This is a genomic window from Pseudonocardia sp., from assembly GCF_050250275.1.
Taxonomy (GTDB): Bacteria; Actinomycetota; Actinomycetes; order Mycobacteriales; family Pseudonocardiaceae; genus Pseudonocardia.
In genome coordinates this window covers 1-57,671 of sequence record NZ_JBFWOY010000030.1, presented here as the reverse complement: position 1 = coordinate 57,671, position 57,671 = coordinate 1, and the positions used below count along the sequence as shown (strand labels likewise).

Here is a 57,671-nt window from a genome sequence, read left to right as displayed (position 1 = left end):
CCGCGGGAACCGGTGCCGCGGCCATGCGGGCCGTCGCCGCCGACCTGCACGCCCGCACCGGCCGTACCGCGGGCAACGGGTCGCTGATGCGCACCGGACCCGTCGCGCTCGCGCACCTCGGCGACACCGCCGCGATCGTCGACGCCGCCCGCGCCGTCAGCGCGCTCACCCACCACGACCCGCAGGCGGGCGACGCGTGCGTGCTCTGGTCTCTCGCGATCGACCGGGCCGTCCGCACCGGCGAGCTCGACCTGCGCGCCGGGCTCGGCCACGTCGATCCCACGTGGGTGGCGTGGATCGACGAGGCGGAAGCGGCGGAGCCGGGCGCCTTCGCCGAGCGCAACGGCTGGGTGGTCGCCGCGCTGCAGGGCGCGTGGTCGGCGGCCGTGCGCGCGGCCGGGTTCGTCGACGGCGTGGAGCGGGCCGTCGTCGAAGGCGGTGACACCGACACCGTCGCCGCCATCGCCGGAGCACTGCTCGGCGCGGCGTACGGGGGCAGCGCCGTGCCCGCCCGGTGGCGCCGGATGCTGGCCGGCTGGCCCGGGCTGCGCGCCGCCGATCTCACCCGCCTCGCCGTGCTCGCCGCCCGCGGCGGGCGCACCGACCCGGAGGGCTGGCCGCTCGCGGCGACCATCCCCTCCTACCGCGGCGCGTGGACCGGGACCGTCGCCCACCCCGACGACCCCGGCGTCCTGCTCGGCGCGGTCGGGTCACGCCGGCCCGGGGTGGCCGACGCCATCGTCTCGCTGTGCCGGCTCGGTGCCGCGCAGACGACCCTCGACGGGATCGCCGCCCGTGACACCGTGGAGGTGTGGCTCGTCGACGCCGACGACGCCAACCTCGACGTCCCCGGGGTGCTCGCCGACGCGGCGTCCGCGGTCGCCGACCTGCGCCGGGAGGGCAGGACCGTGCTGCTGCACTGCGTCCACGCGCAGAGCCGCACCCCGGTCGTGGCCGCCGCCTACGGCGCGCTGGTCACCGGCGACGCACCCGCCGCAGCCCTGGCCCGCGTCGTCGCCGTCCTGCCGTCGGCCCGGCCGCGGGTCTCACTCGTCGCCGGCCTGGACGCGGCGCTGGACCGGTTGCGGTCGCAGCCGGGCCAGCGCGTCGGCCACGACTGACCAGGCGTCGGTGGCGCGCTCCGCGGGCCCGGCGGCCGCTTCGAGCGCGAGCAGCCGCTCCCGCAGCGTGGTCTCGGCGTCGGTGAGCCGGTGGGCGAAGCGGCGGTCGAGGAAGAACGAGAGGCCGCGGTCGGCGTGCGCGAGCAGGCAGTCGAGGAACATCTCGGTCCGGCGGCCCTGCGCCGCGACGTCGTCGCCGCCCATGGCCACCAGGTCGAGGTCGGAGCCCCAGAGCCGCGACCGCAACCGGTCGGGCGACAGCACGAGCGCGGTCCCGAGCCTGCCGTGGCGGGCCTCGGGCGGCAGCACCTCGCGCACGTCGTGGACCAGCTCGTGGAAGTGGTCGTCGGCCAGGCCGAACCCGACGAACAGCAGGTGCCGGGTGAGCAGCAGCGCCTTGGCCAGCGCCGACAGCGCCTCGCGACCGCGGCCGTAGCCGAGGTAGTCCTCGCGGGTGAGGACGATCGTCTCCGGCGCGGACACACTGCCGTGCAGCTTGAGCAGCCACCGCTGGCCGGGCAGTACCGCCTGGTGGGGGAGGACCGCGAGCGGGGTGCCGACGTCGGCGCACGCCTTCTCGTACAGCTCGTCGTAGTTGAGCGTGACCGCCTCGGTGGTCGGCAGGCCGGCGAGCAGCGCGGGTGCGAGGCCGTAGCGCTCGGCCCGCGTGTGGGCGGCGACCGCGGCGGTGAACGCGCCCCGGTCGGGGTGGAGCATCCGCAGCACGTGGGCCTGGTCGAGGACCGGCAGCCTGCCGAACGCCTCGCGATCCTCGGCCGGCAGATCGGTGTCCGCCGTCAGCCGCTCGACCAGCTCGCCCCACGTCGGGAGCCCGGCCGAGACCGAGATCCCGGCCCCGAGGAAGGGGACGAGCGTGCCGCCGCGCGACTTCTCGGCCAGCGCGACGGCCGTCGCCACCAGGCCGTCGCCCAGCTCGTCCCAGGTGCCGGGCCGGTCGCGGCGGATGGCGTGCGCCTGCGCGAGGTCGTGGCCCTCGCGCAGCACCAGGGCGATGTCGACGTCCTCCTCCGCCCCGACCCGGCCTGCAACGTCGAGGACCACCTCCAGCAGCCGGCCGCGCTGCGGGTCCCCGCCGCCACCGGCGGCGCCGAACAACGGCATCCCGACGAGCGGGTACCGCCGGGGCCCGGTGCGCGTCCTCGCGACGGCGGCCGCCGCGCGCAGCCCGGCCGTGAGCGGCGCGACGACGTCGCCCGGGTCGACGACGCCGTTCGGCGGGACGGCCACGAGCACGGGGTGCGGGGCCGTCGCCGGCCAACCCGGCAGCGGAAGAGCGACGGCGCGCCCGCCGCGCAGGTCCGCGGTCGCGGCGGCCCCGAGCGCAGCGACGGCCGCGTCGACGTCGCGCGACACACGCCAGTAGGGGCGCACGTGGAGACGTGAGTCGGTCGGCAGCAGCCAGGCGTCGACGGCGAGGCGGGTGAGGTCCCCCGGGACGACGAACACGTGCGACGGCACGGACCCTCCGATCGGTCGGCACCACACGGCGCGGACGCCGACGGTAGTGATCGGTTTCGACGGACCCGCCACCGGGCATGCGACGGCGGGAAACCGCTGGAAGGAGCTGTCGTGCCCAACCCGAGCATCAAGGACGAGAAGACCTACGAGGAGATCCGCAAGCAGGGCGGGTCGAAGGAGAAGGCCGCGCGCATCGCGAACGCCTCGGCGGCCGAGGGGAAGAAGACGGTCTCGGCCCGCGGCGGCAAGGCGGGCAGCTACGACGACATGACCAAGGACGAGCTCTACGAGCGCGCGAAGAAGATCGGCATCGAGGGCCGGTCGTCGATGAGCAAGTCCGCGCTGAAGAAGGCGCTGCGCGACCACTGACCGCGTGCGACCACCGGCCACCGCCCGGCCCGGCACGGTCGGTGGAGATCCGCGACGATCGTGGTGATCCCACGACGAACGGAGCGGACGACGATGACGTCACCACAGGGGAGCCCGGACGTGCTGCGCGACAAGGTCGCCGTGGTCACGGGCGCGGCGGGCGGGTTGGGCCGGGCGATCGCCCGGCGGCTGCACGCCGCCGGCGCCCGGCTCGCACTGGTCGACCGCGACGAGGCCGGGCTGGCCGACGCGGCGTCCGGGTTCGGCGACGACGCCGCGACGTTCGTCGTCGACCTCACCGACGACGCCCGCACCGAGGCGCTGCCCGGCGAGGTGCGCGACCGGCTCGGCAGCCTGGACGTCCTGGTCAACAACGCCGGGGTGCGCCAGATCGCGTCGATCCTCGACCTGACGCCCGACGAGTGGCGCCACACCCTCGACGTGGACCTCACCGCGCCGTTCGTGCTGTCCCGCGCGGTCATCCCGGGGATGATCGAGCAGGGCCGCGGCAAGATCGTGAACATCGCCTCGATCACCGGGGAGCTGGCCTTCGCCGACCGCTCGGCCTACTGCGTCGCGAAGGCCGGGATCATCATGCTGACCAAGACGATCACGCTGGAGTTCGCGGCCCGCGGTATCTGGTGCAACGCGATCGGACCCGGAGTGGTCGAGACACCGATGACCAGCGAGTACTTCCGGTCGGGGCCGATGCGCGAGTCGATCGAGCGCAACGCCCCGATGAAGCGCTGGGCGCAGCCCGAGGAGATCGCCGGCCCGGTGGCGTTCCTGTGCGGGCCGGAGTCGGACTACGTCAACGGTACGACGCTGTTCGTCGACGGCGGCTGGAACAGCGCGAAGACGTACTGACGCCGGTGGTGCCGGTGCGTACCGGCACCACCTCGGGAGCGGGGGTCAGTGTCTGCCGCGGACCTTCGCGAGGCGGGCCCGGCAGCCCACGAAGATGCCGAGGCAGACCAGGGCCATGACGCCGAAGATGATCGCCGGGGTGATCGTGCCCAGGTCGATGAAGATCCACGTGACGAACAGGCACAGGACCACGGCCATGATCGAGATGCCCGCGTGGAGCTTGAGGGTGCTCTGGCCGTCGTGGCTGCTCACGGCCCAGCCGGGGCCACCGACGGCGTCGTGCCCGGTTCTGGCTGTGGTGGTGCGGTCCGTCACCGGTGTCGGGGTCGGCTCCGCGGCGTTCGATGTGGACATAGGGCAGGGTACCCACGAGTCGGGGTCGTGACGCCAGTGTCTCGGGCGAGCATCACCTCAACCGTTACGGCGCGAAGGCCGGCCCGAGGGCCCGCCCGGCGCGGCCCGCAGCGGCACGTGCTCACTTTCCGCGGCGCTCGCCCCCTACCGCGCCGGGTAGCCGGTGAAGTCGGGCTGCCGCTTCTCGGCGAAGGCGTGCGCGCCCTCCATGCCCTCCGCGGACTCGACGAACAGCGCCAGGCCCGCCGACGCCACGTTGGCCAGGCCCGCCTGGTGCTCGGTGTCGGTGTTGAACGAGTGCTTGAGGAACTTGATCGCGGTGGGGCTCTTGGCCGCGATCTCGGCGGCCCAGGCCAGTGCCTCGGTCATCAGGTCGGCGGCGGGGACGACGGCGTTGACCAGGCCCCAGCGCTCGGCGGTCGCGGCGTCGTACTGGCGGCACAGGTACCAGATCTCCCGGGCCCGCTTCTCGCCGACGACGCGCGCCAGGTAGGTGGAGCCGAACCCGGCGTCGAAGGACCCGACGCGGGGGCCGGCCTGGCCGAACCGGGCCGTGTCGGCGGCGATCGAGATGTCGCACAGCACGTGCAGGACGTGGCCGCCGCCGATGGCGAGGCCGTTGACGGCGGCGATGACGGGCTTGGGGATGTCGCGGATGAGCTTGTGCAGGGCGTCGATCTCGAACAGGCCGCTCTCGGTGGGGCCGTAGTCGCCGGTCTCGGCGCGCTGCTTGACGTCGCCACCGGTGGTGAACGCCTTGTCCCCGGCCCCGGTCAGGATGACGACGCGGACACCCTTGTCGGCCCAGGCCGTGCGCAGCGCGGTGATCAGCTCCTCGACGGTCCGGCCGCGGAAGGCGTTGTAGCGCTGGGGCCGGTTGATGGTGACGACGGCCGTCGTGTCCTCGACGCGGTAGAGGATGTCCTCGAACTCCGTCACGTGCGGGTGCCCTTCTGCGAGGTGGGGGTGAGGGCCGGGCGCACCAGCGTCGCGACCTGGTCGGCGACGAACCGCTCGACGCCGTAGCCCTCCGGGAAGTGCCAGTGCTTGAGCGCCCAGACCTGGGCCAGCACCGTGAGGTCGAATACGAGCATCTCGGGGGAGACGCCGTCGGCGAGCAGGCCCGCGTCGGCGGCCTCGCGCACGACGGCCGTCAGCGGTACGAACGTCTGACGCTCGGCCTCCTTGAGCCGCTCGCGGGCGGCCGCGCCGAGCTCGGCGGACTGCCGGTAGGTGAGCAGCCCGGCGTTGCGGTGGGCGTCCATCGCGACGCAGTAGCCGCCGAACCCGGCAGCCAGCCGGTCGAGGGGGTCGTCGCCGGCGGCGGCGATGCGGGTGTCGACCTCGCGGCGGACCTGCTCGGCCAGGTCGGCCACCACGGCGACGACGACGTCCTCCTTGCCGCCGAAGTAGCTGTAGATCAGCCCGACGCTGATCTGCGCCTCCTTGGCCAGCGCCTGCATCGACATCCCGTGCAGCCCACCGCTGTTGATCAGCCGGACCGCGGCGTCGAGGACCTGCCGGGTGCGCCAGCGGGCCCGCACGTCGCGGAGGTCGCGGCGGACCTGTTCCTCGGCGTCCGGCACGGCAGCCTCCCCGATGAACGCTCTTTCTCTTGACATTGAAGCTACGTTCATTTCGAGGCGGTCGTCAACGGAGGCGACCGGCGACGACGCCGGGAGGTGCTGGTGGTCCAGCCGTCGGATGCGGGCTTCGGGGTCATGCTGCCGAGCTTCGACCCCTTCCGCCGGGGCAGCACACCCGTCGTCGACGGCGCCGTGCTGGCCGAGGAGCTGGGCTTCGACTCCGGGTGGGTCGGCGACCACCTGAGCTTCCACCCGCCGCTGCTCGACGCGCTGACCGCGCTCACCGCCGCCGCCGTCCGCACCGAACGGCTCGTCCTCGGGACGGGCGTGCTGCTGCTGCCGATGCGCAACGCGGTGTGGACGGCCAAGCAGATCGCGTCGATCGACGCCCTCGCGCCGGGCCGGCTGCTGTTCGGCGTCGGCGTGGGCGGGGAGAACCCGGCGGAGTTCGAGGCCGCCGGGGTGTCGACGGCCAAGCGCGGTGCCCGGCTCGACGAGGGCCTCGACATCGTGACGGCGCTGCTGCGCGGCGAGGCCGTCGACCATCCCGGGCCGCTGTTGCCGACGCGGTCACCGGTGCTGGAACCCGTACCGGCGACACCGCCCCCACTCGTCGTCGGCGGCCGGTCGGAGGCGGCGCTGCGCCGGGCCGCGCGTCGTGGCGACGGCTGGCTCGGGGTGTGGATGTCGGCCGGCCGGGTCGCCACGGTCCGCGCCCAGCTCGACGGGTACGCCACCGGGTACGGCCGCCCGTCGCCCACACCGCTGCTGATGGTGTTCGTGCACGTCACCGACGGCCCGAGCGGCCTGGAGACGGGCCGCGCCGAGCTCACGGGCTTCGTAGCGGGGCAGTACGGGCTGCCGGTCGAGCGGCTGGAGCGCTGGGCGCTCGTCGGCGACCCCGGGCACGTCGCGAAGGGCCTCGACGAGCTCGTGGAGGCCGGGGTGGAGGGGTTCGTCCTGATGCCCGCGGCATCGGACCCGCTCGAGCAGTACCGCAGGCTGGCCCGCGTGCGGGAGCGTATGACGAACCCGCTCCGACCGGGGTCGGACCCGAGGACGGGAGTCGAACACATGTCGCAAGCGCACGCTGCGGGAGAGGCTCGCCGCCTCCCCCGGGAACGGGGAAGTGGCTCATGACGGACAGGGTCGCGGTCGTCACCGGTGCCGCGTCGGGGATCGGACGGGCCGTCGCGCTCGGGCTGGCCCGCACCGGGGCGCGGGTCGTCGCGGCCGACCTCGACCTGCAGGGCGCGGTCGCGACGGCCGAGCAGGCCGGTGGCGGGATCACGCCTCTGGCCGTCGACGTCGCCGACCCCGACTCGGTCGCCGCCCTCGCGGGCCGGGTCGCCACCGACCTCGGTACGGCGACGGTGCTGGTCAACTGCGCGGGCTGGGACCGGACGGGCAAGTTCCTCGACTCGACCCCCGATTTCGCCGACAAGGTCGTCGCCATCAACTACCTCGGCCAGGTGCACATGTGCCGGGCGTTCCTGCCGGGCATGGTCGAGGCCGGTGCGGGCGGGAAGGTGGTCAACGTCGCGAGCGACGCGGGGCGCGTCGGCAGCTCGGGGGAGACGATCTACGCGGGCGCGAAGGGCGGGGTCATCGCGATGAGCAAGTCGCTCGCGCGGGAGATGGCCCGGCACGCCATCAACGTCAACGTCGTGTGCCCGGGGCCGACGGACACGCCGCTGTTCGCGGCCCAGGACGAACGGCTCAAGGAGGCGCTGGTCCGGGCCATCCCGTTCCGCCGGCTCGCCAAGCCGGAGGAGGTCGCCGACGCGGTGCTGTTCTTCGCCTCCGACGCGGCGTCCTACGTCACGGGCCAGGTGCTCAGCGTCAGCGGCGGCCTCACGATGGCGGGGTGACGGGGCGGCCACCCGCGGTGGCGGCCCCGTCCCGCCGTCACCGGATCACGAGACCTGGGTCGCGATCCTGTCGAGGGTCGCGGTGAGGTCCTGCTCGCTCACGACCGGGAACAGCTTGAGGAACTCCTCGTCGTGCACGCTCATCCACTCGTAGGTCTGTGTGACGCGGGTGCCGCCGTCCTCCTCGGCCAGGTCGTAGGTGAACGTGTGGCCGCTCGCGTCCATGTCACCGAGCTTCGCCGCGAGCTCGCACGTCGGGTCCATCGCGGGCGCCCACCCGATCCGGCTGGTCGGCTGGTACGCGGTGACGGTGTTGACCATGCGGTAGTCGCCGAGGGCGTCCTGGTGCATGTTCATCGTGAAGACCTGGCCGATTCCGCCGATGGGCGGTGCGTCGCCCTCCGGGCCGCGCACCATCCCGGCGTCGTCGATGTCGGCGTGCCGGTTCGGGTCCGACAGGAGTTCGAAGATCGCGGCCGCCGGCGCCTCGATGACCTTGCTCGCCTGCAGCTTCCTGCTGGTGTCCACCAGAGCTCCTCTACGACGTTCGGACACGGCCACGGGGCCGTTCGGGCTACTCGGGCTACCCGCCGCGCGGACGGGGAAAACGTCGGCGAGATCATCGGCGGGGGTCCGTGGGGGCCCGGGGGCGGTTTCTCTCCGGGGTTGTCCCGCCATGAGTAATGGCGGCCCGGCAATCAATGGGCAGGAGTCCGTTACGCCCGAATAATATGTTTCGAGTAGTTGTCCCGAATAGGACGACCCGACCCGTCGGGCATGTACGGATCGTTATAGAAGAAGAGTCGTCCGAGACCTCCCACATGATCGGTCACCCGTTAGTGTCCACAATTCGGGAGTGGCCGAATCCAGCGTCGGACCGGTCGGGAGGACTCGCGTATGACGGCACCGCTAGAGGTCCCGGGTGCCGCCGAGCAGGCGGCGCCGGAAGCGGTCACCGAGGGGATGGGCCGCGCCATCCAGGGCCGTTCACTGTGGCAGATCGCCTGGCGGAGGCTCCGGCGCGACAAGGTCGCCCTCGCGGGCGGCGTCGTCGTCCTCCTCCTCGTGCTCGTCGCGGTATTCGCCCCCGTGATCGTCGCGGTGCTCGGGCACGACCCCCTCGAGTTCCATTACGACCAGATCGACCCCGACCTGCAGATCTCGCCCAAGCCCTTCGGTGGGGTCAGTAGCCAGTTCCTCTTCGGCGTCGAACCCGTCAACGGCCGCGACATCTTCTCCCGCGTCGTCTACGGCGCCCGCATCTCACTGCTCGTCGCATTCCTCGCCACGCTCGTCGCCGTGATCATCGGAACGGTCGCGGGAATCGTCGCCGGCTACTACGGCGGCTGGGTCGACTCGTTGATCAGCCGGGCCATGGACGTCTTCCTCGCCTTCCCGGTGCTGCTGTTCGCCCTCGCGCTCGCCGGTGTGGTCCCCGACGGCTCGTTCGGGCTCTCCGGGGACACCCTGCGCATCGTCGTGATCATCGCCATCATCGGGTTCACCAGCTGGCCCTACATCGGCCGGATCATCCGCGGCCAGGCACTGTCGTTGCGCGAACGCGAGTTCGTCGACGCCTCCCGCAGCCTCGGCGCCCGCACCCCCCGGATCCTGCTCACCGAGATGCTGCCCAACCTGGTCGCGCCGGTACTCGTCTACGCGACGCTGCTGATCCCCACCAACATCCTGTTCGAGGCGGCCCTGAGCTTCCTGTCGGTCGGCATCCGCCCACCCACCCCCAGCTGGGGCGGGATGCTCAGCGATGCCACCCACTGGTTCCAGATCGCGCCCAACTTCATGCTCTTCCCCGGTCTGGCGATCTTCGTGACCGTCCTGGCCTTCAACCTCTTCGGCGACGGGCTGCGCGACGCCCTCGACCCGCGGGCGCGCTGATCCCCGTGGGCGCGCCGACACGGACGCGACGACACCGACGCGACAACACAACGGCTCACTGCGAGATTCGAGGGGTGGTTCCATGAGGCACAGGCGAAGGTTCGCCGCGGCCGCCGTCGGCGCGGTCGCCGCGCTGGTGCTCGCCGCGTGCGGGGGCGGGACGTCCGGGGGAACCTCGGGCAGCGCAGCGGGAGGCGGCACCGGCGACGGCGGCATCCACAACCCGTCGGACGCGAAGGGCGGCACGCTGCGCTATGCGAACTCCGGCGACTGGGACTCGCTCGACCCCGCCGACACCTACTACGCCTACTCCTGGAACTTCGTGCGGCTCTACGGCCGCGCGCTGGTGATGTTCAAGTCGGCGCCCGGCGCCGAGGGCGCCACGCTCGTCCCCGACCTCGCCGAGTCGCTCGGCACGTCCTCCGACGGCGGCAAGACCTGGACCTACACCCTGCGCAAGGGCGTCAAGTTCGAGGACGGCACCCCCGTCACCAGCAAGGACGTCAAGTACGCGGTGGAGCGATCGCTCGACAAGGCGACGTTCCCCAACGGCCCGACCTACTTCAACGACTTCCTCGACCTGCAGGGCTACACGAGCCCCTACCAGGACCCGTCGCCGGACAAGCTCGGCCTCAAGGCCATCGAGACCCCCGACGACTCGACCATCGTCTTCCACCTGAACAAGCCGTTCAGCGGCTTCGACTACTTCGCCCAGCTGCCGGCGACGATCCCGGTGCCGCAGGCCAAGGACACCGGTACCAAGTACAAGGAACACGTGGTCTCCACGGGCCCGTACATGTTCCAGACCAACGACCTGGGCAAGAGCTTCACCATGGTCCGCAACCCCAACTGGGACCCGGCCACCGACCCCAACCGCAAGGCGTTGCCCGACCAGATCGACGTCGCGCTCAACGTCAACTCCGACGACATCGACAACCGGCTCGTCTCCGGTGACCTCGACGTCGCCATCGAGGGCTCGGGCGTCGGCCCGTCGGCGCAGGGGCGCATCCTGGCCGACCAGAACCTCAAGGCCAACACCGACTCCTCGCTGCAGGCCCGGATCTGGTTCACCGTGCTCAACGCCGACGTGGCGCCCCTGGACAACGTCCACTGCCGCCGGGCCGTGATGTACGCGGCCGACAAGACCGGCTACCAGCGCGCCTACGGCGGCGCCACGGGTGGCGAGATCGCGACGAACCTGATGCCGCCCGTCATCCCCGGCGCCCAGCAGTTCGACACCTACCCGACGCCGAACAACGCCGGCGACGTCGCCAAGGCCAAGGACGAGCTCAACCAGTGCGGCCAGCCAGGGGGATTCACGACGAGCATCTCCTACCGCGCCGAACGGCCCAAGGAGAAGGCCACCGCCGAGACACTCCAGCAGTCGCTGGCCAAGGCCGGGATCAACCTGGAGATCAAGCCCTACCCGCTGGCCGACTACCTCAAGCTCTACGCCGGCAAGCCCGACTTCGCCAAGGCCAACGGCCTGGGGCTGATGGTCTACGGCTGGGGTGCGGACTGGCCCGACGGCTACGGCTTCCTCTCCCAGATCGTCGACAGCCGCACCATCCGGGCCACGGGTGGGAACTCGAACCTGGGCGTCCGCGACCCGGCGGTCGACGCGATCATCGACCAGGCCGTCAACGAGCAGGACAAGACCAAGCGCGAGCAGGACTGGGTCGACGTCGACAAGAAGGTCATGGACGACGCGTACATGCTGCCGGGCATCTGGGCCAAGGGCCTGCTCTACCGCCCGCAGAACCTGACGAACGTGTTCATCACCAACGGGTTCCAGATGTACGACTACCTCTCCCTCGGCACGACGCGGAAGTGACCGGGCCGCGACCGAGCACGACCGGGAGGTAGGTGAAGGCGTCCTCCCCGGCCCGTCCGCGCCGCACCGGCGCGGACGGGCCGGGCCTGCCGTGAACCATGACGGTCTACGTCGTCCGACGGTTGCTGGCGGCGGTGGTGCTGCTGCTGATCGTCACCGCTGCCTGCTTCGTCATCTTCTTCCTCGTGCCCCGCCTCGGCGGGGCCACCGCCGAGGACCTCGCGTCGCGCTACGTCGGCAAGACCGCCGACGCCGCGACGATCCACGACATCGCCGTCAAGCTCGGCTTCACCGAGCCGATCTACGTGCAGTACGGGCGCTTCCTCAGGGGGATCGTCGCCGGCGCCGACTACCCGACCGGCCCGACCACGACCCACTGCCCGGCGCCCTGCTTCGGCTACTCGTTCCTCACCCAGAACCCGGTGCTGCCCGACATCCTCAGCCGGCTGCCCGTCACCATGTCGCTCGCCGCGGGCGCCGCCGTGATCTGGGTCGTCGCCGGCGTCTCCACCGGCGTGCTCTCGGCGCTGCGCCGCGGCAGCATCTTCGACCGCGCGGCCATGGGCATCTCCCTGGCAGGCGTCTCCCTGCCGATCTTCTTCACCGGCCTGCTGTCACTGTCGATCTTCAGCTACGCCCTGGGCATCACCGCGCCCGGCGGCAGCTACACACCCTTCGAACAGAACCCGGCACTGTGGGCCTACGACCTGCTGCTGCCCTGGATCACCCTCGCGTTCCTCTACGCCGCCGGGTACGCCCGGCTCACCCGCGCCGGGATGCTCGACACGATGGGCGAGGACTTCATCCGCACCGCGCGGGCCAAGGGCCTGCCCGAACGGATCGTCGTCGTCAAACACGGGCTCAGGTCGGCGCTCACCCCGATCCTGACGATCTTCGGCCTCGACCTCGGGCTGCTGCTCGGCGGCGCCATCCTCACCGAGTCCACCTTCTCGCTGCCGGGGATCGGGAAGTACTCCGTCGACGCCATCACCAACAACGACCTGCCCAAGGTCCTCGGCGTGGTGCTCGTCGGCGGGCTGTTCATCATCATCGCCAACCTCGTCGTCGACGTGCTCTACGCCGTCGTCGACCCCCGGGTTCGGCTGTCGTGAGGGAGAGCCGCTGATGGCCGAGGACGTCCTCGCGGGCGAGCCGGCAACCGGGCCCGCCACGCCGCGCAGCTCCGGGGGCCGGCCGTTCCTCGACGTGCACGACCTGCGCGTCCACTTCCCGACCGACGACGGCGTCGTCAAGGCCGTCGACGGGCTCTCCTTCTCCGTCGACCGCGGGAAACGCCTCGGCATCGTGGGGGAGTCCGGGTCGGGCAAGTCCGTGACCAGCCTGTCGATCATGGGCCTGCACAAGCGCGGCGCCGCGCAGATCTCGGGCGAGATCTGGCTGGGCGACGACGAGCTCGTCGCCGCCGATCCCGAACGCGTCCGGGCCCTGCGCGGCGAGACGATGGCGATGATCTTCCAGGACCCGCTCTCGGCGATGCACCCCTACTACTCGGTCGGCGCGCAGATCGTGGAGGCCTACCGGATCCACAACGACGTCTCCCGCAAGGCCGCCCGCAAGCGCGCCGTCGACCTGCTCGACCGGGTCGGCATCCCCCGCGCGGAGGCCCGCTTCGACGACTACCCCCACCACTTCTCCGGCGGTATGCGCCAGCGCGCCATGATCGCGATGGCGTTGTCCTGCAACCCCCAGCTGCTCATCGCCGACGAACCCACCACCGCGCTCGACGTCACCGTCCAGGCCCAGATCCTCGACCTCATCGTCGACCTGCAGGCCGAGTTCCACACCGCCGTCGTGATCATCACCCACGACCTCGGTGTCGTCGCCGAGCTGGCCGACGACATCCTCGTCATGTACGCGGGCCGCGCCGCCGAGACCGGCCCGGCCGCCGACGTCTTCACCGAACCCCGCCACCCCTACACGTGGGGGCTCCTCGGGTCCGTGCCCCGCTGGGACCGCGAACGCACCGACCGGCTCCTGCCCATCAGCGGCAGCCCGCCCTCGCTGATCAACGTGCCGCCGGGGTGCGCCTTCCATCCGCGCTGCCCCTACGTCGACCGCAACGGCGACCGCTCCCGCACCGAACGCCCCGAGCTCGTCGAGGTCGGCCCCCGCCACCTCGCCGCCTGCCACATGGGCCTCGAGGAGCGCGCGACGCTCTTCGACGACGAGATCAGGCCGAAGCTGTGAGCGACCCGCTGCTCGTGGCGTCGGGGCTGCAGAAGTACTTCCCCGTCCGGCGCGGGCTGCTGCAACGCCAGGTCGGCGCCGTCCAGGCCGTCGACGGCCTCGACTTCGACGTCCGCGCCGGCGAGACCCTGTCCATCGTCGGGGAGTCGGGCTGTGGCAAGACCACCACCGGGCGGCTGCTCACCCGGCTGCTCGAACCCACCGCAGGCACGGTCGTCTTCGACGGCCGCGACATCAGCCACCTGGGACCGGGCGCCATGCAGCCGCTGCGCCGCGACATCCAGATGATCTTCCAGGACCCCTACTCGTCGCTGAACCCGCGCCACACCGTCGGCACGATCATCGGAGCGCCCTTCAAGATCCAGGGCGTCGAACCCGAGGGTGGCCTGCGCACCGCCGTGCAGGACCTCCTCGCGCTCGTCGGGCTCTCACCCGAGCACTACAACCGCTACCCGCACGAGTTCTCCGGCGGGCAACGCCAGCGCATCGGCATCGCCCGCACACTCGCGTTGCGCCCCAAGCTGATCGTCGCCGACGAACCCGTCTCCGCCCTCGACGTGTCCATCCAGGCGCAGGTCGTGAACCTGCTGGAGGACCTGCAGGACGAGCTCGGGCTGACCTACGTGCTGATCGCCCACGACCTGTCCGTCGTGCGGCACGTCTCCGACCGCGTCGCCGTCATGTACCTGGGCAAGATCGTGGAGATCGGCAGCCGCGCCGACGTCTACGAGCACCCCATGCACCCTTACACCGTCGCGCTGCTCTCGGCCGTCCCGATCCCCGACGCCCGGCGCGGGCGCCGCCGCGACCGGATCCTGCTCACCGGCGACGTCCCCAGCCCGCTCGACCCGCCCCCCGCCTGCCGGTTCCACACCCGCTGCTGGAAGGCCGAGGAGATCTGCCGGACGACCGAACCCCCGCTCGACGAGCTCGGCCCCGGCCACCGCGTCGCCTGCCACTTCCCGGAGCGCGGCACCCCGCCCGTCCCGGGCGTGCCCGCCGACCCGGCCGCCGTCGGTGGGGAGGCGGCCGCCGCTGGTGGGGAGGCGGCACCGGGCGACTGACCGATCCCCGGCAGCGGTGAGTTCGGTGGTGATCACCGATCCGGGGACGTGAGCGACACGGGTGGCGCCCATGTCCCGGTTCTCGGCGGGCGGGGCTGCCTGGGCGACTCGGCTGGACGCATGCGCGGGCATGTAAATTGCGGCGATGGAACGGGCGACGGGCGGGTGCGGGGATGGCTGACCGGACCCGGCTGGCCAACGAGGCATGGGAGGCGCTGTTCCGGGCGCAGGCCACCCTCGCGCGGGAGTTCGAGGTCGCCGGCGACTGGGGCGACTCACCCCCGCGCGAGTACGGCGTCCTCTACGCGCTGAGCGCCGCCGCCCCCGACGGCCTGCGCATCACCGCCCTCGTCGACGACGTGCTGCTCACCCAGGCGGGGGTGTCGCGGCTGGTCGCCCGGCTCGAGAGCCGTGGGCTGGTCGAGCGCCGGCCCGATCCCGCCGACGCGCGGGCCTCCCGGATCGTGCTCACCGAGCAGGGGGCGGCCACCCAGCGCCGCCTCGGCGCCGCGCACGCCCGGCACGTCCGGACCGCGATGACCCGGGCGCTCAGCACCGACCAGCTCGTCGCCCTGCGCGATCTGGCCCGCACCCTGACCGCCGCGGCGCCGCCCCCGCCGCCAGCGGCGCGCAGGTCCCCGGCCCGCGCCGACGAGTAGCGGCACACTGCCGGAATACATGCGCAGTCATGTTGTTGAGGAAGGCAGCGATCCGCATCCCGCGGCTCGGTACCCGGAGGCAGCGCGCACATGAACGGCACCGACACGACGGCCCCGCCGACGATCGAGTTCGGACTCGACACCTTCGGCGACATCCCGGAGGACGACCACGGCGACCTCCTCGGCCAGGGCGACGCCATCCGGCAGGTCGTCGCCGAAGCGGTCCTCGCCGACCGGCTCGGCGTCGACGTCATCGCCCTCGGCGAGCACCACCGACCCGAGTACGCCATCTCCAGCCCCGACACCGTGCTCGCCGGCATCGCCACCCGCACCGAGCGCATCACGCTCGCCTCCGGTGTCACCGTCCTGTCCTCCGACGACCCGGTGCGGGTCTACCAGCGGTTCGCCACCGTCGACGCCCTCTCCCGCGGCCGCGCCCAGGTCATCCTCGGCCGCGGCTCGTTCACCGAGTCGTTCCCCCTGTTCGGCTACGACCTCGCCGACTACGACGTCCTGTTCGAGGAGAAGATCGAGCTGTTCAGCAAGCTGCTCGAGGAGAAGCCGGTCACCTGGGAGGGCACCACCCGCGCGGCGCTCGACCACGCCGACGTCTTCCCCAAGACCGACTCGGGCCGCCTCGACACGTGGGTCGGCGTCGGCGGCTCCCCGCAGTCGGTCCTGCGCACCGCCCGCTACGGGCTGAAGCTGATGCTCGCCGTGATCGGGGGTCCCGCCGAACGCTTCGCGCCCTTCGTCGACCTCTACCGCCGCGCCACGGCCGAGTTCGGCACACAGGCGCACCCGGTCGGCGTGCACTCACCCGGCTTCGTCGCCGACACCGACGCCGAGGCCGTCGAGCTGGTCTGGCCGCGCTACCGGGTGATCCGCGACCGCATCGGCGCCCTGCGCGGCTGGCCGCCGGTCACCCGCCGGGAGTTCGAGTCCGAGATCGCGCACGGCTCTCAGTACATCGGCTCACCCGAGACCGTCGCGCCCCGGATCGCCGACGCGATCAGGGCCCTGGACGTGGGTCGCTTCGACATGATCTACACCAGCGGCAGCATCCCCGCGTCCGCGCGGCTGCACAACGTCGAGCTCTACGCCACCGAGGTCATCCCACGGGTCCGCGAGCTGCTGGCCTCCGACGCGCCGGCGGCTCGACGCCCCGCATGACCGGCCGCAACCTCATCGCTGCCCCGGCCGGGTGTCGACGACCATGAGGTTGCGCGCGATCCGGTGAGGCCGCCCGCCTGTCGCCTGCGCCCGCGGGGCACCCGGCCCACGGTCGCGCTCGGGCGCGCCCGGTGACGAGGTCGGCCGCATCCCGGAGAGTGCGCCGGATCTCGTCCTCGCGGCGTGTCCGCTCAGCCGGGTCCGGACTCCACATGGGGTGGTAGGTGCTGAGCGCACGGATGCCGCGGGTGGCGAGCAGCCGGCCGTGCGCCTGCGTGAAGAGTGCCCAGCCGGCCTGGGCGTCCTTGCCGAGGACGAGGACCACCCGCAGCTCCGGCATCAGATCGATGAGCCGCCGGAGCGGCTCCACGCCGATCGCGCAGTACCGCCAGAACCGGTGCGCCTATCCCGCGGTACATGGGGGCCACGTACGGCGGGGTCGGGCCGTCATTGCTGCTGCCCAGCTGTGTGGAGCCCTGCCGCACACCTTGCGTGCGCGTCGCACGGGTTGCGGAGGGTGCGACGCGCACGAAAGGTGTGCGGCGGCCCTCCGGCATCGGGCCTGCATGCTTGCGTCGCTCCCGGGGGCCGTCTACAACGGGTGATCAGCGCTTTGAGGCGGATGCCTCAACGGGGAGGTCGGCGTGCACGTCGGTATCGGAGTGTTCTTCCAAGGGCTCGAACTGGGCCGCGACGACCACGCCGTGATGAGGGACCAGCTCGCGCTGGCCGACGCCGCGGAGCCGGCGGGGTTCGACTCGGTCTGGACGGCCGAGCACCACTTCACCCGCTACCAGATGATGCCCAACCCGGCGCAGTTCCTGACGTGGATGGCGGGCCGGACGACGCGGGTCCGGCTCGGGACGATGGTCATGGTGCTGCCCTGGCACGACCCCGTCCGGGTGGCCGAGGAGATCGCCTGGCTGGACTCGGTGTCGCAGGGCCGGGTCGTCCTCGGGCTCGGACGGGGGCTGGGCTCGGTGGAGTTCGACGGGTTCCGGCTGGACATGGGGGAGTCGCGGCGGCGGTTCGTCGAGTACGCGACCGCCATCTCGGGCGCCCTGGAAACGGGTGCGATCGAGCACGACGGCGAGCTGCTGCGCCAGCCGCGGGCGGAGCTGCACCCGCCGGCGTTCACGTCGTTCCGGGGGCGCACGTACGCGTCGGCGGTGTCGCCGGAGTCGGCGAGGATCATGGCCACGCTGGGGTTCGGCCTCATGCTGATCGCGCAGAAGCCGTGGGAGACGACGTTGCGCGAGACCACCGAGTACCGGGAGCTCTACCGCTCCATCCACGACGCCGAGCCGCCGGCGCCGGTGCTGGTCAACTTCACCACGACCGACGCCGACCCCGGCCGGGCCCGCGAGATGCACGAGCGGTTCGCCGTCGGCTACGCGCGCTCGACGATCGACCACTACGAGTTCACCAACGAACGCCTCGAACACGTCGAGGGCTACGAGTACTACGCCGGCCTGCGCCGCAACATCGAGAAGCACGGGCTGGCGAGGTTCAACCGGTTCCTCGCCGACCTGCAGATCGGCGGCACCCCCGACGAGGTCGTCGAGCAGACCGTCGAGCGGGTCCGGGCGCTCGGGGCGGGCGGGGTCGTCAACGTCCTCGGGTTCGGGGGGATGACCGGCGAGGAGTCGCGCCGCTGTTTCGACACCTACGCCCAGCACGTACTGCCGCGGCTCGCGGCCGTCGACACGCACCGCGACGTCGGTGCACCTCTCTCCGAAGGGCAGGCCGCGTGAGCGACCAGAACGGGCCGGTGGCCGTCGTGACCGGCGGCGGCAGCGGCATCGGGCGGGCGACGGTGCTGCGGCTGCTCGCGGCCGGTCACCGGGTGGTGGTCGCGGACGTGAACGCCGAGAACGCGGCGGCGACGGCGGAGCTGGCGCAGGCGCCGGACCGGGTCGCGGTGGCCGCCGTCGACGTCCGCGACGAGGACGCCGTCGCCGCCGCGCTGGCGGCGGCCGTCGACCGGTTCGGCGGGCTGAGTGCCGTGGTGAACAACGCGGGTGTCGGCGGGGCGTTCGGGGCGATCACCGAGATCGAGAGCGCCGACTGGGACTACACGTTCGACGTGCTGGTCCGGGGCGTGTTCTACGGCGTCAAGCACGCCGCCCGGATCATGAGGGCCCACGGCGGCGGGGGCAGCATCGTCAACGTCGCGTCGGTCGCGGGGCTCACGGGTGGGCTCGGGCCGGTGCCGTACTCGGCGGCGAAGGCAGCCGTCGTCAACTTCACGAAGGCGGTGTCGATCGAGCTGGCCGCCGACCGGATCCGGGTGAACGCCGTGCTGCCCGGCGCGATCTCGACGCCGCTGGTGCACCACGGCCGCCCGGAGCGCGCGGAGGACAAGCTCGCCGCGACCCAGCCGTGGCCTGCCGCGGGCAGGCCCGAGCACATCGCGTCGGCCATCGCGTTCCTGGCGGGCGCGGAGTCGGAGTTCGTGACGGGGGAGGCCCTCGTCGTCGACGGGGGGCTCACCGCGGCGGGCCCGGGGCCGGCGTTCGCCGAGCGGCTCGGCAACGACCCGCGGCTGCGCGGTATGGCGGGGGTCAACCACGGGACCACGGGCGTCCCGTCGGTGGTGCGCAACCGGGCCGAGTGAGCGCGGGGACCGGCGCTCAGCCGGTGGGCGCGTGGCAGACGGCCTCGACGTTGTGGCCGTCGGGGTCGCGGACGAACGCACCGTAGTAGTCGGGGTGGTACTCGGGCCACACCCGTGGCTCGTGGAGCACCTCGGCCCCGGCCTCCACGGCGGCGCGGAAGAAGGCGTCGACCGCTGCCCGGTCGGGCGCCGCGAAGGCCAGGTGGCTCTCGCGGAAGCCGCCCGCGTCGTCGGCGAGGGGGCCGAGCCAGAAGGTCGGCCGGTCGACGCCGTAGCCGATGACGGGCCCGAACTCCAGGATCCGGCGGCCGCCCAGCGGAGCGGACACGATGTCGTAGAAGCGGGCGGACGCGGCGGTGTCGGCGCACTGGATGGCGACGTGGTCGATCATGGCGCCATCGTGGCATCGGGTACCGACAGAACCCACCGGACAGAACGCGCCGGAGCGCGCCGGTGGGAGGGCGTCAGCCCGGCCCGTGCTCGCGGCGGCGCCGGTCGGCCGACCGCTGGTCGTCACGGACCGCCGCGGCATAGCCGACGGGGTAGCCGGCCTTCACCGCGCGGTGCTCGTTGGTCTCGTAGATGTAGACGCTCGACCAGAACAGGCCCATCAGCGCACCCATGCCGACCGCACCCGCCCGGACCCACAACGGACCGGGGATGAAGATCAGCAGCAGCACGGCGAAGGGCACGATCTGCACCACCGTGCGGGCCGCGTGCCGCAGCATCCAGGTCCGCGTGGTGACGTCGAAGAGCACCCAGCCGCGGTGGCGGCGCGGCAGCCCGGCCCCGAAGGCGTAGAGCAGCCAGTGCCACGGGTCGGGCCGGCGGATCGGCTCGGCACCCTGGTCGAGCCACCCGGTTCCCGTCCCGTCGGACATCGGGACCTCCTGCGACGGCATCTGTATCGGGTACCCCCCGATCCGCCGCTGACACCAGGCGGCGGGCGGGAGTGCCTCAGATCTCGTGGGCGGCGTCGTAGCCGAGGTCGCCGTCCGGGTCCACCTCGCGGCGCGGCATCGGTGCCGCGCCGCCGGGGCGGCGGCCCGGGCGGCTCGTCGGCAGTGCGAGGACGGCCTTCATCTCGTGGGCAAGGTCGTAGGCGTAGTCGCCCGAGTACTCCGAATCCCCCGACACCATCGACTCCTTCACGCTCACAACCCGGACAGGCTCTGACGCTCCGTAACCGTGGCCATTCGGACGGTGCACGAAAATCATCGCTCGACCGGGGCCCATGAGCAATACGCGTCCACCTCATGGACGCGCTCTGTACTCGAAGAGGTGATCATCACTCGGACGTGTCGCGACGATCGGCCGAAGCCGCTAGGAACGCGGGCGATCCAGCTCGACGACGACCTCGCTCCAGGGCGCGGAGCGGGCGTAGAGCCAGCCCTGGGCCAGGTCGCAGCGCGCGGCACGCAGCTGCGCGGCCTGCGCCGTCGTCTCGACACCCTCACCGGTGACGGTGAGCCCCAACGAGTGTGCGAGCGCGATCAGGCTGGTGACGATCCGGCCGGCGCCGGCGGCGGGCCCGCGCAGCCCCTCGACGAGGACGCCGGCGAGCTTGAGCGAGTGCAGCGGTAGCCGCGGCAGATAGCCCAGGTTGGAGTAGCCGGTGCCGAAGTCGTCGACGGCGATGCGGATGCCCAGCCCGGCCAACGCGGAGATGGCGTCGACAGGGCGCCCGGCGGGGCCGAGCAGCGCGCTCTCGGTGAGCTCCAGCTGCAGCAGCCGGGCGGGCAGACCCGTCTCGGCGAGCACGTCGGCGACGTCGGACACCAGGGCGGGGTCGTGGGCCTGGCGGACGGCGAGGTTGACGCTGACGAACAGGTCGGCGCCCGGGTGGGCGGCGTTCCACCCCGCCGCGCGGGTGCAGGCCTCGCGCAGGACGTGGCGGCCGAGGGGGACGATCGCGCCGGTCTCCTCGGCGACCTCGATGAAGCGGTCGGGACCCAGCCGCCCCAGCGTCGGGTGGTTCCACCGCACGAGGGCCTCGATCCCGACGACGCCGCTGTCGGAGAGCCGCACGATCGGCTGGTACTCGACCTCGAACTCCTCGCGCTCGATCCCCGCGGCCAGCGTCGCGGACAACGTGTAACGCGTCAGGTCGGCCGCGGCGCGTTCGGGGTCGTAGCGGGCCCACCGGTTGCGCCCGTCCGCCTTGGCCCAGTACAGGGTCACGTCGGCGGCCTTGAGGACGTCGGCGGGTGTGGTGTCGGCGACCCGGGCCTCGACGACGCCGATGCTCGCGCTCACGACGAGGCGGTGCCCGTCGACGTCGAACGGTGGGGCGAGCGCGGCGAGGACGCTGTCGGCGAGGTCGGCGATCTCCCCCTCGGGCGGGTCCTCCACGAGGATGACGAACTCGTCGCCACCCATGCGGCCCACCATGTGCCCCCGCCCGGAGACGCAGGAGTGCAGCCGGCACGACAGCGCGAGCAGGAGGTTGTCGCCGACGTCGTGGCCGAGCCGGTCGTTGACCACCTTGAAGTTGTCGACGTCGAGATAACAGACACCGATCCGGCAGTCGGGCAGGCCGAACAGCTCGGCGAGCCGGTCGTTGACCATGGTGCGGTTGGGCAGGCCGGTCAGCGGGTCGTGCATGGCCTGGTGGCGCAGCCGGTCCTGCAGCTCACGCCGCGTGCGGGCGTCCTCGGCCATGGCGACCGTGTAGAGCGGCGACCCGTCGGGGCCGCGGATGAGCGAGGCCGTCAGGTCGGTCGGCACCGACGACCCGTCGCGATGCCGGTAACGCTTCTCGACGCGCGCCGACTCGAGGTCGCCGGCGATGATGTCCTCGTAGAGCTCCCACATGCCCTGGGCGTCGTCGGGATAGACGAACTCGGACACGTTGAAGCGCAGGAACTCCTCGACCGTGTAGCCGAGCATCGACGCGAACGCCTCGTTCACGTCGACGATGCGGCCCGTCATGTCGGCGATGCCGATGCCGATACCGGAGTTCTCGAAGATGGCGCGGAACCGGGCCTCGCTCGACAGCAGTGCGTCCTGGGTCTGTTTGCGAGCCGTCACCTCGGCCTGCCGCACCGTCTCCTGCTCGCTGAGGATGCGCTCACGCATCCGCCCGACATACCCGGACACCACGGCGGACATGACCGCCCCGGCCGCCGTGACGTTGCCGCTGACGCCCAGCCCCGCCGCGATGCCCGGCAGATGCGCGCAGAGCACGGAGACGGTGGCGGGCAGGTCCTCACCGTCGAGCAGGTCGTTGTCGACGAGCGAGGCGCCGACGGCGCGGGCGGTGCGGGTGTCGACGGGGTCGGTCGCGGCGGCCGCCGCCAGCCGCAGAGCCGCCCAGCGCACGAACCTGCGGAGCTCGACACCGCTCATCGGGCGGTACACCGCGCGCGCGAGGTCCGCCGTCCACGCCGACACCAGATCATCGACGTCCGGTGCCGGGGACGGCGGCCACGGCGTGGCCCGGTCCCCGCCGATCACCGGGGGAGCATACGGCGACACGGCGAATGGACCCGGCCGTGTCATTCCGTCGGGTGACAAGTTCGGCCTACGCTCGTCGCACAGCGTGCCGGTCCGCACGCGGTACGTGGAGAGTGGGGGAACATGAGCCGGCCCTCGTGGGCACCACAGGACATCGACCTCGACCGGCCGAGCGGGGCCAGGGTCTACGACTACTTCCTCGGTGGGGCGCACAACTTCGCGGTCGACCGCGAACTCGCCGGGATGATCGCCGCGATGACCCCGGACATCGGCGACACCATGCGCGCCAACCGGGCGTTCCTGCGCCGGGCCGTGCGTCGCCTCGTCGACGACGGGATCACGCAGTTCCTCGACATCGGGTCGGGCATCCCGACGGTCGGCAACGTGCACGAGGTGGCGCAGCAGGCCGACCCGTCGTGCCGCGTCGTCTACGTCGACGTCGACCCGATCGCGGTGTCACACAGCCGGGCGATCCTCGACGGGACCCCCGGGACGGTCGTCGTACAGGCCGACGCGCGCGACGTCGAGTCCATCGTCGCCGATCCCGGGGTGCGGGAGCTGCTCGACTTCGACCGTCCGATCGCCGTGCTCGTCCTCGGGGTCCTGCACTTCGTCCCCGACGCCGACGACCCGGCCGGCATCGTCGCCCGGCTGCGCGAGGCCGTACCCGCCGGCAGCCGGCTCGCGATGGTCAACGTGACCCACGAGGACCAGCCGCCGGAGGTCATCGAGGCGCAGAAGCTGTCGTCGCGCACCGGCACGCCGATCTTCCTGCGCTCGCGCGCCGAGCTGCTGGCGCAGTTCGACGGCTGGGACCTCGTCGAACCGGGCCTGGTGCACCTGCCCCTGTGGCACCCCGACACCCCGTTGGCCGACGGCGAACGCCCCGAACGGTTCGGGGCGCTCGCCGGGGTGGCGGTCAAGCGCTAACGGAACCCCACGACGGCGTGCGGGACGTACGGCTGCTCGAGCCGCTCGACCTCGGCGTCGTCGAGGGTGACGTCCACGGCCGCGATCGCGTCCTGCAGGTGCTGCAGCTTCGTGGCGCCCACGATCGGTGCCGTGACCGCGGACTTGCCCAGCATCCAGGCCAGACCGACCTGCGCCATCGGGATGCCGCGGGCCTGCGCGACCTCCTCGACGCGGGCGACGATCTCGGCGTCGGAGTCCTTGTAGAGGGTCCTGCCGAAGTCGTCGGTGCGGCTGCGCGCGCTCTCGCTGTCCCACGGCCGGGTCAGCCGGCCGCGCGCCAGCGGGCTCCACGGGATGACGCCGATGCCCTCCGCCTGGCACAGCGGCAGCATCTCGCGCTCCTCCTCCCGGTAGAGGAGGTTGTAGTGGTTCTGCATCGTCGAGAAGCGGGTCCAGCCGTTGGCGTCCGACAGGTAGAGGGCCCGGGCGAACTGCCACGCCCACATCGACGACGCCCCGATGTAGCGGGCCTTGCCCGCGCGCACGACGTCGTGCAGCGCCTCGAGCGTCTCCTCCAGCGGGACGTCGGGGTCGTAGCGGTGGATCTGGTAGAGGTCGACGTAGTCGGTGCCGAGGCGGCGCAGGCTGTGGTCGATCTCGGTCATGATCGCCTTGCGCGACAGGCCACCGCCGTTGGGCCCGGGCCGCATCCGGCCGTGCACCTTCGTGGCCAGCACGATCTCGTCGCGGTCGGCCATGTCGGCGAGCGCCCGGCCGACGATCTCCTCGCTCGTGCCGTCGCTGTACACGTTGGCGGTGTCGAAGAAGTTCACGCCCGCGTCGAGGGCCGCCTTGATCAGGGGGCGGGAGGCGTCCTCGTCGAGGCTCCACTCGTGGTTGCCGCGCCCGGGGACGCCGAAGCTCATGCAGCCCACGCAGACCGGCGAGACGTCGAGCCCCGTCGATCCCAGTTTCACGTACCGCATCGGGTTCCTTCCCGTTCGGGAGTGATCGCCACCGACCCTGCACCCACAGGACCCGGCAGGCCATCCGGTCCGTGCCGGATGTCCTGTGACCTCGCGCGCGGCCCCGCCGAGATGCACCTCAGCGCTGTCACCGAAGCCCCCGGCCGCGCCCATGTGCATCTCGGCGGGGCCGGCGTCCGGCCCGTCCCGGCGCCCGTGACCGTCCGGCCCCGGACGGCTGACCCGTCCTCAGGAGACGGTCTTGAGGATCCGCTCGCTGCGGCCCTCCGGCGGGGTGTCGATCAGCCGCCGGGCGCGGGCCTGCAGCTCCGCGACCGACTCGAGGTCGTCGGAGATGTCGGAGAGGTCGGCCGAGGCGTTGCGGGCGGTGTCGGCGGCCTCGCGGGCCGCGTCGAGCCGGTCGGTGAACTCCGAGGCCCGGGTGTTGACCACCGTCGTCGCCGCCTTGCGCAGATCGCCCTGCAGCAGCCGCGTCGCGTCGCGGATCTGCTTGCTCATCGCCATCTGGTACTCGTCGATCATCCCGCGCATCGTGGACTTCGCATCGCCACGGCGGCGGTCGAGCTGGCGCTTGCGCTCACCGGAGAGGGCCGCGCCGCCGAGACCCGCGGCGCCGACGACCGCGCAGACCGCGATGACCCAGCCGGGCATGTTCAGGCCGAGGAAGCGCGACAGCACGATCGCCATCATGACGCCGCCGTAGGTGGGCATCAGGATGCCCAGCAACTTCGTCCCGGCGGGTGTGGCACCGCCGGCGGCCGGGCGGGCCTGCAGCTCGCCGACCAGCCGGTCGGGCGCGGCGACCGGGATCGACTCGATCCGCGGCGGCGGGGCGTCGAGCTGCTCCCCGAGCTGGGTCGCGACGCGGCGGCTGCGCTCCAGCAGCAGCGAGTACACGTCGTCGGCCTCGATGGCGAGCCGGTGCCGCAGCCACTTGTCGAAGGCGTCGCCGTTCTTCTTCGGGTCGTTCGCGTCGATCGACTCCTCGGCCTCGGCGATGACCTGCCGGGCGCGCGTGCGCAGCGCGAACTCCGCGTCCGAGCTCATCGCCGAGAACCCCTCGCCGAGCAGCTGCGGCCACTCCCGCGAACGGGTCTGGAAGTCCTCGAAGTGACTGCGGGCGCGGTCGAGCTCCGCACGCAGCCGCGCCGCGCGGCCCGGGTCGGCCAACGTCGTGCGCCGGGTACGCAGGTCGATCTTCAACGACTCGAGCGCGCGGATGCACTCCGACGCGGCGTCACGGACCGTCGCCGGACCCGGGTGACGGGCCAGCGCCGTACGGACGGTCGTCAGCTTGCGGATCAGGTCGTCGCGGTCGTTCGCCTCCGACCCCTGGATGCAGAGCTCGATGATCGCCCTGGCCTCCACGGCGGCCGCGTCGTCACGAGGCTTCTGGGGAGTGGCGTTCATCCGTGCTCGTCCTCTCGCGCCGGGGTGGGCCCCGTGGCCGTCGTGGTGCGACTGCGACTGCGTCTCGCCGAACCGCTGCGATCTGTTACTGCGACATCGTGCGCGGTCGCGCCCACCCGGGACGATCGAGAGTTCCCTACACCCTCGGGGCGTTTCCCGACGCCGAGGGTAGGGCACGCCCCACATCGCTGAACAGACGACGCGACCACCCGCGGACAGCGCGGTCCCGCGCACCCCGGACACCACGGGAGGAACAGTCACGAACAGCGGATACGCGAGCCGACGCCGCTTCCGTACGGTGTGGGGTCACGCCTGCCCGACACCCCGCCCGGGGCCGTCGGCCCGGCACCGGGAGGACCACTGTGACCACCACGTCCGGCCCGCTCGTCGTCGAGTTCCACGTCGCCGCACCACCCCCGCACGCCTTCGGCGTGTGGACCACCGCCATCGCCACATGGTGGCCGCAGTCGCACACCATCAGCGGCGACCCGTCGTCGATCACGATCGAACCCGTCGTCGGAGGCCGCGTCGTCGAGACCACCCGGGACGCCACCACCTACGACTGGGGCGAGGTCGCCGCATGGGAACCACCCACGCGGCTCGGCCTGCGCCTGCGGCTGTTCATCGACCGCGACGAGACCTCCGAGGTCGTCATCCACTTCCGTGCCGACGGCGCCGGCACCCGGATCCGGCTCGAACAGACCGGCCTCGAACGCCTCGGCCCCGCAGGCTCACCGCGGCGGGCCCGCGTCGGCGCGGCATGGGCGTCGATCACGACGCACTTCGTCGCCGCCTGCGAGGCCGGCTGGGCGGCCCAGACCTGAACCGGGCCGGTCAGCCGTCGAGCGACCCCGACAGGAACGCCAGCACCACCGCGCTGACCAGCTCCGGAGCCTCCAACGGCAGATTGTGCGTGCCGGGCAGCACCGCGAACCGGCCGGCCGGCAGGGTGTCGGCGACACGCCGCCCGTGCACGGTGGTCACCTCGTCACGGTCGCCCTGCAGCACCAGCGTGGGCGCCGCCACCTCGGCGAACCGGCGCAGCTCGATGTCGGGCTCGCGGGCGAACAGGTCGAGCAGCTTGCCGACGACGACCCGGAAGTGCTCCGGCCCGTCCGGCGACGGGTGGGAGCTGCGCAGCCAGTCCGGCGGACTGTCGCGCATCGCCTCCAGCGCCGCCAGGAACTCCGGCCGGGCCACGCCCTCGGGCCCGTAGTACTGCCCGATCAGCACCTGCCGCGCCACCAGCTCCGGCGCCCGCATCGACACCAGCGCCGCCACCACCGCGCCGTCGCTCCACCCCACCAGGTGCGCGGGCCCGCCCACCGCACGGCGGAGGAACCCGACCGTGTCGTCGGCCATCGCGTCGTAGGTGATCGGCCCCTCGACGTCCGGCGTCCCGCCGTGGCCCCGCCGGTCCGGGGTGAGCACCGTGTACCCGCCCGCGGCGAGCAGACCGGGCCACGGACCCCACGAGTCGGACGCGACGATCCCCCCGTGCAGCAGCACCAGCGCAGGCCCGTCGCCGACCGCCTCGAAATAGGTCGGGAGGCCCTCGACGTCGAGGATCGGCACGGGCCGACGGTAGCGCCGACACCGGTCCGCTGCGCGGCGGACAGCCGCACCGGCTGGCAGACTCGCCCTCGATGTGGAGGGGGAGCGTGGCCGAGGAACGCACCAGCAAGCTGGCCGCCATCGGCGAACGGCTGATCGAGCAGGTGATCGGCGTCGGCGTCGCAGGGTCGGGGAAGTTCCGCAACGCCGTCGACACCGCCGAGGAGCACCTGCGCACCGCCGGCGGCGACCGCGAGGACGCGATCCGCCGGCTCGTCGCCACCCACGTCCGGCTCGCCACCGCATCCGGCTTCGTCACCGGGCTCGGCGGCATCGCGACGCTGCCCGTCACCGTCCCCGCCTCCATCGGCGGGCTGTACCTGATCGCGACGCGGATGGTCGCCGGTATCGCGCACCTGCGCGGCTACGACCCCGAGGACGACGAGGTCCGCAGCGCCGTCGCGATCGCCCTGCTCGGCGCCGCCGGGGCCACGACGCTGAAGAAGTCCGGCATCGAGCTGGGCCGCCGCTCCACCGTCGCCGCGCTGGAGAAGGTCCCCGCCCGGGTGCTGCTGGAGATCAACAAGCGCGTCGGCATCAGGCTGGCGACCAAGGCGGGGGAGAAGGGCGTCGTCAACATGAGCAAGCTCGTCCCGTTCGTGGGCGGGCCGATCGGCGCCACCGTGGACGGGGTCAGCTGCAAGACCATCGCCGCCTACGCACTGCGCACCTTCCCGCCCGTCACCCCCGGCGGCCCGATGGTCGTCGAGGGGGAGGTCGTCGCCGAGGTCCGCGACTGAGAGCTACGAAGACACTGCCAGGACCGGCGAGTCGCCCACCGGGTCTTCCGACTGCTCGGTTCCGTCCTCGGACGGGACGGGCACGTCCGTCCACGACCTACGCACCAGGTCCTCCAGGTCGACCGCCTGCACCTCAGGGCGGAGCGCCTCGAGCAGGACATGCGCTGCCAGCCGCGGTGGGATTGCGTTGCCGATCTGCTGGGAGATGTCCTTGCCGGACCACGGGTAGTCGCGGGGGAAGGTCTGGAGGCGCCCGGCCTCGGCATGGCTGAACCGATCCGTGTCGAGCGCCCCCGGCCCGGTGAGGCGGTTGCGACTGACCTTGCCCGTCACGGTGGCGGCGGGTTCGTCGGATCGTCGTCGACCTCGCGCCTTCGGGTCCCCACCGGAGCCGTAGTTGGAGATGACAGTGAACGCGCCCTTGCGGCCCAACGCCCGCCCCATGGTTTCCCACGGGCGCAGGCCGCGGCCCTCCACCGGACGGGGCGCTCCTCGACGGAAGCGGTGGTGGGTCGGCGGCGGGCAGTGCGGCCGGCCGTCGAGACGGGCGATCAGGATGGCGCGGCGGCGGGTCTGAGGGACTCCGTACTCCTCGGTGTGGAGGATGCCGTGCCAGCCCTTGTAGCCGATCGCCTCCAACGCCTCGCGGACGGCGCCCCACACCGGGAGTACCGAAGGCACCTGCTCGAGGACGATCGCCCTGTACGGGCGCCCGAGACCATGGGCTTCCAGCGCCCACCTGAGCGGCTCGAGGACCAGTCCGGTCCGTTCGTCGTCGAGGTTCCCGACGATGCTCGTGACATCCTCGCGGGCAGCCATCTTCTTGACGAGGCCGGTGACGAGCTCCAGGGCTCGCCTACCGGCCCCGTTTCCCGCCATGGTGAACGTCTGGCATGGCGGCCCGCCGGCCAGGACCGTCGCATCGGGGAAGTCGGCCGGGCCGAACCGACGGACATCGCCCTGCGTCGTACCGAGGCCCGCCGCCGCGCGTGTCGCGCAGGCGTTGGAGTCCCACTCGATCCCGTGCGCCGGGACGCCGAGCCAGTGAGCCGCGACGTCGAGACCGCCGGGCCCCGCGAACAGGTCGACCATCGCGGCACGAGGCGGAGCTGACCCGTCGTCCCGGCGGGTTTCCTCGGTGGTCGACAACAGGCCTCCCATGATCGTCTCGGTGTCATCGAACACCTGTTCGATCATTCTGTCCAGTTCCTCCGCCGGACAACCGCTCGAGCGGTTGTCAGGTCGGCGCCGTCGAGTGTGCGAGCGCGCGGACGTGGTCGTCGAGCTGCTCGTCGGTGAGGACCGAGAAGTCGATGAACGCGAGCCGCCGCCGGAGCCGCGGCGTCAAGTCTCTCAATACCGATCGGCGGCTCCGCGAACCGGTGTCGGACAGTACGACGCGGGCGACCGCACGGGCGAGGCGGGGGTTGCCTGCGAGTGATCGCCGCTCGGTGATCTGGTTGAGGTCGCTCTCGCTGAGAGCGCGGAGCAGCGAGAAGTCCGTGCGTCCGTCGACTGTGGAGGCCGAGAAGGTGAGCGCCTGCCACCACAGCCTGGAGAACATGTGCCGAGTGAGGTCGCTCGCGATCCAGCGCTCGACATTGCCGCGGCCGAAGCGCCATTGGACGAGGTCCGGGGCCGCGACGAGCGCGAGAAAGTTCCACACGCCGCGGTGCGCGGCTTCGACCGTCGTGGTGTCCATGCGGCGGAACAGCACTTCGGCGCAGGCGCGGTCGAATCCGATGCGTTCCCCGTCGTCGGCAGGCACGGGGTAGCCGAACTCCGCGGCCGTCGTCCTGAGCTCGGTGACGAGCGCGCCGACCTCGGCGGCGGTGACGCGGGCGCCACCGGTCGCGGCGTACGTCGTCTGCGCGTGCTCGTTGCGCGCGCCGGAAGCGAGGCCTTCCACGGACGAGCCGCCGAGGCCGTTGAACAGAGCCCGGGCCAGCGCGGGGTTCAGGCGGGGCCACAGCTGGGTCACGACAACGACCTCCCGAAGCCGATGCGCCGCGCGCCGTCGACGATCGCGGATCGCAGCGCCATGGAGTCGACATCGGGAGAGGTCCATGACTCCGGGTCGGGGAGCACCCTGCTCGCCAATGTCCGCCCCGCCGCGCCCACCGACTCGGGCTCGGCGTCCTCGAGCTCCTTCCATCTGCCGAGAGCCCATCTCACGAACTCCTCGACGACCCCCTCCTCCATGGAGTCGATCAACGCTTTCTGGACGTCGGTATGGCGTCGGCTCCGGGTGACGGCCGCGACGAGCGCCGTGTCCGCCGAGTTGATGAGGAGGATCATCGACCCCATCGAGGGCACGTCGGGTGACGTGGGGAGATCGAGGTACCAGCTCGTCCCCGGGTCACGGCCGAGCAGCTGGAAGTCGATGACCTCGGTCGGGAACGCCGCGCCCTGGCCGGTCAGCCGGACCGTGACCTCGTCGGACCACAGGATGCTGCCCGCCCACCGCGCTTCGCCGGGACCGGCGAACATGCGGTCGCGGCGCATGACGAGGCGCCGGGTGAGCACGATCGTCGCTCCTGCGCGGTCGGGAGGGACATCGAACTCGATGTCGACGCGGTCGTCGGCGGCGTCGACGACGATCGGCTCGCCGAGCAGTCCCGTGTCCGTCGCACGCCAGCCGAACGACCAGGCCAATGGCGTGTGGTCGGTCAGCTTGGTGGCTACTCGTACCGCGTCCACGTCGACGTCGATGGAGCTGCGGAGCCGGAGCTTGGTCCGGTAGTCCCAGTTCTCGACGTAGGGGCCGAGCTCCTCCCACTCGTCGTCGACCAACTGGGCCCATGGGGACGGCCGGATCGCGGACGCCGGCGGGACGAAGAACGGCCTGACGTCCTTCACACCGTCACCCCGGCCTCACGGACGACGAGGTTGAGACGGACGACAGCGTCGGCGGGTGGCCGGACCCGTACCTCCCACACCCGGTGCATGGACCGGTCGACGAGGATGTCCGCGCCGGGAAACACGATGTCGCCCTCCGTCGAGCGCCAGCCGAGGACGGAGCTGGACCCCGGTTCCGGATCGAGGGGCTCGACCCCGCCGTCGAGCACGATCACGGGCTCTGCAGCGACGACGTGCGCCGACGGCCAGGCCGGGAACTGTACGACCCCGAGGATGACGGGGACGCCGTCCTCGTCGACGAGCCGAGGGGCCTGGACGAAGCGGGGGCCGGCGCTGGATCGGCGCCCGCCCGCCGACGCACCGCGCCGGACGGAACCCTCCGCGAGGTCTCCGTCGGCGGTCATGAGCCCCGACAGGCGGCCTGCCAACGATGCGAGCGCGGCGTCGCCCGAGGGCGTCGGACCGGTGGTGGGGGCAGCCTGCTCGCGCAGGCGGTCCTTGATGAAACTGTTCGCCAGTTGGACCACGCCGCGTGACGTCCCCCGGAGACCGGTGACGACCCAGTCGTCGTGGGTGGGGGGCTCTGCCTCGGCGAAGTACTTGTCGGCGTCAGGGCTCGACCGGAACACCGCTCCGTACTGCAGAGCCTCGTCGGTCGGCGCGTCACCGGGGGAGTAGTCGACGACGAGGTCGGCATGCCTCATCCGCGCGCAGTGGTGGGCTCTCGGACCGATGGGCGACGCCGCCGCGACCAGCGAGTCGGGACGCATCGGAGCCATGCCCTTCGCCACGGCGAACCTGCCGATCTCCCGGGGCTCGGACTTCCGTGGCGGGACCTGGAACTTCCCGTCCTCCGACAGCGCCCGGTACGCCTTGACGAAAGGGGCGAGCTCGACGAGCTTCTCGGGGTCGGGGACCTCGGTCGAGAACCCGTCACGGCGCATCGAGCACACAAGCCTGCTGGGGCGGCCGCTGATCATGCGCGGCCAGAGGTTCCACAGCATCGTCGACACGATGAACTCCGACGCCTCCTCCGGGGTGCGGACCGCGTCGCCGTCCTGGCCCTGACGTCGCCCGAGGTCGATGTCGACGACGGTGACGGTCGTGCCGGTGTCGTCGCCGGTGAAGCGGGGGAGCCCCAGCCTGGCCGCCATCGTCTCGGCCTCGTCGTCGAGGAGGGGACGGCTGTGTCCGTCTTCCTGCACCCCGAGCCAGTGACGCCCGGTCCAACGCCTACCGCCGTGCGTGTAGCCGTCGCCGAGAGCGGCTCCGATGAGGCGTCGCTGCCGGCGGCCGCGGAACATGCAGACACTGTCGGCGACGATGACGTGGCAGCGACTGACGTTGTAGAGGATGCCCTTCCCGAAGCCGTACGAGCCTCCACCGAGGTCGACGGCCTTGCGCTCACCGACGTTGCGGATGAAGTTGACGAAGTCGGGCCGTTCACCGTCTCGGGGGGACTCGTCGGCACGGAGCGGACCACCCAATCCGGTCGTGCCGCGGTCGGCCAGCGTCAGGATCAAGGGGTCTCGATCCATCGCCTCGGCGAGGCCGAGTGCGGACCCTGCGGGCTCGGGGAGCAGGAAGTCGCGCCACGCGGCGAGCCGATTGCCGGACAACCGATGGAGCCGGAGGGCGAACTCCACGTCGGCACCGCCCGGCAGCGCCGCGTCGCAGGTGTTCTGTGCGGTCTCACGGACGAGGACCGTCAACGGGTCGAGCTGAGGCTTCCCCAGCTGTCGACGGATCCCCTCGGACGCCGTCGACCCCTCGGCCGCCACCGGCTGGGACCACCAACCCGCCTCGTTCACCCGACACTCCTCGCCCAGTCCCGCAGCGCCGACTCTCCGCGTGCGGCCAGCCCGTCGATCGCGTCGAGGTCGACGCGGTAGTTCACCCTGTCGACGCCGGCCGGCGGCCCACCCGGACCGAAGGAGTCGGCGACGATGCGCGGCATCGCCTCGTTGACTTCGGCGTGGAGTATCTCGGTGGCGGAGAACCGCTCCTGGTAGTGGTCGGCGTCGGACTCGACGTATCCCGCGGCCGCGAGCAGACGGATGGCCTGTCCTCGTTGGGTCGCGCGTTCGAGCAGCCGGTCGACGACGTCGGGCAGGCGGGCACCGTCGTCGGTCTCGGCGATCTCGGCGAGCACGAGCGCCAGCGGCACTCCGGGCGGGTCGAGCTGCGCGACACCGTGGATCTCGATCGAGGTCGTCGCGGCACCGATCGCCTTGACCTCCAGGGCGCACGTGGGCATCACGATGTCGTGCGGCTCCCGTCGCGGGCCCCGCCACCAGGAGAGATCGAGTTCGGCGTCCCGGGTCACCAGGTCGAGCACGGTCAGCTCCGCGAACAGAGACATTTGAGCGACGAGCGTCAGCCGCCGTGCGCGATGCGTCGCAAACAGGGCGCGCCATCGCTCGACGATCTCGAGCGCGATCGTGGCCTGTTCACCCGGCACGGGCTCGATCGCCCCGAGGACGTCGACGAGCACCTCGTCGAAGAGATCGAAGAGGTCGGGCCGGCCGCAGCAGACGTCCAGGTAGCGGAGCGGTCTCCCGGAGAACGTGTAGGTCCTGATCGTGGTCGTCACCGCTCCCTCGACCGCGTCGACCGTGACCTGCTCGTCACCGATGGGGACGAGCAGGTGTCGGGCTCCGGCTCCGTCCACGCCCGCCCGTGACGGGACTGTCCCTTCTGCGGGAAGCGGGACCGTGACGATCTCGGACCGGCGTCCAGCATGCAGCACCGGCCACGAGTGCTGCAGCTCACGGAGCCACTTCGCACTGTCCGTCACGGCTCGTCCTGGCCCTGGAGGCTCTCGAGCTCGGCCGGCTCGTGCTCGACCTCCGCGTCGGACAGGTCGACGCTGATGTAGGTGCTGTCGACAGAGGACTTCGCTTCCGCGTTGCCCGGGAACACGAGCGCCATGCCGATGACGTCGTCGGCCGCGCCGAGCGGTGACCGGGACTTCTCGTTCGCCTTGTCGGGCCGGGACGCCGGGTCGATGGGGTAGAGCAACAGCAGTGCCTGGTCCCTTGCGACAGGGTCGAAGTTGCGGAGGTCCATCAGCTCGGACTCGTTCTTGGCCCGTGCGTCCTTGGGGGAGATGTCCAGGTCCACCACGCGGTGGTCCTTCGACATGAGGGTCTTGATGTCGGCCCGTTCGGGACCGGTCTCCCGCAGCTTCGCACGGGTGATCCGGTTGAAGTCGAGGCCACCGAGGTTGACGGTTCCGTGGTCGCGGCGAGGCGCTGCCATCACCGCGACGCTCCATCTCTCCAGCGATCCCTGCGACTTCTGCTTCGCGATGTACTTCAGCACGAGGTCGCGGTCGAGGTCGGGCGAATCGGCGTGGCTCCGGTAGTGGCCCAGGAAGCGCTCGACCAGGTCTCCTTCGACCTGTCGGTAGAGCATCGCCCCCGTAGACAGCTCCTCGCCACGTCCGCCCGCCGCTCTGATGCCGCGGACGAGCGAGTCGGCCGCATCGACGTTGTCCTGCAACCAGGCCGCGTCGTTCTCGACGAAGTAGCGGGTCTGGACACGGCGGCCGCCGTACGACGCGTACGCGGGCTTGTACGCCCCCATCTTGGCTGTCACCCGCAGCACCGGGTGCGTTCGGATACGGACGCCGAACTCGGTCGGCGTGAGGCCCTGCTGCTCGTAGCGGTCGATGTCGAGCCGGATCTCGTGCTCGACGGTCGCGAGGTGGCGGAACCACTCCTGCAGCTGATCCGTCATCCAGATCCGGGGGAGGTCCTCGTAGCCGGGCCGGAAGCCGAACCAACGAGCCATCTGCAGCAGCGTGTCGTAGGCCTGGGCTGCGCGGACGAAGAAGCTGACGACCAGCCCCTCGAGGGTCAGGCCGCGGCTGAGGGTCGCGCCACCCACCGCGATCGCGACGCGACCCGGTTCCGAGTAGTCCAGCCGGTCCTCGCTGCGGCAGTTGTCGATGACGATCCGGGTGGCTCCCACGACGTCGGCCAGCTCGGCCAGGACCGCGTCGAACGACGTCGGGGTCACTCCGGGGAAGTCGGCCGTCTGCACGCGCCGGGTCTCCTCGTCCCAGAGATCGCGCAGCTCACGGAGAAGGAGCTCGTCGTCGGCGGCCAGGCGTCGCAGGGTCTCGTCGCGCAGCTCGACCAGAGGGTCCTTGAAGCCTTCGTGAACAGCGATCTTCACGGACGTGTGGACGAGCATCGTCGAGTGTCCGTGATCCCCTCGGGCCCGGCGAGCCGCGGTGGCGAGCCAGAACCACCTGGTCGCGGTCTCCATCGATCCGGTGACCTCGGGCTCGAAGTCGGCGGCGGCCTTCTTGCCGGCAGGCCTCAGCAGCTCGACCTCGTCGTCGTCGATCAGACGCACCATGTCGAAGCCGTCGAGGTCCGCGCCGTTCGCCTCGTCGCCCTCGACGGCGTCCCGTCCGAAGATTCGCTCGCTGCCGAAGTACCCCTCGGGCCTCGGCAGGTTGAGGATGAAGTTCTCGGGGTAGAGGTCGCCCGCCGCCGGGTCGATGAGGACGTTCGCGAAGGGGGTGGCCGTGTACCCGATGTAGGTGCACCGCGGCAGCTTGGCGAGGATCTTCCTGATGAGCGGGTTGATCGTCTTCGTCTCGACACTCGCCTGGTCGGCCTCGTCGTCGATCACCAGGACCGGGAGGTCCGCGAGGACCCGCTGCTTCGACGCGTCCTCCAACCAGGCGTCCAGACGCGTGAGGACCGTCTTGTTCTTCTTCGCCACGCAGAGCGCCACCTTGGTCTCCTGGTTGTGCAGGAGCGCTGTCGACTGCATCGACGGCGGGTGGAAGTCCTTCACCTGGTCGGTGAGCGTCAGCCACGAGGTCGGCGCGAGATCTTTCAGCTGCTGGTCGAGTCGCTCCTGTGTCTGACGACGCAGACCGTTGTGGATGCCGGACAGCACGATGACCAGCTTGTAGCCGACGTCGGCCGCTTTCGCGATGACAGACGTGAAGTTCGTCGTCTTCCCGCTCTGGACGTAGCCGACGACCAGGCCCTTCGAGCTCCACGTCGTCAGCTGAGGGCGCGGCGTGTACGCGACCACCTTGCTCGACGCTGCGTCGACGGGACGGATCCGGTCCGCGCTCCAGTCGAGACTCGTCTCGAAATGAGCCTTCAGCGCGGGCCAGAACGTGTCGCCGTCGTCGTTCGGCCCGGGGTACCAGGGATCCCGCGGCCCGGCGAGCACGGGCGGGTCGTCACGTTCGATCAGGCTGATGCGGTTCTCGTACTCGCGCACGTACTCGGCGAGTTCGTCGCCGAGGACCGGACCGAAACGCCGCGTCGCCTCCTCGAGGCCTTGCTTGCGTGCCCAATCGGCGAAGACAGGGAAGAAGTCGACTTGCGTCACGTGCGGTCACCTCACCGTAGCTCGAACGGTGCGGGACTTTACTTGCGGAGCCGAACAGCCGTTGATCGGGAGCCCTGATCGGGTGATGTGATCGCTGAGCGTCACGGCGTCGAGTGTGCGGACATCGTCCGGTGACTGTGGAGAGCCTCGACGACCCGGTCGGCAGCGGCCAGGGCGTCCTCGTGCTCCCAGATGCGGACGACGGCCCAGCCTTCCGCGGCGAGGCGCTCGTCGGTGTCCCGATCGCGGGCGACATTCGTCGCGAGCTTTGCCGCCCACCAGTCTCTGTTGGCCTTCGGGAAGGTTGCGTGCTGCGGGCAGCTGTGCCAGAAGCAACCGTCGACGAAGACGGCCACCCGGCGTCGGGTGAAGGCTAGATCGGCGCGGCGGCGTCGGAGGCCCTGGATGTCGAAGCGGTAGTCGACGCGGTACCGCAGGCCCTGACCGTGGAGCAGACGCCGTAGAGCCATCTCGGGCGCGGTTCCGCTGCGGACCTGCGCGGACATCCGGCGTCGGACGTCCGCACTGCTCGCGTCGGGCATCGGACCTCCTGGCATCTGCGTCTGTGCTCACCCCGGATCGTGCCGCACGGTGTCGAGGCCGTCCTCCGGCGGTGGGCCCTCCGCCTCCTGAAACCGGGCGAACTCGGGCAGACTGCGGGCGTGCGGTCGCCGACGATCACCCCGCCGCCCCGGCCACTCGCGGTCGCCGCGTCGTGGCTGATCGTCGCCGCGGTCGCGGTGGTGGCCGTGCTGTCGGTGCTGCCGCCCTCGCCACGCACCGACACACCCGCCGGCGAGCCGTCGGCGGCTGCGGCGTTCGCGCACGTGGAGCGGATCGGGGGGCGCCCCCATGTTGCCGGGTCCGCCGCCAACGACGAGGTGCGCGCCTACATCCTCGACACGCTCCGTGGGTTCGGTGTACAGACGCGGGTGCAGGACGCGGTCGGGGTGAACCCGGGCCGCGTGCAGCAGGCGGCGCGGGTGCGCAACGTCGTCGCGACGATCCCGGGGACGGCGCCGGTGCCCGAGCGGGGCCGGGTGTTCCTGGTGGCCCACTACGACTCGGTGCAGGTCGGCCCCGGCGCGAGTGACGACGGCGCGGGGGTGTCGACGCTGCTGGAGTCGGCGCGGGTGCTGCGGGCGACGCCGATGCGCAACGACGTGGTGCTGCTGTTCACCGACGCGGAGGAGGCGTGCCTGTGCGGGGCGCAGGCGTTCGTGGCCTCGGATCCCCTTGCTGCGCAGGGCGGGGTGGTGCTCAACGTGGAGGCGCGGGGCACCGGCGGTCCGGTGATCATGTTCGAGACGACGCGGGGCAACCAGAACCTGATCGACGTCTACTCGGCGGCCGTGTCGCATCCGGTGGCGACGAGTTTCGCCGTCGAGGTGTACCGGATCCTGCCGAACGACACGGACTTCAGCCCGTTCCGCGACGCCGGCCGGTTCACCGGGCTGAACTCGGCCTGGATCGACGGGGCGGCGGCCTACCACTCGCCGCAGGACACCCCGGGCCGGATGGACCGGGGGAGCCTGCAGGCGCACCTGGACCAGGCGGTGGCGCTGGCGCGGGCCTTCGGGGACCAGGACGTGGCGGCGTTGCCGGCGGCGCAGGATGCGACGTACTTCCCGGTGCTGGACATGCTGGTGCACTACCCGGAGTCGGAGGTGTGGCCGTTGGCGGTCGTCGCGGCGGCCGCGGTGGTGGCGCTGGCGGTGGTGGCGCGGTGGCGGCGGGCGGCGAGCGTGCCGCGGATGCTGGGCGGGCTGGTGCTCGCGGCGGTCCCGCTGGTGGGGGCGCCGTTGCTGGCCCAGGGCGGCTGGCTGCTGCTGGTCGCGATCCGCCCCGACTACGCGAGCGTGCGCGACGTGTGGGAGCCGACCTGGTACCGGTGGGCGTTGGTGGTGCTCGTCGCGGCCGTCGTGCTGATCTGGTTCGCGTTGCTGCGCAAGGCGATCGGCACGGTCGCGCTGGTGGTGGGCGGGCTGGCGTGGCTCGCGGCGCTGGGTGTCGTGCTGGCGTCGCTCGCGCCGGGCGGGTCGTACCTCGCGGCGTTGCCCGCGCTGGCGGGTGCGGTGTGCGCGTCGGTGGCGGTGGCGGTGGGGCGCACGGGGGCGGGTGTGGCGGCGGCGGTGGTGGCGGCGTCCGTCGGCGTGGTCGTCCTGGTGCCGACGGCGGTGCTGTTCTTCCCGGCGCTCGGGATGCCGGTGGCGGCGGTCCCGGCGTTCGTGCTGGTGCTGCTCACCCCGGTGCTGTTGCCGCTGCTCGACCCGCTGCTGGGTGAGCGGGCGTGGTGGCCGGGGCCGGTGGCGCTGGTGGCGGCGGTCGTGCTGGGTGCGGTGGGGCTCTCGGCCGACCGGTTCACGCCGCAGCATCCGGTCCCGTCGCAGCTGATGTACGCACTCGACGCCGACACCGGGCAGGCCCGCTGGGTCACCGAGCAGGATCGTCCCGGCGCGTGGACGGCCGGCTACGTCGACCGTCGGCAGCTGGTGCCGGAGCTGCTGGGCATGTCGGGGTTCTTCTGGGCGGGCCCGGCCCCGGTGGCGCCGCTGCCGTCGGCGCGGGTGGACGTGGTGTCCGACGTCGCCGTGGGGGCGGGCCGGGTGCTGACCGTGCGGGTCGTGCCGCAGCGGCCGGTGCGGTTGCTCGCCGTCCGGGCGGGCAGCGGCCCGCCCGTCACGGCGGCTGCCGTGGCGGGGGCGCCGGTCGACGTCCGTGACGGCCTGCTCGACCTGATCTTCCACGCGCCGCCGCCGGAGGGTGTGGAGCTGCGGGTGGAGGTGGCGGGGCCGGGTCCGCTGGACCTGTCGGTGCTCGACGGCAGTGACGGCCTGTCCGGGCTGCCCGGGTTCTCCACGCGCCCGCCGGACGTGGGGATCGCGGGTAGCCACACCAGTGAGCTGGTGGCGGTCACCCGGACGCACCGGGTCTGAGCGGGAACCCTCGGCACCGCGATGCACATGACTTGCAGGTGCAACTCCGATGTGTGTGGGTGACCCCGGGTCGGGGTGGGGCCGGTCGTGCCGTTTAGAGTCGGGCGCGAGGGTCGACGACGACACCGACGACGTCGACGACCCGGAGGGCCCGCCCATTCGGGGCCGGTACCCGTATCCGCCCGTGGCTGCGTGATCGCGCCGCCCGGCGGCACGTGTCTGGATCATTGTTCCAAGGAGAAGTCTGCCCGTGCTCACCGTCGGAGATCAGTTCCCCGAGTTCTCGCTCACCGCGTGTGTGTCGCTCGACCCCGACACCGCGTTCTCCACCATCACCCAGGCGTCCTACCCGGGCCGCTGGCTCGTCGTGTTCTCCTGGCCGAAGGACTTCACCTTCGTGTGCCCCACCGAGATCGCGGCGTTCGGCCGGCTCAACGCCGAGTTCGCCGACCGCGACGCGCAGGTGCTGGGCTTCTCGGTCGACAACGAGTTCGTCCACCACGCGTGGCGCCGGGACCACCCAGACCTGACCGACCTGCCGTACCCGATGCTGGCCGACACCGGCCGGACCCTGTCGTCGGCGCTCGGCGTCCTCACCTCCGAGGGCGTGGCCCAGCGCGCGACCTACCTGGTCGACCCGGACGGCGAGATCCAGTTCTCGATGGTCACGGCCGGCTCGGTGGGCCGCAACGTCGACGAGGTCCTGCGGGTCCTCGACGCACTGCAGACCGACGAGCTGTGCCCCTGCAACTGGAACAGGGGCGAGCGCACGCTCGACGCCGGCGCGCTGCCGGTCGGGGTCTGAGATGTCGCTCGACGCGCTGCGCGCCGCGCTGCCCGACCACGCGAAGGACATCCGGCTCAACCTGGGCTCGGTGATCGGCAACTCGCGGCTGCCCGCGCAGCGGCTGTGGGGTGCGGTCCTGGCGTGCGCGATCATGTCCCGCAACGAGGTCGTGCTGCGCGAGCTCGCCGAGGACGCCCGGGCGCACCTCGACGAGAAGGGCTTCACCGCGGCGCGGGCCGCGGCGTCGATCATGGCGATGACGACGGTGTACTACCGCGGCCGGCACATGCTCGGTGATGCCGAGTACACGACCGTGCCGGCGAAGCTGCGGATGCAGGCCATGGCCAACCACGGCGTCGACAAGGCGGACTTCGAGTTCTGGTCGCTCGCCGCGGCCGCCGTCGCCGGGTGCGAGGTGTGCGTGGAGTCGCACGGGCGGCTGCTGCGCGAGCAGGGCGCCGACCGTGAGGTCGTGCTGGATGCCGTGCGGATCGCCGCGGTCGTCAACGCGGCCGCGGTCACCGAGGCCGCCGACCGGGCCCTCGCGGACGCGCTCGCCGGCTGACCCGACGACCGTCGTGGGGGGCGATGGCCGCGACCGCGACCATCGCCCCCCACCGCGTCAGCGCCGGGTGAGCTCGACGACCGGGATCTCGCGGGTCGTCTGTGTCTCGTGGTCGGCGAAGAACGGGTAGGTCTGCTTCAGCGCGGCCCAGGTGCGGGCGCGGTCCTCGCCGGTGAGCGTGGCCGCGCGGGCGTCGTAGGTCTCGTCGCCGACCTCGACGGTGACGTCCGGGTCGGCCACGAGGTTGGCGTACCAGTCGGGGTCGTGCGGCGCCCCCATGTTCGAGGCGATGACCAGCAGCCGGTCGCCGTCGCGGTGGAACATCATCGGCGAGGTGTGGCTGCGCCCCGAGCGCCGGCCCGTCGTCGTCAGCAGCAGCAGCGCCTCGCGGTGCATCCCCTCGATCTCCGCGCCGGCGCGGAACTGCTCGATCACACGCCGGTTGATCGCCGCGATGTCCATCAGGTGTCGCCCTCCGCGGGGTCGTCGACCGTGGGCGCGGTGACCAGCAGCGAGTGCCCCTGGTGCGGCTCGAGGTCGATCGTGAAGCCCAGCAGGTCGTCGACGACGCCGACCTCGCGGTCGGTGAACATGTCGCTGACGACCGCGCCGGGGACGAGGTGCTCGGACCGCACGGTCGCCGACACGTGCTCGTTGGCGAAGTTCAGCACGCTCACGTGCAGCGCCCCCGGCTGCAGGGTGTCGGAACCGGCGAGCCGGTGCACCATCACCAGCATGCCGCGGTGGGAGACGTCGGGGACGTCGATCTGCTCGCTCGTCGCGATGGCGTAGCGGCTGCGCACGGCGAGAATGGCCTGCAGCTGGCGGGCGAAGCTGGTCTCGTCGGCGAGCTGCTCGGGCAGCGTGCCGTAGAGCGAACGGCCGCGCGGCATCCCCGCGGTACTGCGGGTGGCGGCCGGGTCGGCGCCCATGAGGTCGTGCGCGCCGCGGTTGATCCAGCGGGTGTCCCCGTGGTCGAGCAGCGTGGAGACCTGCGACGGCGCCAGCGTGAGGATGCCGCACAGGTCCCAGCCCGAGAGCGCGAACACGCCGGGCTGCAGCGCGTTGAACATCGCGAGCAGCAGGTGGGCGCGCGTGATCCGGGCCCGCACCGCGTCGTCGACGTCGTCGATCGCGGGCACCCCGAGGATCGCCGCGATCGCCGACGTCGTCGTGCAGGCGATGCCGTTCGTCGTGAAGATCAGGTTGTAGGGGTGGTCCGGGCCGGTGAGGGCGGCGACGAGGTCGGCGCGGACGGCCTCGGCGATGTCCTCGCCCCGGGTGGGTGCGCCGCGGAACGGGTAGAGGTCGTCGCGGTGCCCGGTCGACCAGTGCAGCAGCTCGTAGGTGAGCTCGTCGTGGTTCTGCATGGCGTGCACGAGCCCGGCCGGGTCGACCCCCAGCGCCAGCGAGGTGCGCAGCGTCAGCCGCAGGAACTCGCTGTCGCCGGTGGCCAGGGCGTGGTGGTAGGCGGGCCGGTTGACGAAGTCGTAGGACAGGTCGGCCCCGGCCTCCGACGTCTGCTTGATGTCGTCGATCGTGAGGTTGAGCTCCTGGAAGGTGAACCCGCCCAGCTTGCGGACCATGCTGCCGATCAGGTGGTTCGCCGCCTGCGACAGCGGGTGCCCCTCCGACCAGGCGGGTGAGCCCTCCGTCGACTTCTCGACGCCGAGGAACCCGTTGGCGTCCAGGCGCAGCGCGCCGGAGCCCAGGTCGGCCAGTGAGTGCAGCGCGTCGCCGATGACCAGGCGCATCCCCGCGAAGGAGGGGTCGAGCCAGTTGATCGAGGGCTGCCCGTCCTTGAAGTAGTGCAGGTAGACCCAGCGCCGCTCGATGCCGTCGACACCGACGACCGGCGCGGTGACGCTCCAGTTGGTCTCCTTGACGCCCTCGGCGAAGAAGATGACCCGCTGCAGCCGACCGATGATGTAGCCGGCCTTCTCCAGCTGCTCCTCGGTGGGGACGTCGAGGTTCGCCGAGTCGCGGCCCGGGGGCACGTCGGGCAGCAGGTTCCAGTCCTCGGGCTCGATCTCCACCATGTGGTAGATGCCGGGGTAGTCGCCGTACTTCATCTCGGCGAGCCGGAAGTCCGCGCCCTTGCCGGTGTGGCCGGGGACGATGTCGTCGATGATCGTGCCGCCGTGCCAGGTGGCCATGCCGCACATGGCCCGGAACTCGGCCTCGGTGCCGAAGGCGGGGTCGATCTCGGTGGCCATCCGGTCGAAGTGGCCGTCGACGCTGGGGGTGGTGTGCCAGCCGCGGATGCCGCCCGCGCGCTTCACCGGCCCCGTGTGGACGCCCTCGATCCCGATGTCGGAGAACGCCTTCCACAGGTTCTCGTCGGCCAGCGCGGCGAGGAACGACTCGTCGGGCCGGGTGATCAGCGACAGCGGGTAGGCGGTGAACCACACCGACGCCGTCTCGACGGCCTGCCGCGGCCCCGGGTTGGCGAAGGGGTTCTGCCACATGGTCCCCGAGCCGGAGAACTGGCGGGAGATCTCGTTGGCGTCGGCCAGCATCGACTGCGACAGCAGCCACGACACGTAGGCGGGGTTGGTGCCGGTCGGCTCGCCGTCCTGGGTGACGGAGCGGCGGGGGACCGGGGACTTGACGCGGGCCCGGTGGCGCAGGCTGCGCGGGCGGGCCGGATGGTAGTGCTCGGCGTAGGTGATCTCGCTGCGCTCGTGCTCGTGGGACTGCTCGTCTGACATCAGGGGAACTCCGAAGATCGCCGCGCCCGGCGGGCCGCCGCACCGGGCCCGCCGCAGGGGTGCAAGGTACCGGGGCGAGCGGAGATCCGTGGATCGGGCGGACCGCGTTTCGCCGTCGCCGAACGGTCGGGTGACGGCGCCGGGGCGACGGTCAGGCGGCGGCCTCGACCCCGGTCGGGGTGAGCTCCCGGTCACGGCCCGCGAGCCAGCCGCACAGGCCCTGCGGGATGTAGAGGGCGAGCAGGACGAGGATCGGCACGGTCCAGCCGTGGGTGAGGTCGTGCAGGACGCCGACGGCGAACGGCCCGGCCGCCGCGAGCATGTAGCCGACGCACTGCGACATGCCCGACAGCTGTGCCGCGTGGGCGGCGTCGGGGCTGCGCAGGCTCACGTAGGTCAGTGCCAGCGCCAGTGCGGCGCCGAAGCTGATCCCGGTGACGACCGACGCGACGATCTCGAAGCCCGGCACCAGGACCAGTGCGATCCCGGCTGCACCGACGAGCGTCACGATCAGCGACAGTCCGCGCTGGTCGCGGCTGCGGGTCGCGATGACGGGTGCGCTGAAGCTGCCGAGGAGGCCGACGACGCTCACGGCCGACACCAGCGCACCCGCTGCGGTCGGCGACCAGCCGCGGTCGACGAAGATCGCCGCGAACCAGGCCGACGCCGCGTAGAAGCCGAGCGACTGCAGGCCCATGTAGATCGTGACCTGCCACGCGAGCGCCTGCCGGGCCAGTCCGCGTACGCGGGTGCCGGGCACGGCCGGGCGGGCCACCCGGCGCAGCTGCGGCAGCCAGACCAGGACGCCCAGTACCGCCCAGAGCGTCCACGCCCCGAGCGCGAGGCGCCAGCCGAGCCCGGCCGCGTCGGCCAGCGGGACGGTCACGGCTGCACCGAGGGCGCCGCCGAAGGACAGCGCCGCGGAGTACACGGCGGTCATCAGCCCGGTGCGATGGGCGAAGTCGCGCTTGATGAGGGCGGGCAGCAGCACGTTGCCGGACGCGATCGCGGTGCCGATGACCACCGTGCCCGCGTAGAGGGCCCACACCGTGGGGACGATGCGGATCAGGCAGCCGGCCACGAGCAGGACCAGCACCGCCAGCAACGCCCGCTCGATACCGATCCGCCGCGCCATCCGCGGCGCGATCGGGGCGAGCATGCCGAAGCACAGCACCGGCAGCGCGGTGAGGATGCCGCCCGCGGTGGCCGACAGGGCCTGGTCGGTGCGGATCTCGGTGAGCAGCGGCCCGACGCCCACGACGGCCGGGCGCAGGTTGAGAGCGACGAGCACGATCGCCGCGGTCGTCCAGCCGGTGACGCCCATCCCGGGGCGGCGCGGCGCCCGGTCCGGGGCCGCACCGACGCCCGCGCCGGTCTCGGCGGCGGTCACGGTCTGCGCCCGACGACGGCGCGGGCGGCGTCGAGGTAGGTGTCGGCGGCGGCGACGGCGGCGCCCGGGTCGCCCGCGACGATGGCCGCGGCCAGTTCGTCGTGGCCCGGGAAGTCGGCGCGGTCGTCGTAGAGCCTGTCGATCTCGGCGACGGACCGTTCGACGGCCTCGGTCAGCCCGTCGTAGAGGTCGGCGAGCACCGGGTTGCCGGTGGCGGCGACGACCGCGCGGTGGAACGCGAGGTCGGCGGCGACGAACGCGTCGGGATCGCCGACGTCGCACGCGGCGCGGCGGTCGCGGGCGGCCCCGGCGACCCGCTCGGCGTCGGCGGCGGTGCGGTTGCGGGCGGCCGTGTCGGCGGCGATGCGTTCGAGGCCGGCGCGCACGTCGAGGACGTGGAGCAGGTCGGTCTGGCGGGCCCGGCGGTAGACGGCGGCGCCGAGGGCGCTGGTGGCGCGCACGTAGGTGCCGTCGCCGCGGCGGGGTTCGAGGAGCCCGGCGTGCTCGAGGGCGCGGACGGCCTCGCGCACGGTGTTGCGGCCGACGCCGAGGGCGGCGGTGAGCTCGGGCTCGGTGGGGATGCGGGTGTTCAGCGGCCAGGTCCCGTCGAGGATGCGCTGCTCGAGCTGGGCGATCACCGCGTCACACGCCCGACCGGTCCGGACCGTGGTCAGCCCCGCGTCCAGAGTCATGCCGATGAACCTAACATCCCATGTTTACCGGTCCGGGCCGTTCGTGACGCAGGTCCCCGCCCGTCACCGGTACGCGGCGGCCTGCAGCTCGTACAGCTCCGCGTACCGGCCGCCCGCGGCGACGAGCTGCTCGTGCGTGCCCCGCTCGCGGACCCGGCCGTCCTCCAGCACGACCACCAGATCGGCCATCCGCACCGTCGAGAACCGGTGCGAGACCAGCACCGTGACCGCGCCCGTCAGCTCCGCGCCGCGCCGGGCCGCGCTCGCGTACCGCTCGAACAGGGCGTGCTCGGTGGGGGCGTCGAGGTTCGCCGTCGGCTCGTCCAGGACGACGAGCAGCGGGTCGTCACGCATCATCGCCCGCCCGAGCGCGAGCTTCTGCCACTGCCCGCCCGAGAGCCCGTGCCCGCCCGTCCAGCTGGTTCCGACGACGGTGTCCAGCCCGTCCGGCAGCGTGTCCGCGACGGTGGTCGCGCCCGCCCGGTCGAGCGCGCCCGTGACCGCGGCGGTGTCGTCGAGCCGCGGCAGGTCACCGACGCCGACCGTCTCCCGGACGGGCAGGTGCAGCCGCGCGAAGTCCTGGAACGCCGCGGTCGACCGGGCCCGCCACGCGGCGGGGTCGATGCCGCGCAACGGCGTCCCGTCGACCTCGACGCTGCCGGAGTCGGGCGTGTACATCCCGAGCAGCAGCTTGACCAGCGTCGTCTTGCCCGCACCGTTCTCGCCGACGATCGCCACGGTCGACCCCGCAGGCAGCGTCAGGTCGAGCCCGTCGAGCACGGGCGCCTCGGCACCGGGATAGGTGAACGACACGTCGCGCAGCCGGATCCCCTCGCGCAGCTCCCCGGGGGCCGGGGCGTCGCCGCGGGCCGCGGCGTCGGCGGCAGCATGGTCCTCCAGCCAGAACATCCGGTCCGCGATGGTCAGGGTGTTCAGCAGCGCCCCGGAACGGACGGCGGCCGTCGCGAGCTGGGCACGGGAGCGGCGGATCAGCGTCACCGCCATCAGCAGCGCGCCGGGGGACAGGACGCCGTGGGTGGTCTCGACCACGGCGAACGCGATCGCCGCCATCAGCCCCACGGCGTAGATCGTCCAGCCGGTGCCCTGGACCGCGAGCACCTTGAGCGCCTCGCCGCCGGTGCGCCTGTCGACGGCCGCCGAGAGCCGGGCGTGCTCAGCGGCGACGTGGTCGGCCAGCCCGTAGGAGCGCAGCTCGGCCGCGGACCCGGTCGTGGTCGCCAGCGAGAACAGCAGCGCGGCGCGGCGCTGGTCGTGCGCCACCGCGTCCTCGTTGCCGCGAATGATCTTCTTGGCCCAGCGGTCGGCCAGCAACGGCGGGACCGCCGCCACCGGGAGCAGCAGCAGCCACGGCGACACCGAGGCCAGCAGCACGAGCAGCGCCACGATCCGCGCCACCGACGCGATACTGCCCATCAGCTGGCGCGGCGCCCCCGCGAGCAGCCGCCGCCGCGCACTGATCTGCTCGATCTCCGACAGGTACTCGGGCCGTTCCAGGTGCCCGACCCCTGCCGTGCCGCTGACCAGACGCACCAGCCGCGCGGTGTGGAAGATGCTGACCCGGTCGGTCAGCGCCATCGCCTCCGTCGCCCCGATCGCCTGCAGCACCCACGACAACGCGATCAGCCCGCCGACGAACACCGCGCCCCACACCAGCTCGCCGGTGTCGCCGGCCAGCGCGCCGTCGAGCAGGATGCGGAACCCCAGCGGGTAGCACGTGGCCGCGACCCCGCCGATGACCAGCAGCGCGGTCACCGCCGTCATCAGGCCGGGTGCGGCGCGGAACCCGTCGAACACCATGAGCCGCAACAGCCGGACCGCACGACGGGGGACGGGATCGCCGGGCGCGGGGAGAGCCCTCACCTGGCGGGCCGCTCGCGGAACCGGGCGGCCTGCACCTCGTACATCCGCGCGTACGTGCCGCCCCGGGCGACCAGCTCGTCGTGGGTGCCGCGCTCGGAGATCCGGCCGCCGTCGAGGACGCAGATCGTGTCGGCCCGGCGGACCGTCGAGAAGCGGTGGGAGATGACGACGGTCGTCAGCCCGGCCGTGATGTCGAGGAACCGGGCGTAGAACTCGGCCTCCCCGCGCACGTCCAGGGCCGCGGTCGGCTCGTCGAGGACCAGCACCCGGGCGCCGTGACGCGTCGCGAACAACGCCCTGGCCAGCGCGAGCCGCTGCCACTGCCCGCCCGAGAGACCGACGCCGCCGGGCAGCTCCGGGGTCAGGACCGTGTCCCAGCCCTCGGGCAGGGTGTCGACGACCGCGCCGAACCCCGCCTGCACCGCCGCGGCGTGCACCCCCGCGACGTCGTCGCGGTGCTCCCACGCGCCGTAGGCGACGTTGTCGAAGGCCGACACCGGGTACTGGACCGGCTCCTGCGACACCACCGCCACCTGGCGCTGCCAGCGGGCCGGGTCGAGCTCGCGGGCGTCGGTGCCGTCGACGAGCACCCGGCCGCGGACGGGGTCGCGCAGCCGCGAGAGCAGCCCGACCAGCGTCGTCTTCCCCGCGCCGTTCACGCCGACCACCGCCGTCGACGTCCCCGCCACCAGCCGCAGGTCGACGCCGGCGAGGACGTCGTCGGACCGGCCGGGGTAGCGGAACACCACGTCGTCGAACCGGATCTCCGACCGCGGCAGCCCGGCGGGGTCGCGCGCCCCGCCCTGCGGCGCGGCCTCGCGGCCGAGCTCGCGTTCGAGGCCCTCGACGTCGGGCAGCCCCGACATCGTCCAGGCCACGGTCATGTCGTCGAACGTCACCGAGCCCGCCGACATCGTGACCGCGAGCATCGGCAGCAGTGTCGCGATCACGGCGAGGTCGATCCCGCGCTCGTGGGCATCGGCACCGATCACCAGCAGCGCTCCGACCAGGCCCGCGGCGACCACGACCAGGCAGCCCAGCGCCCGCCGGTGCAGCCGCCGCATCCCGCCCAGCGCCGAGTCGATCGCCGTGGAGTACTCGCCGACGTAGCGGTCGGCGACGAACCCGTCGAGTCCGAACACGCGGATCTCCTTGGCCGCCTGCGCCCGGGTGCCGAGCGCGGCGAAGTACCCGGCGCGGCGCATCGCCGTCGTCTGCCCCCGGTGCTCGGTGGCCAGCACGATCACCTGCCGCAGCATCAACCGGCGCACCACCACCCACATGACCAGCAACGCGAGCCCGAGCCACCACTCGTAGACGGCGACCACGCCGCACGCCAGCCACCCCGACGCCTGCGTCGCCACCGAACCCGCCCAGGTCACGGGCGCGTCGCCGGGGAACATGCCGGTGAGCCGGCCCTCCGCGCGGGCCAGCCGGTCGAGCACGTCACCGTCCTCGAGATGACCGACCCCGACCGGCTGCGACACCGCGCGCAGCAGCCTGCCCTGCAGCGCCCCGGTGATGCGGGTGCGCACGGCGATGCCGATCGCGCTGCCGACGGGGTCGAGCACCAGCGAGAACGCGTACAACGCCGCGGCGACCACCAGCGCCACGACCAGCCGCTGCCCCTCGGGCGAGCCCAGCCCCTGCTGCGCGGCCGCCGGGACCCCGCCGACCACCACCCCGAGAGCGACGACGACGGCCGCCGGTGCCACCGCCGTCGCGACCGCCCACACCCCCGTCGCCCACGCCAACGGCCGGCTCGTCGCCGCCAGCAGCCGCAGCACCTCGCGGCCCGACGCCCGCCGCCCGGGGTCGGCGTTGTGGCTGCCGACGACCGTGCGCGTTCCCCCCAACGTCGTCACACGACGAAGGCTAGGACGGCGCACCGTCGACAGCGACCCGGTCGGGGGCGCACGAACGGGAGGCTCAGGACACCGTCGACCCGCCGTCGATCACCCGGGCCACCCCGCCGACGGGCGCCGCGGCGGCGTCGGCCCGATCCCGCCGCCGCCCGTCACGGCGGCCACCCTGCGCAGGCCCACCCTGCGGGCCCACGGTCAGTCCTCGGTCCCGTCGAAGTACAGCCACACCCCGTCCTCGCGGACGAACCGGCTGTGCTCGTGCAGCACCCCCGGCCGCCCGCGACGGGTGTAGTGCGCGCTGAACTCGACGATCCCCTGGGTGTTGAACAGGACGCCCCCGCTGCGCGTGTGGACCTCCAGCCGCGTCCACACCTGGTCCGGTTCGAGCGTCAGCCGCCGCGGCCGGGTCCGCGGATGCCACGTGCGGCGCAGGTAGCCGACGTCGCCCACCGCGAACGCGGAGTACCGCGAGCGCATCAACAGCTCCGCGGTCGACGGAGCGGCCGCACCGGCATGGAACCGGCCGCAACAGTCGTCGTAGGGCTCCGGCAGGCCGCACGGACACGTCCGCCCCGCATCCCGACCCGGCGACGTCGACGATCCACTCACCCGATCATCGTGGCAGGTCCCGGGCGGCCACGAACAGTCCCGCCGCACCGCCGGACGAGCTGCTCCGCGCCGGTCCGCAGACGGGTCAGCTCCGCGACCAGCTCGTCGGAACCCTCGACCAGCTCCGCCTCGGCATCGAGCCGGACCAGGCTCAGCGCGAGCCACTCCAGGTTGTCCGCACCCGCCTCGAGCACGCAGCTGCCGTCCGCGTCCACCGTCAGCTCACCCATCCACCGCGGCACCCGTTCGCGCAGTTCCTCGACCGTCCCGCGCAACCGCAGCACCGCCGTGAACGGCTGCGGCCGCGACCGCAGCGCCGCGTTGACGAAGCTCGCCGCGTCCTCGGCCGGAAGCTCCCGCGGCGGGACGCGGACCCCGTTGGCGAACGGGCGGGTCACCCGGTCGGCGCGGAAGGTCCGCCAGCCGCCGCGGTCGACGTCCCACGCCACGAAGTACCAGCGCCGGTACCGCGACACCAGCCGGTGCGGCTCCACCAGCCGGGAGGTCTCCGACCCGTCGTTGGCGGTGTAGTGGAAGCGCAGCTGCTCCGACCCCCGGCAGGCCTGCGCAATCGTCAGCAGGACGTCGGGGTCGACCACCTCGCTGTAGCCCGACACCGTCTCCGTCGCCACCGCGAGCGCTTCGACCCTGCGGCGCAACCGGGTCGGCAGCACCTGCTGCAGCTTGGCCAGTGCCCGCACCGACGTCTCCTCGATGCCCGACACCGCCCCGTTCGCCGCCGTGCGCAGCCCCACCGCGATCGCGACGGCCTCCTCGTCGTCGAGCAGCAGCGGCGGGATCTGCGTCCCCGCCGCCAGCTGGTAGCCGCCGTAGGTGCCCCGGCTCGTCTCCACGGGATAGCCCAGCTCCCGCAGGCGTTCCACGTCGCGGCGCAGCGTCCGCGGGCTGACCTCCAACCGGTTGGAGAGCTCGTCGCCCGACCAGTGCCGGTAGGTCTGCAGCAGGGAGAGCAGCCGCAGGATGCGGGCCGTCGGGTCCATGGCTGCGAGCCTGCCAGACCTTGTGGCCGGATCCTGGCCGCAACGGGCGGCGGCCCCCTGCGCGACCGCTGTCGCGGTCGGCGCGGCGCGCGGTCAACGAGGCGTGGGAGCCCCGTGCTCCGCGGGGTCGGCAGCTGCGCCCAGGTCGACCGCCAGCCCCACGACCGCCTGGTCGATCCGCCGCAGGTAGCGCACGGCGGCGAGCAGCTCCCCACGACGACGCGGGTCGGGGCAACGGGCCGCGTGGGCCTCGGCGGCGTCGACGAGAACCTCGGCCGAGGCGATCTCCGTGGGCGGCTCCACGGTGTCGATCCGGGGGATGCTCCCGGTGACACTGCTCGCGGCGGGCGCCGCACCCACCGCGGCACCGCGCCCGTGCGGAATGCCCGCGAGCAGATGGTCACGCAGGCCGTCGAGGTTCGCCCGGACCCGGTCGGCGGCCGGGCGCAACGTCGGCTCCCAGTCCGGGTCCACGACGGAGTCCGACGTCCTCGCGAGATCACGCACGTAGTGGTCCACCGCCGTCAGCACCCGCAGCGCGCGCTCGTAGCCGGAGCGGCCCCGCCGGCGCGCCAACGGGTTCCCCAGCGGCTTCACCCGCGCCCGCAACGTCGCCAGCGACTCGTCGAGATCCCGGGCCAGCTCGACCGGAGTCGTCGACGGCTCGTGCCCGGTGAGCCGGTCGACGGCGGCGGCGAGCGCGGCGTCGGAGGCGTCGACGGCTGCGTCGAGGGCCTCCCCGAACGCCTCCCGGGTGCGTTTCGGCAGCACCAGGTAGCCCGCGAGCATGCCCATCGCCGCACCGACGGCCGTCTCCTCGATCCGCACCAGCAGCGTCTCCGCCGAGAACTGCCCGATCAACCCGTAGAGCAGGGCGAGGACCGTCGTGATCCAGAACGCCATGAGCGCCTGCGAGATCCGCACCAGGTAGAGCGCGAGGAACACGCACGCGAAGAGCAGGACGAGCGCGACCAGCCGCTGCTCGCCGACGAGCGCGGCGAGCCCCATCCCGGCGATCACCCCGCCGATCGTGCCGACGACGCGCTGCGCTCCGCGGTTGAGGACGTCGCCCCGGCTCGCCGTCCCGGCGAACACGATGAACGCCGCGATGACCGCCCAGTACCAGCGCGACGGCGAGATCAGCTCACCACCCACGATCGCGAGGCTGGTGGCCACGAGCACCTGCACGGCCTGCCGCGTCGTCAGCTCGAGCTCGCCGTCGGCGCCGTCCTCGACCTCCGCGGAGTCCGCCGCCGGTGCACCCCCGTCCGCCGCCGCGGTGGCCGCGGCCGCCCGGGACTCCCTCGCCTGACCGAGCGCCTCGGCGAGGCGCGTGATCGCGAACGCCACGCGCTGCTCCCGCTCCGAGGCCCCGTCGGTGTCGGCCGCCAGCGTCTCGACGCTGCGCCGCGCCCCGCCGAGCAGCGCGGAGACCCGGTCGGGCGGGGTGGGGGTCGCCGTCGCCCGGCTCAGCCCCCGCACACCCGCGGCGAGCGTGCGCAGCACGAGCCGGTCCGGCGGTGGGTCCTGCTGGACCAGCCGGCGCGTCGCGATCGCCAGCCGCTCCGTCGCCAGCTCGGTGTCGACGACACGCAACGGAAGATCACCGGGGGAAGGGGAGTCCCGGTCGAGATGTTCGAGCTGGTCGACGACCTGCAGGGCCGTGTCGTTGAGCCGCACCCGGGCGCGGCGCACCGCCGCCAGGTCCGACTCGCCCACCCCCGGCCCCCCGGCCAGCACCTCGCCGACCGCCTCCACCACCGCGTGCACCCGCGCCCGGAACGCCCGCACCAGGCGTTCCAGCACCCGCTCGGGCCGCTCCGCGAACAGCCACCCGCGCAGCAGCAACGTCGACCCGATCCCGACGACCGCGGCCAGCAGCAGCCACGGCAGCTCCGCGACGCTCGCCTGCAGGAACTGCGTGAAGAAGTACGGCATGAACGCGCCCATGCCGAGGGCGAAACCCCGCGGCCCGAACCGGCGCACCCACACCGCACCACCCATCACCAGGACGAACACGACGTCGGCGAGTACCGGCGTCGGCGCCAGCAGCGTCCCCGCCGTGATGGCGGCCGCGGCGGGCAGCAGCATCAGCGCCGTGGTCAGCCGGCGCGCCGGGAGGTCGGGCTCGTTCACCGACAGGTTGGCGACCATCGCGACGACCGCCGCGAACAGCAGCACCGTGACCGGCTGGCCGGTCACCGCGCGGACCACGGCCATCACCAGGGCGGCCAGCACCATCGCGGCCGTCGCCGTCGCCGCCATCCGCAACCTGCCCAGACCCGGGTCGACACCGGTCAGGGTGGTCCGCACCTCCGAGCGGAGCTCCCGCAACCTCGCCCCCGACGGCACGCCCAGAAGCTTCGCACGCGACGGGACCACCGACCGCCACGGCCCGCGCAGCCCTGCCCGGACCGCGCAGCTCCCCGCGCCCCGGTGGGCATAGGCTGCGGCGCCATGGCACGGTACTTCGACGTCCACCCCGTCGACCCGCAACGACGTGCGATCGGGCAGATCGTCGACCTGGTCCGCGACGACGGGCTGATCGCCTACCCCACCGACTCGCTGTTCGCGCTCGGCTGCCGCCTCGGCAACGCCGAGGGGATCGCCCGCATCCGCGAGATCCGCCACCTGGACGACAAGCACCACTTCACGCTGGTGTGCCGCGACTTCGCGCAGCTCGGGATGTTCGTCACGGTGTCCAACAGCCTGTTCCGGACGCTCAAGGCCGCGACCCCGGGCAGCTACACGTTCATCCTGCCCGCCACCCGCGAGGTCCCGCGCCGGCTGCTGCACCCCAAGAAGAAGACGGTCGGCGTCCGCATCCCGGAGCACACCGTCGTCCGCGCGCTCCTCGACGAACTGGGCGAGCCGCTGCTCAGCTCGTCGCTGCTGCTCCCCGACGAGCCCGAGCCGCTCACCCAGGGCTGGGAGATCAAGGAACGCCTCGACAACCAGGTCGACGCCGTCGTCGACTCGGGGGAGTGCGGCACCGAGCCGACGACCGTCATCGACTTCTCCGGTCCCGAGCCGGAGATCGTCCGCCGCGGAGCGGGCGACACCTCACTGTTCGAGTAGCGACGCGCCGAACAGCGCGAGGGCGCCGTCGCGGAAGTCGTCGGTCAACCGCATCGACGGCTCGCAGAACATCCGCTGGGTCATCAGGACCGCGACCCCGCCGGTGGCCGGGTCGGTGAACCAGCAGGTGCCGAACCCGCCGTCCCAGCCGTAGCGGCCCGCCGGGTCCACGGCCACGCCGAGACCCCAGCCACGGTCACCCAGCAGCGGCGACCCGTGCTGCGCGGCGGTCAGCCGGTCGGCTCCCATACGGGCGACCGTCGTCGGCGCGAGCAGGTCACCCGCGGCGAGGGCCGTCGCGAACCGGGCGTAGTCGCCCGCCGTCGAGAGCAGCCCGCAGCTGCCCGCCGGGAACGCGGGTGGCCGGGTCCACTGCCCGCCGTCGTCGAAGCGCACCGGCCCGCCGGCCGGGCCGTCGGCATAGCAGACCGCGAGCCGGCCGGCGTCGGCCCCGGCGACGTGGAACGCGGTGTCGCGCATGCCCAGCGGCCGGAAGACGAGGTGCTCCAGCACGTCGGGCAGCGGCGCGCCCGCCGCCCGGGCGACGAGGACGCCGAGGACGTCGGCCGGGGTGTCGTAGAGCCAGCGCGCTCCCGGCTGCGCCAGCAGCGGCAGGGTGCCGAGGCGGCGCAGCCACTCGTCGGCCGACCACGGCGACGCGGGCACCGGTGGGCCGATCGCCAGCCCCAGCTCGGCGGCGGCGGCGAAGTACGGGCCGGCGGGGAAACCGACATCGAGATCGAAGCCGACCCCGGCCCGGTAGCTGAGCAGGTCCTCGACGGTGATCGGCCGCGCCGCGGGGACGGTGTCGTCGAGAGCGCCGGCCGGGTCGGTGAGGACCCGCCGGTCGGCGAGCTCGGGAAGCAGGTCGTCGACGGCCTCGTCGAGCTGCAGCGTGCCCTCCTCGACGAGCATCAGCGCGGCCACCGCCACCACCGGCTTGGTCATCGACGTGATCCGGAACAGCGTGTCCGCGCCCATCGGACGGCGGCCGGGCTCCCCCTCGAACGCGGTGCTCCCGATCGCCTCCACCTCGACCCGCCCGTCCCGGGCGAGGGCGATGACCAGGCCGGGCGCGACACCCTCGGCGACGTACGCGGCCATGCGGGTGTGCAGGGCGGCCGGTGTGGTGGCCGGTGTGGTCATGGGTCCTCCTCGTGCGGGGCGTCACCCCTACGACGCCGCCGGGCCCCGCGACTCATCGGTGCGCCGCGGATCCGTCGGCAACAGCACGCCGACGGCGACACCGGCGCGGCGACACAGGCGCGGTGGCACGTCCGGCCGCCACCGGCGGTGACCGTCACGCTCGGCGGTCGGCCCCGGCCCGCCCTGCCCCGCCCGCCCGGCCCGGGTGGGCGTCGGCAGCAGGTGGGTGGTCGAGGAGGCCGTTCTCGTCGCCGACCGGTCGTCGCGGCGGACCGCGGCTGGTGGATCTCCTCGTGCTGCCGTTGGCAAGAACCCCGTCGGCGTGTCGCCGCGCGGATCCTTGATTTCGCGTCGCTGCCCCGTCCTGCATTGCGCGGCGGGGTAGCCTTCATCGTTCACGACGCCGGATCGCAGCTCCCCCGTCGGCACCAGCGTCCCGGTTCCCACGTGGGCCGGGGCGGGGCGGCGATCGCAAGCCGTTCGGAGGGAACGCGAGGTGCGAGACTCAGGGCAGGGTGAGCCGCTGGGCGGTTCGACCGATCTCTGGGGGGACGTGGCGGCCCGGCCCGGTCAGGGCCACGGGACCGGCGCGTGGCCGAGCCGACCGGCCGACCACGCCGACGCCCCCGCAGACGCACACGAGCACTCCGGTGGGTGGGAGCCGCAGAGCCCCACCGGGTCGGAGCCGTTCCCGCAGACCAGGACGTACAGCGACGCCGGGTCGTTCGCCGACCCCTACGCCGGCCACGCCCCACGGCCCACGCCCCCCACCGGGTACCCGTACCCGCCGCAGGGCCCGTCGTCCTCGGGCGCCTGGGGTGGCTGGAACAGCGAGTCGTCCGGCGGCTGGGCCGCGGCGGGGGAGCCCCCGTCCGCGCCGATGCCCGTCGTGCCCCCGGGCGCCGCGGTCGACGTGGTGCTGCTCGGCGTCATCCGCCGGCTGCGGGCCCAGGCCGCGCGCCAGGCCGCCCTCGCCGAGCGCCTCCGCGCCAACGAGAACCGCCCCGGCCCGCTGGCCGACCTCGCCGAGCTCGCCGCCGTCGCCCGACGCACCCGCCGCGACAGCGACACCGTCCTCACCCTCGCCGGGGCCGAACCCGTCCGCCGCGCAGGCGGGCCCGTCCCGCTCGCCGACCTCGTCGACGAGGTGCTGTCCGGGGTGGAGGACGCCCCGCGGGTCGTCGTCTCCCCGCTCGCCGCGGCACTCGTCGCCCCCGCCCCCGCCGACGGCCTCGGCGCCGTCCTCGCCGAGCTGCTCGCCCACACCGGGGCCACCACCGCGCCCGGCGCCCGGATCGACCTCGTCAGCCACTGGACCCACGACGGTGGACTGGCCGTCGAGGTCCTCGTCGCCGGGGTCGCCCTGCGCGGTGAGGACGTCGACGAGCTGCAGTACCGGCTCGACGACCCCGCCCCCGAGGGCATGATCGCGGCCGACCGGATCGGCCTGTTCGCTGCGGCGCGGCTGGCCCGCCGGGTCGGGCTGCGCGTCGGGGTCCGGATCGACGCGGCGCACCCCCCGGCACCGGGGCTCGCGCTCGTCGCCGCCGTCCAGTGCCCGCCCGACGTGCTGGTCGCTCCCGGCGAGCAGCCCGACGCCTTCGGCACCGGGGCCTTCGGTGCCGTGCCGCCGTCACCGGCCTCCGGGTCCTTCGCGCCCGTTGCAGCGTCCGGGCCCGGAGCCGACGAGCCCGCCGGGGAGATCGTCTTCGACGAGGCGCCGAGCGGCGCGTTCCCCGAGTCGCCGACCACCACCGTCGGTGCGGGACAACGGTTCAACGAGTCCGACACGCGGTCGATCGCCGCCTACGGTGCGTTCGGCGCGCGCAACGGCACCGGGTCCGGCCCTGCACCGGGCGATGCGGAGGTGCCCCCGATCCGGATCGAGGAGACGCCCCTGTTCGCCGCAGCCAGTGCAGCCGTCGCCACGCCGACCGAGGGTGACGCCGCCCTGTTCGGGCCACTCGACCCGCGATCGCTGTCCGCCGACGCGTGGAGCCCGATCTACGAGGAGATGGCGTCGGCCTGGTTCCGTACCGACGCCGACACCGGTGCCCACCGCTCCGCCACCGACTGGGGCGACGACGGGGGCTGGGGCGCCGCCGCCCGGCTCGCCACCGAGTCCGAGGAGCTCCCCACGACCGCCAGCGGCCTCCCGCAGCGCCGCCCCGGCCGGCAGGTGGTGCCGCCGCCGCGCAACGAGACTCTCGACGGCGGTGTCGGTGTGGGCGCCCGCGTCGAGCGGGTGCCCGACCGCGTGCGCAGCCGGCTGAGCAGCTACCAGCGCGGCCTGCAGGAGGGCCGGCATCGCGCGGGCGGCGAGGACGACACCGAGGACTGACCCGTCCCCGTTCCGGCGAGCGCGGTGAGGTCTCGACCGGCGTGCGCGTGCCGCGTGGCTGCGGCGGTCGCCGGTCGGGCATGGTGCGTGCACGTCCCGGTTCCGGGGGGTGTCTCTATGGGGTTGTCAAGCGGCTGCGGCCACTGGTGGCAGCGTCGGGACGCTCGGTGGTGCGTAGGGGCGCCGGTCGCGGAGCATGGCGTAGATGACGTCGGTGCGGCGGCGAGCGA

General features: G+C 72.8%; 51 protein-coding genes (1 of these 51 running past the window's edge). 22 read left to right on the top strand and 29 right to left on the bottom strand.

From position 1 onward, the window contains the following. Window positions 1-1,121, top strand: partial view of an ADP-ribosylglycohydrolase family protein gene (locus tag AB7F12_RS24105; RefSeq protein ID WP_428499954.1) — the 3' portion only. The gene continues 337 nt to the left of window position 1, outside the view; the window shows 1,121 of its 1,458 coding nt (coding positions 338-1,458); its start codon lies beyond the left edge, outside the window; it ends in the stop codon at window positions 1,119-1,121. Here the strand turns inward: AB7F12_RS24105 and AB7F12_RS24100 are convergent. After that, the gene (locus AB7F12_RS24100) at window positions 1,047-2,600 is read right to left on the bottom strand and encodes an SIR2 family protein (protein ID WP_428499953.1); all 1,554 of its coding nucleotides are present in this window, start codon (window positions 2,598-2,600) and stop codon (window positions 1,047-1,049) included. The genes AB7F12_RS24105 and AB7F12_RS24100 overlap by 75 nt on opposite strands. A 111-nt stretch (window positions 2,601-2,711) precedes the next feature. Here AB7F12_RS24100 and AB7F12_RS24095 point away from each other — a divergent pair, with 111 nt between their 5' ends. Both AB7F12_RS24095 and AB7F12_RS24090 read left to right on the top strand, forming a co-directional pair. After that, window positions 2,712-2,969 carry a DUF7218 family protein gene (locus tag AB7F12_RS24095; RefSeq protein WP_428499952.1) on the top strand — a complete coding sequence of 86 codons (258 nt, stop codon included), beginning with the start codon at window positions 2,712-2,714 and terminating at the stop codon, window positions 2,967-2,969. A gap of 93 nt (window positions 2,970-3,062) precedes the next feature. Next, window positions 3,063-3,836, top strand: a complete 774-nt coding sequence (locus AB7F12_RS24090) for an SDR family NAD(P)-dependent oxidoreductase (RefSeq protein ID WP_428499951.1) — start codon at window positions 3,063-3,065, stop codon at window positions 3,834-3,836. Window positions 3,837-3,881: 45 nt separating this feature from the next. On the opposite strand, the gene AB7F12_RS24085 is transcribed toward AB7F12_RS24090, so the two are convergent. The 3 genes from AB7F12_RS24085 to AB7F12_RS24075 form a co-directional block, all read right to left on the bottom strand. Beyond that, window positions 3,882-4,151: a hypothetical protein gene (locus AB7F12_RS24085; protein ID WP_428518001.1), complete on the bottom strand. Its 270-nt coding sequence runs from the start codon at window positions 4,149-4,151 to the stop codon at window positions 3,882-3,884. A 183-nt stretch (window positions 4,152-4,334) separates the two neighbouring features. Then, the gene (locus AB7F12_RS24080; protein WP_428499949.1) at window positions 4,335-5,129 is read right to left on the bottom strand and encodes an enoyl-CoA hydratase-related protein; all 795 of its coding nucleotides are present in this window, start codon (window positions 5,127-5,129) and stop codon (window positions 4,335-4,337) included. Further along, window positions 5,126-5,776 (bottom strand): TetR/AcrR family transcriptional regulator, encoded by a 651-nt coding sequence (locus tag AB7F12_RS24075; RefSeq protein ID WP_428499948.1) that lies wholly within the window; start codon window positions 5,774-5,776, stop codon window positions 5,126-5,128. The genes AB7F12_RS24080 and AB7F12_RS24075 overlap by 4 nt, the downstream gene beginning before the upstream one ends. Before the next feature lie 102 nt (window positions 5,777-5,878). On the opposite strand from AB7F12_RS24075, the gene AB7F12_RS24070 reads away from it, so the two are divergent. Together AB7F12_RS24070 and AB7F12_RS24065 are read left to right on the top strand one after the other, a co-directional pair. Beyond that, the gene (locus tag AB7F12_RS24070; RefSeq protein ID WP_428499947.1) at window positions 5,879-6,916 is read left to right on the top strand and encodes an LLM class flavin-dependent oxidoreductase; all 1,038 of its coding nucleotides are present in this window, start codon (window positions 5,879-5,881) and stop codon (window positions 6,914-6,916) included. Continuing rightward, window positions 6,913-7,647, top strand: coding sequence for an SDR family NAD(P)-dependent oxidoreductase (locus tag AB7F12_RS24065; RefSeq protein ID WP_428499946.1), 735 nt, complete (start codon window positions 6,913-6,915; stop codon window positions 7,645-7,647). Before AB7F12_RS24070 ends, AB7F12_RS24065 begins: the two co-directional genes overlap by 4 nt. A 45-nt stretch (window positions 7,648-7,692) precedes the next feature. Here the strand turns inward: AB7F12_RS24065 and AB7F12_RS24060 are convergent, their stop codons facing one another. Then, complete coding sequence (locus AB7F12_RS24060) at window positions 7,693-8,175, bottom strand: SRPBCC family protein (protein ID WP_428499945.1); 483 nt, start codon at window positions 8,173-8,175, stop codon at window positions 7,693-7,695. 369 nt (window positions 8,176-8,544) lie between these two features. On the opposite strand from AB7F12_RS24060, the gene AB7F12_RS24055 reads away from it, so the two are divergent. The 9 genes from AB7F12_RS24055 (at window position 8,545) to AB7F12_RS24015 (ending at window position 19,095) form a co-directional block, all read left to right on the top strand. Beyond that, window positions 8,545-9,540, top strand: coding sequence for an ABC transporter permease (locus AB7F12_RS24055; RefSeq protein ID WP_428499944.1), 996 nt, complete (start codon window positions 8,545-8,547; stop codon window positions 9,538-9,540). Between the two features lie 82 nt (window positions 9,541-9,622). After that, window positions 9,623-11,374, top strand: coding sequence for an ABC transporter substrate-binding protein (locus AB7F12_RS24050; RefSeq protein ID WP_428499943.1), 1,752 nt, complete (start codon window positions 9,623-9,625; stop codon window positions 11,372-11,374). A 98-nt stretch (window positions 11,375-11,472) separates the two neighbouring features. Beyond that, window positions 11,473-12,486: an ABC transporter permease gene (locus AB7F12_RS24045; protein WP_428499942.1), complete on the top strand. Its 1,014-nt coding sequence runs from the start codon at window positions 11,473-11,475 to the stop codon at window positions 12,484-12,486. Window positions 12,487-12,499: 13 nt separating this feature from the next. Beyond that, window positions 12,500-13,582, top strand: a complete 1,083-nt coding sequence (locus tag AB7F12_RS24040) for an ABC transporter ATP-binding protein (protein WP_428499941.1) — start codon at window positions 12,500-12,502, stop codon at window positions 13,580-13,582. Then, window positions 13,579-14,646 (top strand): ABC transporter ATP-binding protein, encoded by a 1,068-nt coding sequence (locus AB7F12_RS24035; RefSeq protein ID WP_428499940.1) that lies wholly within the window; start codon window positions 13,579-13,581, stop codon window positions 14,644-14,646. Before AB7F12_RS24040 ends, AB7F12_RS24035 begins: the two co-directional genes overlap by 4 nt. A 173-nt stretch (window positions 14,647-14,819) precedes the next feature. Next, window positions 14,820-15,305, top strand: coding sequence for a MarR family winged helix-turn-helix transcriptional regulator (locus AB7F12_RS24030; protein ID WP_428499939.1), 486 nt, complete (start codon window positions 14,820-14,822; stop codon window positions 15,303-15,305). A gap of 90 nt (window positions 15,306-15,395) precedes the next feature. Then, window positions 15,396-16,478, top strand: a complete 1,083-nt coding sequence (locus AB7F12_RS24025) for an LLM class flavin-dependent oxidoreductase (protein WP_428499938.1) — start codon at window positions 15,396-15,398, stop codon at window positions 16,476-16,478. Between the two features lie 644 nt (window positions 16,479-17,122). Beyond that, window positions 17,123-18,232 carry an LLM class flavin-dependent oxidoreductase gene (locus AB7F12_RS24020; RefSeq protein ID WP_428499937.1) on the top strand — a complete coding sequence of 370 codons (1,110 nt, stop codon included), beginning with the start codon at window positions 17,123-17,125 and terminating at the stop codon, window positions 18,230-18,232. Next, window positions 18,229-19,095, top strand: coding sequence for an SDR family NAD(P)-dependent oxidoreductase (locus AB7F12_RS24015; RefSeq protein WP_428516875.1), 867 nt, complete (start codon window positions 18,229-18,231; stop codon window positions 19,093-19,095). Before AB7F12_RS24020 ends, AB7F12_RS24015 begins: the two co-directional genes overlap by 4 nt. Window positions 19,096-19,111: 16 nt before the next feature. Here the strand turns inward: AB7F12_RS24015 and AB7F12_RS24010 are convergent, their stop codons facing one another. The 4 genes from AB7F12_RS24010 to AB7F12_RS23995 all read right to left on the bottom strand — a co-directional run bounded on the left by AB7F12_RS24010 (window position 19,112) and on the right by AB7F12_RS23995 (window position 22,551). Continuing rightward, a complete protein-coding gene (locus AB7F12_RS24010; protein WP_428499935.1) occupies window positions 19,112-19,486 on the bottom strand; it encodes a VOC family protein in 375 nt (124 codons plus the stop codon). 73 nt (window positions 19,487-19,559) lie between these two features. Beyond that, the gene (locus AB7F12_RS24005) at window positions 19,560-19,976 is read right to left on the bottom strand and encodes a DUF5313 family protein (protein ID WP_428499934.1); all 417 of its coding nucleotides are present in this window, start codon (window positions 19,974-19,976) and stop codon (window positions 19,560-19,562) included. A 76-nt stretch (window positions 19,977-20,052) separates the two neighbouring features. Continuing rightward, window positions 20,053-20,232, bottom strand: coding sequence for a hypothetical protein (locus AB7F12_RS24000; RefSeq protein ID WP_428499933.1), 180 nt, complete (start codon window positions 20,230-20,232; stop codon window positions 20,053-20,055). A gap of 186 nt (window positions 20,233-20,418) precedes the next feature. Continuing rightward, on the bottom strand, window positions 20,419-22,551 hold the full coding sequence (locus tag AB7F12_RS23995) for a putative bifunctional diguanylate cyclase/phosphodiesterase (RefSeq protein WP_428516873.1): 2,133 nt from the start codon (window positions 22,549-22,551) through the stop codon (window positions 20,419-20,421). Between the two features lie 123 nt (window positions 22,552-22,674). On the opposite strand from AB7F12_RS23995, the gene AB7F12_RS23990 reads away from it, so the two are divergent. Then, complete coding sequence (locus AB7F12_RS23990) at window positions 22,675-23,481, top strand: SAM-dependent methyltransferase (RefSeq protein WP_428501073.1); 807 nt, start codon at window positions 22,675-22,677, stop codon at window positions 23,479-23,481. Here the strand turns inward: AB7F12_RS23990 and AB7F12_RS23985 are convergent. Then, a complete protein-coding gene (locus AB7F12_RS23985; protein ID WP_428501074.1) occupies window positions 23,478-24,449 on the bottom strand; it encodes an aldo/keto reductase in 972 nt (323 codons plus the stop codon). The two genes, AB7F12_RS23990 and AB7F12_RS23985, sit on opposite strands and share 4 nt — an antisense overlap. Before the next feature lie 228 nt (window positions 24,450-24,677). Then, entirely contained in the window at window positions 24,678-25,859 is a 1,182-nt protein-coding gene (locus AB7F12_RS23980) for a hypothetical protein (protein WP_428501075.1), read from the bottom strand. A gap of 362 nt (window positions 25,860-26,221) precedes the next feature. On the opposite strand from AB7F12_RS23980, the gene AB7F12_RS23975 reads away from it, so the two are divergent. Continuing rightward, window positions 26,222-26,683, top strand: a complete 462-nt coding sequence (locus AB7F12_RS23975) for an SRPBCC domain-containing protein (RefSeq protein WP_428501076.1) — start codon at window positions 26,222-26,224, stop codon at window positions 26,681-26,683. A 10-nt stretch (window positions 26,684-26,693) separates the two neighbouring features. On the opposite strand, the gene AB7F12_RS23970 is transcribed toward AB7F12_RS23975, so the two are convergent. After that, entirely contained in the window at window positions 26,694-27,434 is a 741-nt protein-coding gene (locus AB7F12_RS23970) for an alpha/beta fold hydrolase (RefSeq protein ID WP_428501077.1), read from the bottom strand. An 86-nt stretch (window positions 27,435-27,520) separates the two neighbouring features. Between AB7F12_RS23970 and AB7F12_RS23965 the strand changes: the two genes are divergently transcribed. Next, complete coding sequence (locus AB7F12_RS23965) at window positions 27,521-28,213, top strand: EcsC family protein (protein WP_428501078.1); 693 nt, start codon at window positions 27,521-27,523, stop codon at window positions 28,211-28,213. A gap of 3 nt (window positions 28,214-28,216) precedes the next feature. Here the strand turns inward: AB7F12_RS23965 and AB7F12_RS23960 are convergent, their stop codons facing one another. The 7 genes from AB7F12_RS23960 to AB7F12_RS23930 all read right to left on the bottom strand — a co-directional run bounded on the left by AB7F12_RS23960 (window position 28,217) and on the right by AB7F12_RS23930 (window position 36,981). Continuing rightward, window positions 28,217-29,398, bottom strand: coding sequence for a DNA cytosine methyltransferase (locus AB7F12_RS23960; RefSeq protein WP_428516871.1), 1,182 nt, complete (start codon window positions 29,396-29,398; stop codon window positions 28,217-28,219). Window positions 29,399-29,450: 52 nt separating this feature from the next. Next, complete coding sequence (locus AB7F12_RS23955) at window positions 29,451-30,281, bottom strand: DUF6339 family protein (protein ID WP_428516869.1); 831 nt, start codon at window positions 30,279-30,281, stop codon at window positions 29,451-29,453. Next, window positions 30,191-31,072: a hypothetical protein gene (locus AB7F12_RS23950; RefSeq protein ID WP_428516867.1), complete on the bottom strand. Its 882-nt coding sequence runs from the start codon at window positions 31,070-31,072 to the stop codon at window positions 30,191-30,193. The genes AB7F12_RS23955 and AB7F12_RS23950 overlap by 91 nt, the downstream gene beginning before the upstream one ends. Continuing rightward, window positions 31,069-32,883, bottom strand: coding sequence for a hypothetical protein (locus AB7F12_RS23945; RefSeq protein WP_428501082.1), 1,815 nt, complete (start codon window positions 32,881-32,883; stop codon window positions 31,069-31,071). The genes AB7F12_RS23950 and AB7F12_RS23945 overlap by 4 nt, the downstream gene beginning before the upstream one ends. Then, window positions 32,880-33,869, bottom strand: a complete 990-nt coding sequence (locus AB7F12_RS23940) for a PD-(D/E)XK motif protein (protein ID WP_428501083.1) — start codon at window positions 33,867-33,869, stop codon at window positions 32,880-32,882. Before AB7F12_RS23940 ends, AB7F12_RS23945 begins: the two co-directional genes overlap by 4 nt. Then, window positions 33,866-36,439 carry a Z1 domain-containing protein gene (locus tag AB7F12_RS23935; protein WP_428501084.1) on the bottom strand — a complete coding sequence of 858 codons (2,574 nt, stop codon included), beginning with the start codon at window positions 36,437-36,439 and terminating at the stop codon, window positions 33,866-33,868. The genes AB7F12_RS23940 and AB7F12_RS23935 overlap by 4 nt, the downstream gene beginning before the upstream one ends. 101 nt (window positions 36,440-36,540) lie before the next feature. Further along, window positions 36,541-36,981: a very short patch repair endonuclease gene (locus AB7F12_RS23930; protein WP_428501085.1), complete on the bottom strand. Its 441-nt coding sequence runs from the start codon at window positions 36,979-36,981 to the stop codon at window positions 36,541-36,543. Window positions 36,982-37,101: 120 nt separating this feature from the next. Here AB7F12_RS23930 and AB7F12_RS23925 point away from each other — a divergent pair, with 120 nt between their 5' ends. From AB7F12_RS23925 to AB7F12_RS23915, 3 genes are all read left to right on the top strand, one after another. Continuing rightward, a complete protein-coding gene (locus AB7F12_RS23925; protein WP_428501086.1) occupies window positions 37,102-39,375 on the top strand; it encodes a M28 family peptidase in 2,274 nt (757 codons plus the stop codon). Between the two features lie 250 nt (window positions 39,376-39,625). Continuing rightward, the gene (locus tag AB7F12_RS23920) at window positions 39,626-40,180 is read left to right on the top strand and encodes a peroxiredoxin (protein WP_428501087.1); all 555 of its coding nucleotides are present in this window, start codon (window positions 39,626-39,628) and stop codon (window positions 40,178-40,180) included. A gap of 1 nt (window position 40,181) precedes the next feature. After that, complete coding sequence (locus tag AB7F12_RS23915; RefSeq protein WP_428501088.1) at window positions 40,182-40,727, top strand: carboxymuconolactone decarboxylase family protein; 546 nt, start codon at window positions 40,182-40,184, stop codon at window positions 40,725-40,727. 57 nt (window positions 40,728-40,784) lie between these two features. Here AB7F12_RS23915 and AB7F12_RS23910 read toward each other — a convergent pair whose 3' ends face one another. From AB7F12_RS23910 to AB7F12_RS23870, 9 genes are all read right to left on the bottom strand, one after another. Beyond that, entirely contained in the window at window positions 40,785-41,189 is a 405-nt protein-coding gene (locus AB7F12_RS23910; protein WP_428501089.1) for a nitroreductase/quinone reductase family protein, read from the bottom strand. Beyond that, window positions 41,189-43,438 (bottom strand): maltose alpha-D-glucosyltransferase, encoded by a 2,250-nt coding sequence (gene treS, locus AB7F12_RS23905; protein WP_428501090.1) that lies wholly within the window; start codon window positions 43,436-43,438, stop codon window positions 41,189-41,191. Before treS ends, AB7F12_RS23910 begins: the two co-directional genes overlap by 1 nt. A gap of 151 nt (window positions 43,439-43,589) precedes the next feature. Beyond that, a complete protein-coding gene (locus tag AB7F12_RS23900) occupies window positions 43,590-44,828 on the bottom strand; it encodes a CynX/NimT family MFS transporter (protein ID WP_428501091.1) in 1,239 nt (412 codons plus the stop codon). Further along, window positions 44,825-45,520, bottom strand: coding sequence for a FadR/GntR family transcriptional regulator (locus AB7F12_RS23895; RefSeq protein ID WP_428501092.1), 696 nt, complete (start codon window positions 45,518-45,520; stop codon window positions 44,825-44,827). The genes AB7F12_RS23900 and AB7F12_RS23895 overlap by 4 nt, the downstream gene beginning before the upstream one ends. 63 nt (window positions 45,521-45,583) lie before the next feature. After that, complete coding sequence (locus AB7F12_RS23890) at window positions 45,584-47,401, bottom strand: ABC transporter ATP-binding protein (protein WP_428516866.1); 1,818 nt, start codon at window positions 47,399-47,401, stop codon at window positions 45,584-45,586. Further along, on the bottom strand, window positions 47,398-49,266 hold the full coding sequence (locus AB7F12_RS23885; RefSeq protein ID WP_428502206.1) for an ABC transporter ATP-binding protein: 1,869 nt from the start codon (window positions 49,264-49,266) through the stop codon (window positions 47,398-47,400). The genes AB7F12_RS23890 and AB7F12_RS23885 overlap by 4 nt, the downstream gene beginning before the upstream one ends. Window positions 49,267-49,461: 195 nt before the next feature. Further along, window positions 49,462-49,875 (bottom strand): YchJ family protein, encoded by a 414-nt coding sequence (locus AB7F12_RS23880; RefSeq protein ID WP_428502204.1) that lies wholly within the window; start codon window positions 49,873-49,875, stop codon window positions 49,462-49,464. Next, window positions 49,872-50,876 carry a helix-turn-helix transcriptional regulator gene (locus AB7F12_RS23875; protein ID WP_428502203.1) on the bottom strand — a complete coding sequence of 335 codons (1,005 nt, stop codon included), beginning with the start codon at window positions 50,874-50,876 and terminating at the stop codon, window positions 49,872-49,874. The genes AB7F12_RS23880 and AB7F12_RS23875 overlap by 4 nt, the downstream gene beginning before the upstream one ends. A 93-nt stretch (window positions 50,877-50,969) precedes the next feature. Continuing rightward, a complete protein-coding gene (locus AB7F12_RS23870; RefSeq protein ID WP_428502202.1) occupies window positions 50,970-53,189 on the bottom strand; it encodes an FUSC family protein in 2,220 nt (739 codons plus the stop codon). Window positions 53,190-53,333: 144 nt separating this feature from the next. Here AB7F12_RS23870 and AB7F12_RS23865 point away from each other — a divergent pair, with 144 nt between their 5' ends. Then, complete coding sequence (locus AB7F12_RS23865) at window positions 53,334-53,954, top strand: L-threonylcarbamoyladenylate synthase (RefSeq protein ID WP_428502201.1); 621 nt, start codon at window positions 53,334-53,336, stop codon at window positions 53,952-53,954. Here the strand turns inward: AB7F12_RS23865 and AB7F12_RS23860 are convergent. Continuing rightward, window positions 53,940-55,100 carry a serine hydrolase domain-containing protein gene (locus AB7F12_RS23860; RefSeq protein ID WP_428502199.1) on the bottom strand — a complete coding sequence of 387 codons (1,161 nt, stop codon included), beginning with the start codon at window positions 55,098-55,100 and terminating at the stop codon, window positions 53,940-53,942. The two genes, AB7F12_RS23865 and AB7F12_RS23860, sit on opposite strands and share 15 nt — an antisense overlap. Window positions 55,101-55,596: 496 nt before the next feature. On the opposite strand from AB7F12_RS23860, the gene AB7F12_RS23855 reads away from it, so the two are divergent. Continuing rightward, on the top strand, window positions 55,597-57,441 hold the full coding sequence (locus tag AB7F12_RS23855) for a hypothetical protein (protein ID WP_428502198.1): 1,845 nt from the start codon (window positions 55,597-55,599) through the stop codon (window positions 57,439-57,441). The last annotated feature ends 230 nt before the right edge of the window (window positions 57,442-57,671 follow it).

Coding starts and splice junctions, on each gene's coding strand:
- AB7F12_RS24090 (WP_428499951.1), top strand. CDS start 3,063: ATGACGTCACCACAGGGGAGCCCGGACGTGCTGCGCGACAAGGTCGCC.
- AB7F12_RS24065 (WP_428499946.1), top strand. CDS start 6,913: ATGACGGACAGGGTCGCGGTCGTCACCGGTGCCGCGTCGGGGATCGGA.
- AB7F12_RS24055 (WP_428499944.1), top strand. CDS start 8,545: ATGACGGCACCGCTAGAGGTCCCGGGTGCCGCCGAGCAGGCGGCGCCG.
- AB7F12_RS24050 (WP_428499943.1), top strand. CDS start 9,623: ATGAGGCACAGGCGAAGGTTCGCCGCGGCCGCCGTCGGCGCGGTCGCC.
- AB7F12_RS24045 (WP_428499942.1), top strand. CDS start 11,473: ATGACGGTCTACGTCGTCCGACGGTTGCTGGCGGCGGTGGTGCTGCTG.
- AB7F12_RS24040 (WP_428499941.1), top strand. CDS start 12,500: ATGGCCGAGGACGTCCTCGCGGGCGAGCCGGCAACCGGGCCCGCCACG.
- AB7F12_RS24030 (WP_428499939.1), top strand. CDS start 14,820: ATGGCTGACCGGACCCGGCTGGCCAACGAGGCATGGGAGGCGCTGTTC.
- AB7F12_RS24025 (WP_428499938.1), top strand. CDS start 15,396: ATGAACGGCACCGACACGACGGCCCCGCCGACGATCGAGTTCGGACTC.
- AB7F12_RS24010 (WP_428499935.1), bottom strand. CDS start 19,486: ATGATCGACCACGTCGCCATCCAGTGCGCCGACACCGCCGCGTCCGCC.
- AB7F12_RS24005 (WP_428499934.1), bottom strand. CDS start 19,976: ATGTCCGACGGGACGGGAACCGGGTGGCTCGACCAGGGTGCCGAGCCG.
- AB7F12_RS23990 (WP_428501073.1), top strand. CDS start 22,675: ATGAGCCGGCCCTCGTGGGCACCACAGGACATCGACCTCGACCGGCCG.
- AB7F12_RS23985 (WP_428501074.1), bottom strand. CDS start 24,449: ATGCGGTACGTGAAACTGGGATCGACGGGGCTCGACGTCTCGCCGGTC.
- AB7F12_RS23980 (WP_428501075.1), bottom strand. CDS start 25,859: ATGAACGCCACTCCCCAGAAGCCTCGTGACGACGCGGCCGCCGTGGAG.
- AB7F12_RS23955 (WP_428516869.1), bottom strand. CDS start 30,281: ATGGACCTCTCCCGATGTCGACTCCATGGCGCTGCGATCCGCGATCGT.
- AB7F12_RS23930 (WP_428501085.1), bottom strand. CDS start 36,981: ATGCCCGACGCGAGCAGTGCGGACGTCCGACGCCGGATGTCCGCGCAG.
- AB7F12_RS23915 (WP_428501088.1), top strand. CDS start 40,182: ATGTCGCTCGACGCGCTGCGCGCCGCGCTGCCCGACCACGCGAAGGAC.
- AB7F12_RS23910 (WP_428501089.1), bottom strand. CDS start 41,189: ATGGACATCGCGGCGATCAACCGGCGTGTGATCGAGCAGTTCCGCGCC.
- treS (WP_428501090.1), bottom strand. CDS start 43,438: ATGTCAGACGAGCAGTCCCACGAGCACGAGCGCAGCGAGATCACCTAC.
- AB7F12_RS23895 (WP_428501092.1), bottom strand. CDS start 45,520: ATGACTCTGGACGCGGGGCTGACCACGGTCCGGACCGGTCGGGCGTGT.
- AB7F12_RS23875 (WP_428502203.1), bottom strand. CDS start 50,876: ATGGACCCGACGGCCCGCATCCTGCGGCTGCTCTCCCTGCTGCAGACC.
- AB7F12_RS23865 (WP_428502201.1), top strand. CDS start 53,334: ATGGCACGGTACTTCGACGTCCACCCCGTCGACCCGCAACGACGTGCG.
- AB7F12_RS23860 (WP_428502199.1), bottom strand. CDS start 55,100: ATGACCACACCGGCCACCACACCGGCCGCCCTGCACACCCGCATGGCC.